General features: G+C 63.8%; 54 protein-coding genes (2 of these 54 running past the window's edge). 26 read left to right on the forward strand and 28 right to left on the reverse strand.

Annotation, left to right across the window (positions count from 1 at the left end):
• On the forward strand, positions 1-240 hold the 3' portion of the coding sequence (locus tag QM996_RS20745) for a quinone oxidoreductase family protein (protein WP_334197948.1). Its footprint begins 750 nt before the window's first position; 240 of the gene's 990 nt are visible here — the last part of the coding sequence; the start codon falls outside the window, past its left edge; its stop codon occupies positions 238-240.
• 9 nt (positions 241-249) lie between these two features.
• Here the strand turns inward: QM996_RS20745 and QM996_RS20750 are convergent, their stop codons facing one another.
• From QM996_RS20750 to QM996_RS20790, 9 genes are all read right to left on the reverse strand, one after another.
• Complete coding sequence (locus tag QM996_RS20750; protein WP_334197949.1) at positions 250-1,317, reverse strand: ABC transporter ATP-binding protein; 1,068 nt, start codon at positions 1,315-1,317, stop codon at positions 250-252.
• An 18-nt stretch (positions 1,318-1,335) separates the two neighbouring features.
• Positions 1,336-2,157, reverse strand: coding sequence for a carbohydrate ABC transporter permease (locus QM996_RS20755; RefSeq protein ID WP_334197950.1), 822 nt, complete (start codon positions 2,155-2,157; stop codon positions 1,336-1,338).
• The gene (locus QM996_RS20760; RefSeq protein WP_334197951.1) at positions 2,154-3,041 is read right to left on the reverse strand and encodes a carbohydrate ABC transporter permease; all 888 of its coding nucleotides are present in this window, start codon (positions 3,039-3,041) and stop codon (positions 2,154-2,156) included. Before QM996_RS20760 ends, QM996_RS20755 begins: the two co-directional genes overlap by 4 nt.
• Positions 3,042-3,194: 153 nt before the next feature.
• On the reverse strand, positions 3,195-4,529 hold the full coding sequence (locus tag QM996_RS20765; RefSeq protein ID WP_500270464.1) for an extracellular solute-binding protein: 1,335 nt from the start codon (positions 4,527-4,529) through the stop codon (positions 3,195-3,197).
• On the reverse strand, positions 4,526-5,395 hold the full coding sequence (locus QM996_RS20770; RefSeq protein WP_334197952.1) for an ROK family protein: 870 nt from the start codon (positions 5,393-5,395) through the stop codon (positions 4,526-4,528). Before QM996_RS20770 ends, QM996_RS20765 begins: the two co-directional genes overlap by 4 nt.
• A 2-nt stretch (positions 5,396-5,397) precedes the next feature.
• Entirely contained in the window at positions 5,398-6,084 is a 687-nt protein-coding gene (locus tag QM996_RS20775) for an N-acetylmannosamine-6-phosphate 2-epimerase (protein ID WP_334197953.1), read from the reverse strand.
• Between the two features lie 69 nt (positions 6,085-6,153).
• The gene (locus tag QM996_RS20780; RefSeq protein WP_334197954.1) at positions 6,154-6,900 is read right to left on the reverse strand and encodes a GntR family transcriptional regulator; all 747 of its coding nucleotides are present in this window, start codon (positions 6,898-6,900) and stop codon (positions 6,154-6,156) included.
• 174 nt (positions 6,901-7,074) lie between these two features.
• Positions 7,075-7,770, reverse strand: coding sequence for a helix-turn-helix domain-containing protein (locus tag QM996_RS20785; RefSeq protein WP_334197955.1), 696 nt, complete (start codon positions 7,768-7,770; stop codon positions 7,075-7,077).
• Positions 7,771-8,000: 230 nt separating this feature from the next.
• Positions 8,001-8,864 carry a DMT family transporter gene (locus QM996_RS20790; protein ID WP_334197956.1) on the reverse strand — a complete coding sequence of 288 codons (864 nt, stop codon included), beginning with the start codon at positions 8,862-8,864 and terminating at the stop codon, positions 8,001-8,003.
• A gap of 80 nt (positions 8,865-8,944) precedes the next feature.
• Here QM996_RS20790 and QM996_RS20795 point away from each other — a divergent pair, with 80 nt between their 5' ends.
• Positions 8,945-10,387 carry an aminotransferase-like domain-containing protein gene (locus QM996_RS20795; RefSeq protein WP_500270465.1) on the forward strand — a complete coding sequence of 481 codons (1,443 nt, stop codon included), beginning with the start codon at positions 8,945-8,947 and terminating at the stop codon, positions 10,385-10,387.
• A gap of 32 nt (positions 10,388-10,419) precedes the next feature.
• Here the strand turns inward: QM996_RS20795 and QM996_RS20800 are convergent, their stop codons facing one another.
• Positions 10,420-10,698, reverse strand: coding sequence for a hypothetical protein (locus QM996_RS20800; RefSeq protein ID WP_334197958.1), 279 nt, complete (start codon positions 10,696-10,698; stop codon positions 10,420-10,422).
• Positions 10,699-10,723: 25 nt separating this feature from the next.
• Between QM996_RS20800 and QM996_RS20805 the strand changes: the two genes are divergently transcribed.
• The gene (locus QM996_RS20805) at positions 10,724-11,764 is read left to right on the forward strand and encodes a glutamine synthetase beta-grasp domain-containing protein (protein WP_334197959.1); all 1,041 of its coding nucleotides are present in this window, start codon (positions 10,724-10,726) and stop codon (positions 11,762-11,764) included.
• Between the two features lie 641 nt (positions 11,765-12,405).
• On the opposite strand, the gene QM996_RS20810 is transcribed toward QM996_RS20805, so the two are convergent.
• Together QM996_RS20810 and QM996_RS20815 are read right to left on the reverse strand one after the other, a co-directional pair.
• On the reverse strand, positions 12,406-12,774 hold the full coding sequence (locus QM996_RS20810; RefSeq protein WP_334197960.1) for a YbaN family protein: 369 nt from the start codon (positions 12,772-12,774) through the stop codon (positions 12,406-12,408).
• Positions 12,775-12,793: 19 nt separating this feature from the next.
• Positions 12,794-13,483, reverse strand: coding sequence for a DUF2161 domain-containing phosphodiesterase (locus QM996_RS20815; protein WP_334197961.1), 690 nt, complete (start codon positions 13,481-13,483; stop codon positions 12,794-12,796).
• Between the two features lie 265 nt (positions 13,484-13,748).
• Between QM996_RS20815 and QM996_RS20820 the strand changes: the two genes are divergently transcribed.
• Positions 13,749-15,101, forward strand: a complete 1,353-nt coding sequence (locus tag QM996_RS20820) for an NfeD family protein (protein ID WP_334197962.1) — start codon at positions 13,749-13,751, stop codon at positions 15,099-15,101.
• 51 nt (positions 15,102-15,152) lie between these two features.
• Positions 15,153-15,932: a slipin family protein gene (locus QM996_RS20825; protein ID WP_173518810.1), complete on the forward strand. Its 780-nt coding sequence runs from the start codon at positions 15,153-15,155 to the stop codon at positions 15,930-15,932.
• Between the two features lie 14 nt (positions 15,933-15,946).
• On the opposite strand, the gene QM996_RS20830 is transcribed toward QM996_RS20825, so the two are convergent.
• The 5 genes from QM996_RS20830 to QM996_RS20850 form a co-directional block, all read right to left on the reverse strand.
• Positions 15,947-16,759, reverse strand: a complete 813-nt coding sequence (locus QM996_RS20830; RefSeq protein WP_334197963.1) for an inositol monophosphatase family protein — start codon at positions 16,757-16,759, stop codon at positions 15,947-15,949.
• A gap of 32 nt (positions 16,760-16,791) precedes the next feature.
• Positions 16,792-17,853, reverse strand: a complete 1,062-nt coding sequence (locus tag QM996_RS20835) for an ABC transporter ATP-binding protein (RefSeq protein WP_334198740.1) — start codon at positions 17,851-17,853, stop codon at positions 16,792-16,794.
• An 8-nt stretch (positions 17,854-17,861) separates the two neighbouring features.
• Positions 17,862-20,099 (reverse strand): ABC transporter permease, encoded by a 2,238-nt coding sequence (locus QM996_RS20840; protein WP_334197964.1) that lies wholly within the window; start codon positions 20,097-20,099, stop codon positions 17,862-17,864.
• Positions 20,100-20,222: 123 nt separating this feature from the next.
• Positions 20,223-21,248, reverse strand: a complete 1,026-nt coding sequence (locus QM996_RS20845; protein WP_334197965.1) for an ABC transporter substrate-binding protein — start codon at positions 21,246-21,248, stop codon at positions 20,223-20,225.
• A gap of 123 nt (positions 21,249-21,371) precedes the next feature.
• Complete coding sequence (locus QM996_RS20850; RefSeq protein ID WP_334197966.1) at positions 21,372-22,394, reverse strand: ABC transporter substrate-binding protein; 1,023 nt, start codon at positions 22,392-22,394, stop codon at positions 21,372-21,374.
• 218 nt (positions 22,395-22,612) lie between these two features.
• Between QM996_RS20850 and QM996_RS20855 the strand changes: the two genes are divergently transcribed.
• On the forward strand, positions 22,613-23,353 hold the full coding sequence (locus QM996_RS20855) for a response regulator (protein ID WP_334197967.1): 741 nt from the start codon (positions 22,613-22,615) through the stop codon (positions 23,351-23,353).
• On the forward strand, positions 23,350-25,443 hold the full coding sequence (locus tag QM996_RS20860; RefSeq protein WP_334197968.1) for a two-component system sensor histidine kinase NtrB: 2,094 nt from the start codon (positions 23,350-23,352) through the stop codon (positions 25,441-25,443). Before QM996_RS20855 ends, QM996_RS20860 begins: the two co-directional genes overlap by 4 nt.
• A gap of 15 nt (positions 25,444-25,458) precedes the next feature.
• Here QM996_RS20860 and QM996_RS20865 read toward each other — a convergent pair whose 3' ends face one another.
• The gene (locus QM996_RS20865) at positions 25,459-26,160 is read right to left on the reverse strand and encodes a phosphatase PAP2 family protein (protein WP_334197969.1); all 702 of its coding nucleotides are present in this window, start codon (positions 26,158-26,160) and stop codon (positions 25,459-25,461) included.
• A gap of 411 nt (positions 26,161-26,571) precedes the next feature.
• Here QM996_RS20865 and QM996_RS20870 point away from each other — a divergent pair, with 411 nt between their 5' ends.
• The 3 genes from QM996_RS20870 (at position 26,572) to QM996_RS20880 (ending at position 29,622) form a co-directional block, all read left to right on the forward strand.
• Complete coding sequence (locus tag QM996_RS20870; RefSeq protein ID WP_173518803.1) at positions 26,572-27,267, forward strand: response regulator; 696 nt, start codon at positions 26,572-26,574, stop codon at positions 27,265-27,267.
• Positions 27,264-28,436 (forward strand): ATP-binding protein, encoded by a 1,173-nt coding sequence (locus tag QM996_RS20875; RefSeq protein ID WP_334197970.1) that lies wholly within the window; start codon positions 27,264-27,266, stop codon positions 28,434-28,436. Before QM996_RS20870 ends, QM996_RS20875 begins: the two co-directional genes overlap by 4 nt.
• 187 nt (positions 28,437-28,623) lie before the next feature.
• Positions 28,624-29,622 (forward strand): DUF535 family protein, encoded by a 999-nt coding sequence (locus tag QM996_RS20880; protein ID WP_334197971.1) that lies wholly within the window; start codon positions 28,624-28,626, stop codon positions 29,620-29,622.
• A 37-nt stretch (positions 29,623-29,659) separates the two neighbouring features.
• Here QM996_RS20880 and QM996_RS20885 read toward each other — a convergent pair whose 3' ends face one another.
• From QM996_RS20885 to QM996_RS20895, 3 genes are all read right to left on the reverse strand, one after another.
• Positions 29,660-30,283, reverse strand: coding sequence for a LysE family translocator (locus tag QM996_RS20885; protein ID WP_334197972.1), 624 nt, complete (start codon positions 30,281-30,283; stop codon positions 29,660-29,662).
• 94 nt (positions 30,284-30,377) lie between these two features.
• Positions 30,378-30,830, reverse strand: coding sequence for an Lrp/AsnC family transcriptional regulator (locus QM996_RS20890; RefSeq protein ID WP_334197973.1), 453 nt, complete (start codon positions 30,828-30,830; stop codon positions 30,378-30,380).
• Positions 30,831-30,917: 87 nt separating this feature from the next.
• Positions 30,918-31,976: a LacI family DNA-binding transcriptional regulator gene (locus tag QM996_RS20895; protein ID WP_334197974.1), complete on the reverse strand. Its 1,059-nt coding sequence runs from the start codon at positions 31,974-31,976 to the stop codon at positions 30,918-30,920.
• Between the two features lie 246 nt (positions 31,977-32,222).
• Between QM996_RS20895 and QM996_RS20900 the strand changes: the two genes are divergently transcribed.
• The 16 genes from QM996_RS20900 (at position 32,223) to QM996_RS20975 (ending at position 48,903) form a co-directional block, all read left to right on the forward strand.
• Positions 32,223-33,215, forward strand: a complete 993-nt coding sequence (locus QM996_RS20900) for an autoinducer 2 ABC transporter substrate-binding protein (RefSeq protein WP_334197975.1) — start codon at positions 32,223-32,225, stop codon at positions 33,213-33,215.
• 148 nt (positions 33,216-33,363) lie between these two features.
• Complete coding sequence (locus QM996_RS20905; protein WP_334197976.1) at positions 33,364-34,878, forward strand: sugar ABC transporter ATP-binding protein; 1,515 nt, start codon at positions 33,364-33,366, stop codon at positions 34,876-34,878.
• Positions 34,871-35,872, forward strand: a complete 1,002-nt coding sequence (locus tag QM996_RS20910; RefSeq protein ID WP_334197977.1) for an ABC transporter permease — start codon at positions 34,871-34,873, stop codon at positions 35,870-35,872. Before QM996_RS20905 ends, QM996_RS20910 begins: the two co-directional genes overlap by 8 nt.
• Positions 35,869-36,867, forward strand: coding sequence for an ABC transporter permease (locus QM996_RS20915; RefSeq protein ID WP_334197978.1), 999 nt, complete (start codon positions 35,869-35,871; stop codon positions 36,865-36,867). Before QM996_RS20910 ends, QM996_RS20915 begins: the two co-directional genes overlap by 4 nt.
• A gap of 2 nt (positions 36,868-36,869) precedes the next feature.
• Positions 36,870-37,718, forward strand: coding sequence for a sugar phosphate isomerase/epimerase family protein (locus QM996_RS20920; protein ID WP_334197979.1), 849 nt, complete (start codon positions 36,870-36,872; stop codon positions 37,716-37,718).
• A gap of 130 nt (positions 37,719-37,848) precedes the next feature.
• A complete protein-coding gene (locus QM996_RS20925) occupies positions 37,849-39,318 on the forward strand; it encodes an FGGY family carbohydrate kinase (protein ID WP_334197980.1) in 1,470 nt (489 codons plus the stop codon).
• Positions 39,315-40,010 (forward strand): class II aldolase/adducin family protein, encoded by a 696-nt coding sequence (locus tag QM996_RS20930; RefSeq protein ID WP_334197981.1) that lies wholly within the window; start codon positions 39,315-39,317, stop codon positions 40,008-40,010. The genes QM996_RS20925 and QM996_RS20930 overlap by 4 nt, the downstream gene beginning before the upstream one ends.
• Before the next feature lie 103 nt (positions 40,011-40,113).
• Positions 40,114-40,686 (forward strand): gluconokinase, encoded by a 573-nt coding sequence (locus tag QM996_RS20935; RefSeq protein WP_334197982.1) that lies wholly within the window; start codon positions 40,114-40,116, stop codon positions 40,684-40,686.
• Positions 40,687-41,096: 410 nt separating this feature from the next.
• Positions 41,097-42,260, forward strand: a complete 1,164-nt coding sequence (locus tag QM996_RS20940) for an isovaleryl-CoA dehydrogenase (RefSeq protein WP_334197983.1) — start codon at positions 41,097-41,099, stop codon at positions 42,258-42,260.
• A gap of 45 nt (positions 42,261-42,305) precedes the next feature.
• On the forward strand, positions 42,306-43,913 hold the full coding sequence (locus QM996_RS20945) for a carboxyl transferase domain-containing protein (protein ID WP_334197984.1): 1,608 nt from the start codon (positions 42,306-42,308) through the stop codon (positions 43,911-43,913).
• Positions 43,914-43,923: 10 nt separating this feature from the next.
• On the forward strand, positions 43,924-44,307 hold the full coding sequence (locus QM996_RS20950) for a RidA family protein (protein WP_334197985.1): 384 nt from the start codon (positions 43,924-43,926) through the stop codon (positions 44,305-44,307).
• 15 nt (positions 44,308-44,322) lie between these two features.
• The gene (locus QM996_RS20955) at positions 44,323-46,311 is read left to right on the forward strand and encodes an acetyl/propionyl/methylcrotonyl-CoA carboxylase subunit alpha (RefSeq protein WP_334197986.1); all 1,989 of its coding nucleotides are present in this window, start codon (positions 44,323-44,325) and stop codon (positions 46,309-46,311) included.
• The gene (locus tag QM996_RS20960; RefSeq protein WP_334197987.1) at positions 46,308-47,168 is read left to right on the forward strand and encodes a hydroxymethylglutaryl-CoA lyase; all 861 of its coding nucleotides are present in this window, start codon (positions 46,308-46,310) and stop codon (positions 47,166-47,168) included. The genes QM996_RS20955 and QM996_RS20960 overlap by 4 nt, the downstream gene beginning before the upstream one ends.
• Complete coding sequence (locus QM996_RS20965; protein WP_334197988.1) at positions 47,165-47,950, forward strand: crotonase/enoyl-CoA hydratase family protein; 786 nt, start codon at positions 47,165-47,167, stop codon at positions 47,948-47,950. The genes QM996_RS20960 and QM996_RS20965 overlap by 4 nt, the downstream gene beginning before the upstream one ends.
• A 72-nt stretch (positions 47,951-48,022) precedes the next feature.
• Positions 48,023-48,394 (forward strand): antitoxin Xre/MbcA/ParS toxin-binding domain-containing protein, encoded by a 372-nt coding sequence (locus QM996_RS20970; RefSeq protein ID WP_334197989.1) that lies wholly within the window; start codon positions 48,023-48,025, stop codon positions 48,392-48,394.
• Entirely contained in the window at positions 48,394-48,903 is a 510-nt protein-coding gene (locus QM996_RS20975; protein ID WP_334197990.1) for an RES family NAD+ phosphorylase, read from the forward strand. The genes QM996_RS20970 and QM996_RS20975 overlap by 1 nt, the downstream gene beginning before the upstream one ends.
• Before the next feature lie 46 nt (positions 48,904-48,949).
• Here the strand turns inward: QM996_RS20975 and QM996_RS20980 are convergent, their stop codons facing one another.
• From QM996_RS20980 to QM996_RS21010, 7 genes are all read right to left on the reverse strand, one after another.
• Positions 48,950-50,314: an FAD-binding oxidoreductase gene (locus tag QM996_RS20980; protein ID WP_334197991.1), complete on the reverse strand. Its 1,365-nt coding sequence runs from the start codon at positions 50,312-50,314 to the stop codon at positions 48,950-48,952.
• Positions 50,315-50,439: 125 nt separating this feature from the next.
• Positions 50,440-51,573: a sulfate/molybdate ABC transporter ATP-binding protein gene (locus QM996_RS20985; protein ID WP_334197992.1), complete on the reverse strand. Its 1,134-nt coding sequence runs from the start codon at positions 51,571-51,573 to the stop codon at positions 50,440-50,442.
• A 31-nt stretch (positions 51,574-51,604) separates the two neighbouring features.
• Positions 51,605-52,507 (reverse strand): sulfate ABC transporter permease subunit CysW, encoded by a 903-nt coding sequence (gene cysW / locus QM996_RS20990; protein WP_334197993.1) that lies wholly within the window; start codon positions 52,505-52,507, stop codon positions 51,605-51,607.
• On the reverse strand, positions 52,497-53,357 hold the full coding sequence (gene cysT, locus QM996_RS20995) for a sulfate ABC transporter permease subunit CysT (RefSeq protein ID WP_500270466.1): 861 nt from the start codon (positions 53,355-53,357) through the stop codon (positions 52,497-52,499). The genes cysW and cysT overlap by 11 nt, the downstream gene beginning before the upstream one ends.
• Before the next feature lie 118 nt (positions 53,358-53,475).
• Positions 53,476-54,513 carry a sulfate ABC transporter substrate-binding protein gene (locus QM996_RS21000; protein ID WP_500270467.1) on the reverse strand — a complete coding sequence of 346 codons (1,038 nt, stop codon included), beginning with the start codon at positions 54,511-54,513 and terminating at the stop codon, positions 53,476-53,478.
• Between the two features lie 319 nt (positions 54,514-54,832).
• The gene (locus QM996_RS21005; RefSeq protein ID WP_334197996.1) at positions 54,833-55,891 is read right to left on the reverse strand and encodes a D-TA family PLP-dependent enzyme; all 1,059 of its coding nucleotides are present in this window, start codon (positions 55,889-55,891) and stop codon (positions 54,833-54,835) included.
• Positions 55,892-55,995: 104 nt separating this feature from the next.
• A protein-coding gene (locus tag QM996_RS21010) for an ABC transporter ATP-binding protein (protein ID WP_334197997.1) crosses the window boundary here: on the reverse strand, positions 55,996-56,288 show its final stretch. 793 nt of this gene lie beyond the right edge of the window; only the last 293 of its 1,086 coding nucleotides appear in the window; the start codon falls outside the window, past its right edge; its stop codon occupies positions 55,996-55,998.

Below are 56,288 nucleotides of genomic sequence, written 5' to 3' on the forward strand. Positions count from 1 at the left end.
CTGGCAATGAAGGGCTCGCTCTACGCCACCTGGCCGCTGTTGCCCGCGCATCTGGCGCAGCGCGCGGACGTGATCGCGATGGGTAAGGATCTCTTCGACGTCGTCGCGAGCGGCGCGGTCAAGATCCCCGTCCACGCACGCCTGCCCTTGGCGGAGGCGGCCGAGGCTCACCGCCGGCTCGAAGGACGCCAGACGACGGGTGCGACGGTGCTGCTGCCGGAGCGTGTCAGGCAAGGCTGAGAGCTTGTGTCAGTGACGGGCGCCGATGGCTGCGCCCGCGCCGTCGAACAGGGAGGACCGGGCCTCGTCGATCCTGATACCAACGGCTTCCCCGACCTGGAAAGGCGTGTCGGCCGGCGCGCTGACATTGATCAGGCCCAGCCTGCCGGCACGCACGAAGACGCTCATATTGCCGCCGAGATACTCACTCGCCTCGACGACACCGCGGCAATGACCGCTGTCGGGCGCGACCAGCGAGAGGTGTTCGGGGCGAGCTCCCAGTTGCTCGGGCGCGGCCATTCCCGGCATTGCGAGCGCCAGGTGTCCTTCGCCACTCAGGTCGATCCGATTGCTGCCGTCGCGTCGGCAGGGCAGGAGGTTCATTTTCGGGCTGCCGATGAACTGCGCAACGAAAAGGTTAGCCGGTTTCTCGTAGAGCGCCCGCGGGCTGCCCTGCTGCATGATCTGCCCATCCTTCATGACGACGATCCGATCGGCCAGCGTCATCGCTTCCACCTGGTCATGGGTCACGTAGATCATGGTGGCGCCGAGCGTGCGATGCAGCTTGGCGATTTCGAGCCGCATATCGACGCGCAACGCCGCGTCGAGGTTCGACAGCGGTTCGTCGAAGAGAAAGCCGACCGGCTCTCGCACGATCGCCCGCCCAATGGCAACGCGCTGGCGCTGGCCGCCGGAAAGTTCCTTCGGGTAACGGTCGAGCAGCGACGTGAGCTTCAGCGTTTCGGCTGCAGCCTCGATCTTGGCCTTCGCGGCTGCAGCCGGCACCTTGGCGAGCTTCAGGCCGAAGCCCATGTTCTGGCGCACGGTCATATGCGGATAGAGCGCATAGGATTGGAAGACCATGGCGAGCTGGCGATCGACCGGCGAGGCGGCGGTCATGTCCCTGCCGTCGATCAGGATCTTGCCGGCCGTGGTTTCTTCGAGGCCGGCAATCATTCGCAACAGCGTCGACTTTCCACATCCGGAAGGCCCGACGATGACGACGAATTCGCCATCGGCAATCTCCAGGTCGAGCTCCCTGATGATCTCCACAGCGCCATAGCGCTTGCCGGCTTTACTGAGCGAAATCGTACCCATGCGTCTCTCCTGGAACTATCAACCCTTGACCGCGCCGGCGGTCATCGAACCGCTGATCTGGCGATACATGACGAGGCCGAGCAGCATCGGCGGCAGGGCGCCGACGATCATCACCGCCGAGGCCACGCCCCATTGCACGCCGCCGCCGCTGGCAGCAAAGAAGAAGGAGGCGCCGACCGTAACCGGCACAGCCTTCGACGTCGTCAGCATCAGGCCGAACAGGAATTCGTTCCAGGCGGTGATGAAGCCGAAGATCAGGCTGGTGACGATTGCCGGACGGCAAAGCGGCGTCACGACGCGCAAGAGAATCTGCGTGCGGCTTGCACCGTCCATCAGCGCGGCCTCGTCGAGTTCGGCAGGCAGGTCGCGAATGGCATTGACGAGAATGACCAGCGCGAGTGGCAGGTTGACGATCGTGAGGATCAGTCCCAATCCGAGGCGGGTGTCGAGCAGCGCCAGCCACTGGAACATCATGTAGAGCGGGATCGCGAAGATGATCAGCGGCACGGCGCGCAGATTGACGATGAACGGCAGCAGCGTGCGCTCGCCGAACTTGCCGCGGGCGATCGCATAGGCCGCCGGCAACGCCAGCATAACGGCCAGAACGGTTCCCATCAGTGCCACGGCAAGGCTGTTGAAGAGATAGAGGAAGATGTTCAGCCGGTCCGAGACGTGGAAGACGGTCAGGTAGTTTTCAAGCGTTGGCGCCTGAACCCAGAGGCCGGGATTGCCGGAGAGTTCGCGTGCACTCTTGAACGAGGTCGAAAGCGTTACCAGGACCGGGAAATTCAGGGCGATGGCGGCGATGGCGAAGACAATCCAGCGCAGTGTGGCGATCATCGCCTGGCTCCTTTCCGCCGGCTCGCAAGGGCGTTGAGGCCATAGAGCGCCGCAAAGGAGGCGGCGAACAGGATGACCGAGGCGGCGACGGCCTTGCCGATCGCACCCTGCTTGAAGAAGGCCTCGTAGATGTAGATCGACAGCGACGCCGTCGATCCGCCCGGGCCACTGCCCGTCAGCACGTAGACATTGTCGAAGACCCGGAAGCCGTCGATGAAGCGGATGAGCAGGGCTGCTGCGATCGTCGGGCCCATCATCGGCAGCTCGATGTACCACAGGCGCTGCAGGCTCTTGGCCCCGTCCATGGCGGACGCTTCAGCAATTTCCGATGGGATTGCCTGGTAGGCCATGTAGAAGAGCAGCAGCGTGAACGGCGTCCATTGCAGCGTCTCGACGGCGACCAGCGTCCAGAAGGCGGAGCCGGGACCGAGAAACGAGACACTGGCACCAAAATAGGTCCAGAGATAATAGGGCACGGGTCCGACAAATTCGTGCAGGACGAGACGATACATCAGCCCGACCAGCGCCGGCGCGACCATCAGCGGCAGCATCAGGATCGCCATCAGCCAACTCCGCCGCTCGATGAGGGGCGACAGGAATATCGCCAGAAACAGGCCGAGCAGACATTCGAGGGCGGCGGTCAGCAGTCCGAATCGGAGCGAGAACCAGCTCGCCTGCCAGAAGGCGCCATCGCCCCAGACCGCCATGAAGTTCTTGAGCCCGGTGAACGCCGGCTGGCGAAGGGTCTCGAAGGAAACTTCGGAGACCGAATAGATCAGGTTGACGACCGCCGGGAACCCCAGGAAGACGAGCAGGAAGAGGATCAGCGGCGTGGCGAGCAGCCGGAACTCTGGAGCGTAGGATTGTGGTCTGGCTGTCGTCATCACGCTGATCTGTGTCTCTTGTCCGGGCGTGGATGAGGGTGGACGGGGCGCGCCCTCATCGGTGGCAACCATGCGATATGGCCCGAACCGGACCATCGCGATGTCGCCGGTTTCCGGCTGTGGCACCCGAAAGAATGCCACAGCCGGCCTGGCTCACTTCAGCAGTTCCGCCATGCCCTTTTCGGCATTGGTGAGCGCATCGTCGAGCGATTGCTGGCCGGACCAGTAACCGGTGAACTCCTTGGCCTGCAGTTCGTAGACTGACAATGCCTTGGCCGAGGTGCCACCGTTCATGACGTAGCCGTACTTGCCCGCGAATTCGCCGAGCTTGACCAGATCCGGCCTGGTGTCCGCGACCTCGGCCACCACTTGCGGAGTGAGAGCCGGTGCGCCGTTGTTCTTGGCGTAGATCAGCGCGGCTTCCTTCGAGGACAGCCACTTCAGGAACTTCGCCGCGCCCTCCTTGTTTTCGGCATTCTTGTTGAGACCGAAGCCGAGGCCGTGGATGTGGGTGAAACGCCCTTCGGGACCGGCAGGCGGCGCCACCGTATCGGTGACGTCGGCAACAGCAGGAGATTTCTCCTTGCTCGTCAGGTCGCCGGCCGCCGCGTTCCATTGCAACATGGCCGCCACTTGGCCCGATGCGAAGGCGGCGTTGGCTTCGGCAAACTCGTAGGACAGCGAGTCCTTCGGCGTTGCGCCATTGTCATAGAGGAGCTTGTAGATTTCGAGGCCCTTGCGGTAGGCGTCGGAATTGACGGTCACCTTGCCGCTGTCGTCCATCCAGTTCGCGCCATAGGCACGCGGTACCGACTGCCAGACCATGATGTTGAACAGCAGGTTCTTGAGCTGCAGCACCGTGCCGTAGCGCGTCGGGCTGTCCGGGTTCACGGCCTGCGAGAAATAGAGCGCGGTGGCGGCGTAGTCATCCCATGTCCATTCATCGGGCGTCTTCGGCTCGAGCTTCTTGCCGAGATACTTCTCCGAGATCTCGGCATATTTCGCCTTGCCGGCGTCATCTTTCAACAGGGCATCGATCAGATCCTTGCGGAAATACATGAAGTGCAGCGAGAGATCGGTCGGCACGCCATATTGCTTGCCCTGATATTGCATGGTTGACAGCACGGAGTCGCCATAGACCGCCTTGGCTTCGCCCGAGAGTTCCACCGGCTCCATGAACGGCGCGTAGCGGCCGATCGAATAGGTGGCGAGCAGGTTGAGATCGAAGGCCTTCGAGCCAGCCGCGAGATCGGCCTGCAGCTTGTCCCAGAAACCGTCGCGGTTGAAGAACAGAAGTTCGACCTTGTCGCCCTCGGCAACGTCGGATTTGGCATTATAGGCGTCGGCGGCGGCGCGTAGCGCCACTTCCTCCGGGCCGCCTGGCCAGCCAAGGACCGTCACTTCCGCAAGGGCTGGGTTGGTCGCCAGCAGCCCCGCAATACACGCTGCCGTCAACAGCGCCTTTTTCCTCATCGTCGCAAATGTCATCTTTGGTTCTCCCTCAAGTTTTGTTGACGCTCTGCAAGATCAGCAATGCCGATCACCCCTGCATTCTCCCCAAGGGCGGCGGCATGTAGCGATGGTCGAAGTCGGGGCGGCACTGGTTCCAGCGCGCGCTCTACCGCGGCGAGATAGCCCTCGGCCAAGCCAATGCTGCCACCGATGACGATGCGCTTCGGGTCCAGTGCGAGCTGAATGTTGCGGCAAAGCAGAGCTGTGCGCTCTGCCGATGTCTCGATGATGCGCCGTGCCCAGGCGTGTTGATCGTGGGCGGCAAAGACATCCCGCGCCGTGGCACCAGATTGGTGGGGGGCTGCCTCCTTGGCGATCCAGTGGCCGGACACGCGATCTTCGAGGGTCTCGTCAGGCCATTCGGCGCTGCGCGATTGTCCGAAATGCCCGGCAAGCCCCTTGAGCAGGCGGCCGTTCAGCACGATGCCACCACCGATGCCGGTGGAGATCGTCAGGAACACCATGTTTTCCTGGCTTCCCGCGCCAAAGGCGTATTCACCCCAGGCCGCCGCCTGGGCGTCGTTTGCGGCGAGCACGGGCACGCCTGCGAGTTGCTCGATCGTTCTCGTCAGTGGAAAGCGATCGGGTATGTCGAGCGTCTTAGGATTGAGCGCCGACCAGTGGCCGTCGTCGACAATGCCTGAGACCGCGGCACCGACATGGCCGTAGGCACCGCGCCAGCCGGTGATTGCACCAAAAAGTGCGGTGAGCCATTGCGCCGGATCGCCTTCGCGTGGGGTCGGCATCCGTCGTGTATCGACGATCTCTGTTCCCCGAACGAGGGCTGCCAGCATCTTCGTGCCGCCAAGGTCGATTGCGAGGACGGTTTGGGCGCGTGCCATTTTCAGGCCTCGCTTCCGGCAAGCGTTTGATCGAGCGCCTGTCTGAACCATGACGTCACATGTTCGGGCCGCGTGATGGCGGAGCCGACGACGACGGTGAAGGCGCCGGCTTGAAGCGCCTGGGCAGCCTGCTCGGGCGTGCGCACGCATCCTTCGGCGACCACGTGCGGGGTCAACTTGCGCATGGCGGCGATGAGCGGGAAGTCCGGTTCGGTCGGCTCTACCGGTCCTGTATAACCGGCAAGGGTCGAGCCGACGATCTCGGCGCCTTCGGCCAAGGCGCGCTCGGCGTCGGCAATGACAGAGCAATCGGCCATGGCGATCTTGCCGGCGGCGTGGATGCGCTCGACCAGTGCCTTGGACGCAACCGGTCGCTCACGCGCGGTGGCGTCATAGGCGATGATATCGGCGCCAGCGGTGGCCAGAGCATCCACGTCCTCGTAGAGCGGTGTGATGCGTACGGGTGAGCTTTCCAGGTCGCGCTTGACGAGACCGATGATCGGGCGATCGGTTGCCTGGCGCACGGCGCGGACATAGTCGGCGGATTCGATGCGGAGACCGAGCGCGCCGCCGTCGAGCGCCGCCAGGGCGAAGCCGACGACCATGGCTGCATTGTCCATGACGCCGCCCTTCACCGGTTGGCAGGAAACGATCAAGCCGTGCTTGAGGCTATGAATGTCGAAGGTCACGCAGGCTCTCCCAATGGAGGCCTCACGGTAGCAGTGTAAGACCAGATTGCAACAGGAATTATACTGGTATTATCGCATCAGCTCGATGACGAAGTCGTAGACGTCACCCCGATACTTGGTCTGAGTGAATTCAACGATCTGGCCGTCGGCCAGGAAGCAGCGTCGCTCCATGACGAGCAGGCTCGTGCCCTCGGGCGTTGCGAGCAGCCGCCGTTCCTCCTCGCTTGCGGGTTTCGCCTGCATGCGTTGAAGCGCCCGGACGGGCAGGGCGCCATGGGCGGCGAGATATTCGTAGAGGGAGGCGCCGATCGCGTCGGCGTCCGGCACGAAACGGGCCGGAAGCGACGCCGTCTCGATCGCGATCGGGGTGTCGTTGGCGGTTCTGAGACGCCGGAGCCGAACGATCTTCTCTCCGGCTGGAATGCCGAGCGCCATCATTTCGGCGGGCGATGGCCGGCTGATTTCGCGCGAAATCCAGATGCAGCCGGGTTCCAAACCGCGGGAGCGCATGTCTTCGGAGAAACTCGTCATTGTCGCGAGCGACTTCTCGACACGTGAGGAAACCACCGTTTTGGCTCCCTGCCGACGGTCGAGCAGGCCATCGGCGACGAGGCCCTCGATCGCCTTGCGCACCGTCACGCGCGAGATCGACAACCCCTCGCTCAAGTCCCGTTCGCTGGGGATGACCGCGCCGCGCCGGAGCGTGGAGGCATTGATCGCCTGCTTGATCGCCTCTTCCAAGCGACGGTAGAGAGGCTCGCCGCTGTCGCCGGACATCGCGCGCGCAAGAAAGTCCAGGGTTGCCTGATCGCTCATGAGGATCACCTTTTCGAGATGAGTCCTTATGCAAAATTTTTCTTCGGTTTTAAACTGGTATTATTGCCGGGCGTCATCCGGGCGCCCCAATCCGTTGTCTGTGCGCCGGATTGAACGGCGAGCACTGCGGCGTAAGTGGCGCCTCGTTCGGCGGAGAGCTGCCTTCGATCTCACTCAGTTTTCTTGGCTGCCCTCGGTCTTCCCGGCGGCATTCCACCGATTTTCTGCGCGGGTCACCGCAAGGCTGTCGGCCGGGTTGCCTGACGGATCGCCGTCGCCGAACACATCCATGGTGCAGGTGTGCAGGATTGTGGTCGGCTCGCCGGTGTGGTTCCACATCGTGTGGGTGCGGACCGAGGGGAAATGGGCGGAATCGCCCGCCTCCAACACCATGCACTCGCCGTCTACCTCCAGCGTCAAGGCGCCCTGGAGTATGAAGAAGATCTCTTCGCCCTCGTGCGACATAGGTTCGCTGCGGTGTCCCGGTGGCTCGTGAATGATGGTGCTTTTGAGGACATTGCCGGGGAAGGATGCGGAGAGCCGCTCATAGGAGACGGCCTTGCCGCTTTCTCCGCCGAGGCCGTAGACCGGTCGGTGTTCGCGACGGGTGAAGGGCGTCGCGACCTTCGGCGGGTTGAGGAAGCTGCCGGCCTCGACCTTCAGCGTCCGGCACACGGCGATCAGCGAAGTTAGGGAGGGGACAGTGATGCCGCGCTCGATCTGCGAGATGAAGCCGACAGAGAAGCCCGCCTCGTCGGCGACCTCCTGAAGCGTCATTTTCAGCGCCTTGCGCCGTTGGCGCAGGCGATCGCCGAGCGACGGCGCCTCTGCCCCGCCGGTAGGTGCGCCGCTGGCATGGTCCGTCGTCACTGTCTGTCCCCTTCTCGTCTCTCCCCAAGCTAGGGTGCAGCCCGAATTCCTGTCAATCGATTTTAGATATCCTAAAAATCTTCGACGGCGGCAGGGGGCCAGAAACGGCAAAGGGGCAGGCTCCTGGCGGGTGGTTGCCGAGAGTGCTCGGCGAACAACTGAAGCTCGATCAGCTTTGAAGTGGCGGGGGCGTGTTTCACCCGCCGCCTAACCTTGATCTCTGAAGGCGCCTATTTCGCGAACTTCTTGGCGCCGGCGACGCAAAACACGATCGCGCCCGTGGTCGCGAGCATGCTCCAGCTTACGGCTTCACCCAGGAGCGTCGCCGCAAGCGCCAGGCCGAAGAACGGCTGCAGCAATTGCAACTGGCCGACGCCGGCGACGCCGCCAAGCGCGAGGCCGCGATACCAGAAGACGAAGCCGACGAGCATGCTGAAGACCGATACATAGGCAAGCCCCGTCCAGGCGGCGTGATTGATGGTCGAGAAGGAGGCCGGCATGGTGAATAGCGTGAGCGCGAGCATGATGGGCAGCGACAGTACCAGTGCCCAGCAGATCACCTGCCAGCCGCCGAGCTTGCGCGAAAGACTGGCACCTTCGGCATAGCCGAGGCCGCAGACGATGATGGCGCCGAGCATCAGGAGGTCGCCGACGGGAGATGCGGCGAAGCCCTGCATCAGCGCAAAACCGACGACTGCCGCACTTCCGAGGGAGGAAAACAGCCAGAAGGCCGGGCGCGGCCGCTCGCCGGCACGCAGCACACCGAAGATGGCGGTTGCCAGCGGCAGCAGTCCGACGAAGACGATCAGGTGCGCCGAGGTGACATGCTGCAGCGCCAGGGCGGTCAACAGCGGGAAGCCGAGAACGACGCCGAAGGCGACGATTGCGAGCGAAACGAGATCGGCCCGCGCCGGGCGCGACTGGCGGAATACGACAAGCAGCGCGAGTCCGAGCAGGCCGGCGATCGCCGCGCGCGCCACTGTCAGAAACACCGGATCGAAATCCATCACCGCGACGCGTGTCGCCGGAAGGGATCCGCTGAAGATCAATACTCCGAGAAAACCGCTCACCCAACCGTCTGCCGTCTTGTCCATAATAGGCTCCTTTTTCGCCTGTATCGGGCGGACGGGCTGGTCTCGCCAGAGACAATACGGTACAGTTTTTCCAAACTGTAATGGAAGCTCGGGCAGTACGGATGACGATGCAAGAACTCGGTCTCGGCAGCGAGACATTGCTCGAAGGCGTAATGGCGACGATCCGGCAGCGAATTTCGGCCCGCGTTCTGACGCCGGGAGCGAAGCTGCCGTCGATCCGCGCATTCGCCAAGACCATGCGCGTTTCCAAGTCCACCGTCGTCGAAGCCTATGAGCGGCTTGTGGCCGAAGGGGTCATTCGCTCGAAGCCCGGCGCCGGTTTCTTTGTCTCGGCGCCCCTGGCGCCGCTGTCTTTGGCCGAGATCGGCCCGCGGCTCGACCGCGCCGTCGATCCGCTCTGGGTCTCGCGCCAAGCGCTGGAAACCGGCGACAACGTGCTGAAGCCGGGCTGCGGCTGGTTGCCGCCGAGCTGGCTGCCGGAGGCGGCCCTGCGCCGCGCGCTCAAGTCCGCGGCCCGGCTGGAGGCGAGTGGTCTGACCGACTATGGAACGCCGCTTGGCCATCGGCCGCTGCGCCAGCTTCTGGCGCGGCGTCTCGGCGAGCATGGCGTCGAAGCGTCACCCGATCAGATCATCCTGACGGAATCGGGGACGCAGGCGATCGATCTTCTCTGCCGCTTCCTGCTGGAACCCGGCGATACGGTCGTGGTCGACGACCCCTGCTATTTCAATTTCCACGCCTTGCTGCGCGCTCATCGGGCTGAGGTGGTCAGTGTTCCCTATACGCCCACGGGCCCCGACCTCGAACGATTTGCCGAAGAGCTGGCGGCGCATCGGCCGCGGCTCTACATCACCAATTCTGCACTTCATAACCCAACCAGCGCAACGCTCTCGCCCGTTGTCGCGCATCGCCTGCTCAAGCTTGCCGAGCAGGCGGGGCTCACGATCGTCGAGGATGATATCTTTGCCGATTTCGAACATGTGCCGGCCCCGCGGCTCGCCGCCTTCGACGGGCTTGATCGCGTGGTGCAGATCGGCAGCTTTTCCAAGACCCTCTCTGCCTCGATGCGCTGCGGCTTCATCGCCGCGCCGCGCGACTGGATCGAAGGGCTCACCGACTTGAAGATCGCCACGACCTTTGGCGGGCCGAGCCTTGCGGCGGAACTCGTTTTTACGATGCTCAAGGACGGCAGCTATCGCAAGCATATGGAGGCGCTGCGCCAGCGCCTAGCGCGGGCGATGGCCGACACGGCAGCACGGCTCGGCGATATCGACATCACGCCATGGATCGAGCCGCAGGCCGGCATGTTCCTCTGGTGCCGCTTGCCCGAGGGGATCGATGCGGCCGAGGTGGCGCAGAAGGCGCTGCAACAGGAGATCGTTCTGGCGCCCGGCAATGTCTTCAGCCATGCCGGCACGGCCAACGGCTTCCTGCGCTTCAATGTTTCCCAGTGCGAAGACGAGCGGCTTTTCAATGTGCTGCCTTCGATCATGCGCCAATGCAGAGGTGCGCGAGTGAGCTGATCGGACGGAAGTGCGTCTGGCCGATGCACTTTTTAGAGGCAACCGCCGACGATTTCCGGGGAACGATGGCTGATCTCAGCCTTGCCGATTTGCTTTGCTGCGGAGTCGAGCAGCTTTCGCCTATTTTTTGTGCATCTCGCTTCTTCCTTGCGCTGCTGCATCGGCTCGCCGGTGTTCACGAGTGCTGGCAAAGACCAATTCTCTTGGATTTTCGGCGTTGAATCCGAGTTGGCACGATTAATGCTTCTTAACAGGCATCGGTCGTCGGGCAAGCCGATCTGGATTGCCCAGCCGCTTCGGAACCCAGCCATTCCTGGCGTCAAGTGAGAGAACGAAATGACAAAGTTTAAGCTCGAATACATCTGGCTCGACGGTTACAAGCCCACCCCGAACCTGCGCGGCAAGACCCTTATCAAGGAATTCGACGCTTTCCCGACGCTTGAGCAGCTTCCCTTCTGGGGCTTCGACGGCTCGTCCACGATGCAGGCCGAAGGCAGCAGCTCTGACTGCGTGCTGAAGCCGGTTGCCGTCTATCCGGATCCGGAGCGCAAGAACGGCGCGCTCGTTCTGTGCGAAGTCATGATGCCCGATGCCAAGACGCCGCATCCGTCGAACACTCGCGCTTCGATCCTCGATGACGAAGGCGCCTGGTTCGGCTTCGAGCAGGAGTATTTCTTCTATCAGAACGGCCGCCCGCTCGGTTTCCCGGAAGCCGGCTTCCCTGCGCCTCAGGGCCCCTACTACTGCGGCGTCGGCTACAGCAACGTCGGCGATATTGCCCGCAAGATCGTCGAAGAGCACCTCGACATCTGCCTGGCTGCCGGTATCAACCATGAAGGCATCAATGCGGAAGTCGCCAAGGGCCAGTGGGAATTCCAGGTGTTCGGCAAGGGCTCGCGCAAGGCCGCCGACGAAATCTGGCTCGCCCGCTACCTGCTGCAGCGCCTGACCGAGAAGTACGGCATCGACGTCGAATACCACTGCAAGCCGCTCGGCGACACCGACTGGAACGGCTCGGGCATGCACGCCAACTTCTCGACCGCCTACATGCGCGAAGTCGGCGGCAAGGATTACTTCGAAAACCTGATGGCTGCCTTCGCCGAAGCCCGCGCCGACCATATCGCGGTTTACGGCCCGGACAACCATATGCGCCTCACCGGCAAGCACGAAACCGCCTCGATCCACCAGTTCAGCTATGGCGTGGCTGACCGCGGCGCTTCGATCCGCGTTCCGCACAGCTTCGTCAACAACGACTACAAGGGTTACCTGGAAGACCGCCGCCCGAACTCCAAGGGCGACCCCTACCAGATCGCTTCGCAGATCCTGAAGACGATCGCAACCGTTCCGACCGACGTCGAAAATCGCGAAGCCGCCTGATTTTCGGGCCCGGCGCACACGAGGGCGCCGGGCCAAAATCAACGGGGGTGCGCTTTTCGCGACCAACAAAAAACGCTCCGCAGTTCAAGTTGCGGGGCGTTTTTTGTTGGTCCGATTGGCTATTGGCTCAGGCGGCGCGCACGAAATGATCGGGCCCAACCTCGCGGATCGTCTGCTGGGTCGCGGCCGAGCGGCGGCGCGTTTCATCCGTTTGCGCCGAGTTCACCTGGGAGTTCGGGACGTCGACGCGGATAGCCGGATCCGGTACGGCCGAGAGCAACAGCTTGGTGTACGGGTGCGCCGGCGGCCGGCCGACGCGCGTGCTCGGGTCCACAGGAGGTCAGCAAAGGGTGCGAATCGCGAGCCCCGTCTCGGATGCGTGGCTGCGGTGACGATTGGAGAAAAAGGGCAGGCGGGACGTGCGACTTAAGTGCGCCGCTCGACAAATTGCACGTTTGTACAACTTTGTTCTTGAGTTGTTCGAAATATATCTTGATTTACAAAAACACTAAGTATCGATATTCGCGCGCCCATAAAGTGCAATCTTAAGAATAATGCGACCTTTTCGAGTGCGCCCAAGTATTTCTTGAGAGGAAAAGTATCGTTTTCCTGCAAGGTGGTGCAGATGCGTGTCCGGATGGCTATTCCGCGGGACGCGTTAGGATGAACAGCGCCGGAAGCGCCATGGACGCTGCGACGATCGCCGTCAGCGCCAGGCTCGGATGCGCGAAGAAAAGGAAGAGCCCGAAGCTTGCGGCCATCAGGCTCACCGCGCCGGTTTTGGCACGATTGGAGATCGCCCCCTTTTCACGCCATAGCCGCAGCGATGTGCCGAAGATGCGATGATGTAGCAGCCATTGCTCCAATTGCGGGGACGCGCGCGCGAAGAGCCCCGCAGCCAGAAGCAGGAATGGGGTCGTTGGCAGCACGGGGAGGAAGGCGCCGATGACGCCCAGCCCGACCATCAGCCATGCCAGGCAGAGACAGAGGATGCGAAGGGCGGGATTCACGTGATCGCTCCAGACGGCGTCATGCTTCGGATGCCTCGGCGATTGGCGTCGTGGCCGTCTCGCTCGGTGGCCAGCGGCGAAGCGCCTCGACCCCCAGTTCCGTCAGGGCATAGATGCCGCGGTCGATCCGCTCGAACCAGCCATAGACGTTGCTAAGCAAGATCTTGGCCGCATCCGGTGCGACTGCGCGAAGGTCGCGCGGGCGCAACTGACCGTTCTGCAGGGCGGCGGCACAGGCAAGCGCCTGCTGCCGATAGGCGGTCATGATCGGCGAGCGTGTGGCGCCACCGGCGGTCGGATCGCCCTTGCGGCGGCGATGCTCGCTGATCAGTCGCGACCGCTTCCTGTTGTTCTTGCGGGGCATCACCGCGGAGGCTGCGAGAATGACGTCGACCATGCCGTTGTCGGCGACCGCCAGCATGCCGAAACCGAGCCTGCGGCAGAGATCGCGGAACCGGCGATCGCTCTCCCGTCCCTTACCCTTCGCCGAGACGCGCGCGGCGATCCACACCTCGTCGCCGGCGGTGGCGCGGTCGACGGCCTGCAGGATCAATTCGAGATTGAAGCTCAGCTTGAGTTCGCAGATGACGACCAGCGGCGGCTCGTCATCGCTGAGCGCTACGATATCGCAGCCGCCGATCTCGCCCTTGACGCTGTAGCCACGGGCCTCGAGAAAGGTCTTGATCGGCTGATAGAGGGTCGTCTCCAATCCCGGGAATCCTGTTCTGGTCGATATCGGAGAGGCGCCGTGGCAATTGCCTCGAACCGGCCGCGGCGCATCTTCGCGGAAGGAGACTAGCAGATAACCTCGATCGCCGGACTTGTCATCACGCCGCAGCAGGAAGGCTGACCACGTTGCTCGGAGCAGCCGGTCGATCAGTAGCAAGCTTGCTTCGCCCTAACCTTGTGTTGTGCTATCATCCCCGAATGGACGCCTCTTCGGGGGCGCCGCGCATGCGAGGTTTTGACGACGGATGTTGCGAATCCTCACGCTGTTGCTCGTTTTGGTCTCATCATTCGCGTTTCCAGCTTGGTTGCGAGCCGAAAACGATTGGGTCGCCTTGGTGTTGCATGTCAACGGCGCCATTGGCCCGGCCACGTCCGAGTATGTCAGGCGCGGCCTGACAAAGGCGCAGGAGCGTAGCCTTCCGCTGGTCGTCCTGCAGATGGATACGCCCGGTGGTCTCGACACGTCGATGCGCGAGATCATCCGTGCGATCCTCGCTTCTCCGGTGCCCGTTGCGAGTTACGTCGCGCCGAGCGGTGCGCGCGCGGCGAGCGCCGGCACCTACATCCTCTACGCCAGCCACATTGCTGCGATGGCGCCGGGAACGAATCTCGGCGCGGCGACCCCGATTGCGATCGGCGGCGACATGTTCGGCCAGGGCAAGGATGCCGATACCGGCAAGGACGACGGCAAGCGGCCGGCGGCACAAAACGCCGCCGAGGCGAAGCTCGTCAATGATGCGGTGGCCTATATCCGCGGACTGGCCGAGCTGCGCGGGCGCAATGTCGACTGGGCCGAAAAGGCGGTGCGCGAGGCCGCAAGCCTTTCGGCCGAGGCGGCCGTCAGGGAGAGGGTCGTTGATTTCACCGCCACAACCATCGCTGATGTGTTGAAGCAGGCAGGCGGGCGGACCGTGCGCGCCGGGCAGCAGGAGATCCTCCTCGATACGGCAGGGCTCGCCGCCGAGGACTTCGTGCCCGACTGGCGCACCCGGCTGCTTTCGGTCGTCACCGATCCCAATATCGCGGTCATCCTGATGATGATCGGCATTTACGGTTTGATCTTCGAGTTCCTCTCGCCGGGATCGGTCGCGCCGGGCACCATCGGCGGCATCAGCCTGCTGCTTGGGCTCTACGCGCTTTCCGTGCTGCCGGTCAGCTATGCCGGCATCGGACTGATCCTGCTCGGGATCGGCCTGATGGTTGCCGAGGCTCATTCGCCATCCTTCGGCGTGCTCGGCGCCGGTGGCAGCGTTTCACTGGTCCTGGGCGCGGCAATCCTCTTCGACACGGATACGCCGGGGCTGCAGGTCTCCTGGTCCGTGCTGGCGGCGCTTGCGGTCGCAAGCTTCGGCTTCAGCCTGCTGGTCGCCCGGCTGGCCTTCAGCTCACGCCGTCATGCGGTGGTGACCGGCGGCGAACAGATGATCGGCATTGTCGGTAAGGTCGATAGTTGGACAGGCGCTGCCGGCTACGTCATTGCCCATGGTGAACGCTGGCAGGCGGTAAGCACGCAAACGCTGTCGAGAGGTGAAGTTGTGAAGGTTGTCGGGCGGGACGGACTGACGCTCGAAGTGGTGCGCGACGGTCAAAAGGCATAGCGCGCCGCAGGTCCGGTGGGCGCAAGCGAAAGCCGGAATGGAGGAATGGTCATGGACATGTTCGGGAGCCTTGCTCCTTTTGCCGCGTTGCTGGTGCTCATCATTCTCGTCATCGCCTATGCGATCCGGATCCTGCGCGAATACGAGCGCGGGGTGGTCTTCACGCTCGGGCGGTTCACCGGCGTCAAGGGGCCGGGTTTGATCCTGCTGGTGCCCTATGTGCAGCAGATGGTGCGGGTCGACCTTCGAACCCGGGTGCTGGACGTGCCGAGCCAGGACGTCATCTCCCATGACAATGTCTCGGTCCGTGTCAGCGCCGTCATCTACTTCCGCGTCATCGATGCGGAGAAATCGACGATCCAGGTCGAGGATTTCATGATGGCGACCAGCCAGCTTGCGCAAACGACCCTGCGTTCGGTGCTCGGCAAACACGACCTCGACGAGATGTTGGCCGAGCGCGACCGGCTGAACGAGGACATCCAGAAGATCCTCGACAGCCAGACGGATGCCTGGGGCATCAAAGTGGCGACCGTCGAAATCAAACATGTCGACATCAACGAGAGCATGATCCGCGCGATCGCCCGCCAGGCCGAAGCCGAACGCGAGCGGCGCGCCAAGGTGATCAATGCCGAGGGCGAGCAGCAGGCGGCGGCCAAGCTGCTCGAGGCTGCCGAGATCCTGTCCCAGCAGCCCCAGGCGATGCAATTGCGCTATCTGAGCACGCTCAACGTGATTGCGGGCGAGAAGAACTCGACGATCGTCTTTCCCTTCCCGATGGAGATCGGCGGCCTGTTTGGGCTAAAGGCCGACAAGCCGACCGGTCAATCGTGAGTGCCGCCAAGGGCTCAGGCCGCCGTCCTTTCAAGATTGGCGACTTTCAGCAGATCGTCGACTGCGCCGGGCGCAGCCGCCAGGACCGGCGCCCAATGGGTCAAAGCCTCGCCGCGCGTCGGAAAGGGTAATGTCCAGCCACCGGCTTCGTTCACCAGGCAGTAGCCTCCGAGGCAATCCCAGGCATGCATATAGGGTTCGTAGTAACCGACCAGCCTGCCAGCGGCGACATAGGCGATCATCAGCGCGCCGGAGCCGTTGCGCATGAAGTTGCCGCCGTTTGCGAGCAGGCGCTCGACGATGGCGCCCATCTCGGCGGGTTTCACCTGGTCGTTGGCGCCAAGCCCGGTGACGGCGTTGCGGATCGTGCGTGTGCCGTCGAGACGAAGCGGCTTGCCGTTCAGCGTCGCGCCGCGGCCCGTTGCCGCGGCATAGATTTCCTGATGGCAGGGCGTGTGGATGACGCCGATGACCGGCTTTTCCGCATGGACAACGGCAATCGACACGCACCAGTTCGGCATGCCGTTGACGAAGGGGGTGGTGCCGTCGATCGGGTCGAGCACCCAGGTGAAGCCGGACGCGCCGTGGAGAAGCCCGTGTTCCTCGCCGAGCACGCCATCGTCCGGAAATGCCGCGGCGATCTTGTCGCGGATCAAGGTCTCGACGTTGCGGTCGGCGATCGAGACAACGTCGTGCGCGTCGCGCTTCGTTTCGATGACAAGTGTTTCCCGCTTGAGGAAATAATCGTAGGCGAGCCGACCGGCCTCCTCGGCCATGGATCTGGCAAGCGCGAAGCGGGCGTCGAGGCCGGCAATTTCAGAAGTCATGCAAGTGTCCTTCTCGTATCCAGTTTGAAAATTCAGGCGTTAATCAAAGCAAGGCCGCGGTTGCGGAAACCGATGGCGACCTCCGTGGCCGGAGATAGCATGTCCTCGACCGACTGATCGACAACGAACAAGAGGCCCGCCGGCGTTTCGACCTCGTATTCGACGTGACCACCGAGATAGGCGGCGCTGCTGATCGTGCCGGCAAGGGCCGCACCCTTGGCCGGCGTCAGCGTCACCGCATTCGGTCGGACGGCGAGTTTCGACGGGCCGGGTCGAGCACTTGTCGACAACAGGCGATGCTCGAGGCCGCCGACACGGATCGTCGCCTGGCCGGCGTCAGTCGCGGTGACCTCGCAGGGCAACACATTGGCCTCGCCCATGAAGTCGGCGATGAAGGTGGAGGCGGGCGCCTCGTAGAGATCGCGCGGCGCGCCCTCTTGGGCGATGGCGCCATCCTTCATGACGATGATGCGGTCGGAAACGGCGAGCGCCTCGTCCTGGTCGTGGGTGACGTAGACGGCGGTGAAGCCGAGCCGCTGCTGCAATTCGCGGATCTCGGTGCGCACCTTGCGGCGCAGGCGCGCGTCAAGGTTGGAAAGCGGCTCATCGAGGAGGAGCACCTGCGGCTCGAGCACGAGGGCGCGGGCAACGGCCACGCGCTGCTGCTGTCCGCCGGAAAGCTCGGCCGGAAGCCTTTGTCCGAGTCCGCCAAGGCCGACGAGCTGCAGGCCTTCCTCCGCACGCTCGCGCGCCTCCTTCTTCTTGATGCCGGAGGATTCCAGCCCATAGGCGACATTGTCGAGCGCCGACATGTGCGGGAAGAGCGCATAGGACTGGAAGACCATCGAGACATCGCGCTCGTTGGCTGGCAGCATCGTCACGTCCTTGCCGCCGATCAGGATCTTGCCGGCGGAGGGATGTTCGAGCCCGGCAAGCATGCGCAGCGTCGTCGTCTTGCCGCAGCCGGAGGGCCCGAGCAGGGTTACGAGCGTACCGGGTTCGATGGTGAGCGAAAGGTCGTGGATGGCAGTGAAGGCGCCGAACTGCTTGCGCACGTTCTGAAAGACGACCGAGCCGGTGCGCGGGGTGCTCATCTGAGTACTCATGCGGTTTTCTCCTGGGAGAGGGTGGTGGCGGACGAACGGGCCGGGGCGGTGCCGAAGACGCGGTTCTCGCGCCTCAGCTTGCGTTCGCCGACGAGGAGTTGCAGGCCGATGATGACGGTGATCATCACCAGGATGAGGGCGGAGGAATAGGCAATCGCAACACCGAACTCGCCGTTTTCGACGAGGCCGACGATATAGGCAGTCGCCATGTTGTATTCGGCGCTGACGAGGAAGACGACGGCGCTGATCGAGGTGATTGCCCGGACGAAAGAGTAGACGAGGGCGGCGACGATGGCGGGTCGGAGCAGCGGCAGGATGATCTTGCGCAGTGTCCGGAAGCTCGTTGCCCGAAGCGTCAGCGACGCCTCGTCGAGGCTCTTGTCGAGCTGGCTCATGGCCGCAATCCCGCCGCGCACGCCGACCGGCATGTTGCGGAAGACGAAGCAGGCGATGAGGATCAACGCCGTGCCGGTCATTTCGAGCGGCGGCAGGTTGAAGGCGATGATGTAGCTGATGCCGATGACGGTGCCGGGAATGGCGAAGCTCAGCATCAGCGCAAACTCGAAGACGTCGCGGCCGGCAAAGCGCTGGCGCACGATGAGATAGGCCGTCAGCAGCCCGACGAGTGCTGTCAGGGGGGCGGCGATCAGCGAGATCTCCATGGTCGTCCAGAAGGAACTCCAGGCAACCCCGGTCCAGGCGATCGCACCGTCCACGACGGAGATCGAGAAGGCCTTGGCGTAGTGGTCGAGGGTCAGCGAATTGTCGAGACCCCAGGTCTTCACGAAGCCGCCGAAGAGGATCATGCCGTAGACGACCACGGTAAAGATCATCCAGGGGATGACGATGGCGTGGACGCCGATCGACAGCGAGCGCGGCAACGCGCTGTGGGCGCCGGAGTCGCCTTTGCCGGTGACGGTCGAATAGTTCTTGCCGGCGAGCCAGTAGCGCTGCGCCAAAAAGGCCGAGAGCGTGAAGCAGAGCAGGATGATCGCGAGAACCGCGGCACGGGAGGGATCGTTCTGCGCGCCGACGACGGCAAAGAAGATCTCGGTCGAGAGTACGCCGTGGCTACCGCCGAGCACCAGCGGATTGCCGAAATCGGCCATGCTTTCGATGAAGCCGATGAGGAAGGCGTTGGCCAGACCCGGCTTCATCAGCGGCAGCGAGACGTTCCAGAAGGTACGCCAGCGATCGGCGCGCAGCGTCTGCGATGCCTCCTCCATCGACGGGCTGACGCCTTCGACGACGCCGATCAGCACGAGGAAGGAGATCGGCGTGAAGGAGAGAACCTGGGCGATCCAGATTCCGGTGAGGCCGTAGAGCCAGCGGCCGGGTTCGACGCCGAAGGCATCCGAGAGGAATTCGGTGACGACGCCGGCGCGCCCGAAGAGAAGCGTCAGCGCCAGGCCAATGACGAAGGGCGGGGTGATGATCGGCAGCACCGTCAAAAGCCGCATGCCTTTCTTGAAGGGAAAGCGTGTGCGGGTGGCGACCAGCGCGAAGGCGAGGCCGAGCAGTGTCGAACCGGACGCCGTCATCAGCGCCAGCCACAGGGTTCGCCAGGCGACGCCACAGCGGCCTTCGCCGACGACGCAGCTCAAGCTCCAGATCGAGGCATCCTGGATGTTGCGGATGAAACCGTCCGGCTTGAACGAGCCGTCGAAATCCTGGACGGAAGCCGCGAACATGCTGCCGACCGGATAGAAGACGAAGACGACGACCAGAGAAACGAGCAGCGAGATCGCCGCGACGATGAAGGCATCGCCCTTGAGCACGCCACGCTCAGCAAGCCCGAAGGCGAATATCAGAATGAAGGCAAGTGCCAGGAATACGGCGCCGGCGCCCATCGATGGCTGCCCGTCCGAAAGCGGTCCGAACAGAGCCTCGCTGACTGTCCAGGTCCAGCCGGCGAAGCCGATCGCAAGCCCCTGAAGGGCGAGATAGAGGACGCCCATTGCGCCGGCGATAGCAAGTAGAAGCCCGCGGCGTGCGGGATCGCTGACAAAGCGCGCCGCCGCACAGATGCCGAGCAGCAGCAGCGCCACGACCAGCCACGACCGGCCATGCGCAAAGATCTGCATCAGGCCAGGCGCAACGGCCGGATCCCCGGGGAAATCGGCGAGCCAGCCGAGCCCGAAGAAGCCACCTTCGATGCGATACCAAGGGACAGCCAAGAATGCGGCCAGTCCGAGCCCGAGCGTGAGGTCGAGCCTGCGGTTGCGATGTTCCATGACGGTCCTCGCGTGAATTGAGATGAGAATGATGAGACATCGCGTCGCCACGGAGGCGACGGGCGAGCGTTGGGCCGCTGGGCGGCGCGGCCGGATCGATCACCCGGCCGGCCCTTCCTGCGATCAGTTGGCGGTGGCGCCGATCTCGCGATCCCAGCGCTCGAGTAGCGCCTTGCGCTTCTCGGCGTCGCCGAAGGTGGCGAAGTCGTAGTCGATCAGCTTGATGTCCTCGAACTTCGGTGCCTCCTTCGGCACTTCGGCCGACTTGTTGGACGGCAACTGGAACGACTTGGCGTCCTTCATGCGCGACTGGACCTCGGGCTTCAGCGCCCAGTCGTACCAGGCCTTGGCATTGTCCAGGTTCTTGGCGCCGCGGATGATCGACATCGAACCGATCTCGTAGCCTGTGCCTTCGCAGGGCGCGATCGCCTTGATCGGGAAGCCTTCGGCGGTCTGGGCCACCGCGTCGTGCATGAAGACGATGCCGAGGCCGGCTTCGCCACGCGCGGCCGCCTTCACCGGCGCCGAGCCCGACTTGGTGTACTGCGCGATGTTGCCGTTGAGCTTCTTCAGATAGTCGAAGGCCTGGTCTTCGCCCATGATCTGCACCAGCGAGGCAAGCGCCGTGTAGGCGGTGCCGGACGAGTTCGGGTTGGCCATCTGGATCTCGCCCTTCAGCGAGGCGTCGAGCAGGTCGGCCCAGCACTTCGGCTCCTTCAGGCCCTTCTTCGAGAAGATCTCGGTGTTGTAGCCCCAGCCGAGCGCACCGGCATAGACGCCGACCGTGCGGTAACCGGAGCCTTCAGCCTGCTTCTTTGCCCAATCCTGAAGCTGATCCAGCATCGGTGATTTGTATTCGAGCGTCAGGCCGTCGGAAGCTGCCTGCAGATGCGGGTCGCCGGTACCGGCCCACCAGATATCGGTCTTCGGATTGCGCGCCTCGGCGCGGATCTTGGCATAGGTCTCACCGGAGGACAGGCGAACCATGTTGACCTTGATTCCGGTTTCTTTCTGGAAATCGCCGGTCATTTGCTCGCAGATCACCACGTCCGCCGAGCAGATGAGGTTGAGGCTGCCGGCAGCCTGGGCCGGCAGCGCCGTGAGTGCCGTTCCGGCGAAGAGCATGAGGGAAAGGGACATCGTTTTCATTGGGGCATCCTCCTGTTGCCTGTTTGAAACTTGGCGCGAACACGGGGCGCAGGGCGGCCATCGGCCTGCCCGGCGGGCAACACGTTCACGATTTCGGGTTGTGCGAGTTGGCTAAGAGGCCGGTCAGTTCGTCGCGGCGATCTCCGCGTCGAACCTTTCGAGCAAGCGACTTCGTTCTTCCGGCGAACCGAAGGTCGCGAAGTCGTAGTCCACCATTTTGATCATCGAGATATCGGGCGCGGCGAGCGGCAGGTTCGAGCGCGCATTGGACGGCACCTGGTTCTGCCCGGAGGCCGCCCCGGTGCCTTGGCCCTCCGGGCTCAGCGCGAAGTCGACGAAGGTCTTCGCCGCCTCCAGATGACGGGCACCCTTGACGATGCTGACCGCACCGATCTCGTAACCGGTCCCCTCGCAGGGCGCGACGATGACGAGGGGCGAGCCTGCCTGCTTCTGGGTGACGGCGTCATGCATGAAGGAAATGCCGATCAGCGTTTCTCCGCGTGCGGCCGCTTTCACCGGGGCGGAGCCGGCCGTCGTGTACTGGTCGATGTTGCGGTTGAGCGCCGACAGGAAGCGAAAGGCTTCATCTTCGCCGAAAAGCTGGACCAGTGTCGCAAGCGTGGTGAAAGCGGTGCCGGAGGAATTCGGGTTGCCACTGCGGATGCGACCGCGATAGGCGCTGTCTGCGAGGTCCTTCCAGCAGGTCGGTGCAGGCAGCTTCAGCGCACGCAGAAGATCGGCATTGTAGGCAAAGCCGAGGGCCCCGGCGTAGATGCCGGCCGATCGGCCGCCGGAGATGGCGAAGAAATTCTGCGCCCAGGGCAGCATGTCGCGTTCATGCGCCGGCTTATACGGTTCGAGCAGGTTTTCGGACCCGGCTTGCAGATGGGTGTCGCCCGTGCCGCCCCACCAGACATCGACGGTCGGGGCGTCTTTCTCGACACGGAGCTGGTTGAGGATGTCGCCGGTGCTCATGCGCGTCATCGAGATCTCGAGGCCGGATTTCGCCTCGAACGCCGTCTTCATCGTGGCACACCACGCTTCGTCAACACCACACAGCACGGTGAGCGCCGGCGCCGTCATGCCTGTTGTGGCGGCGCATAGCCATAACGCCACGCCCGCGCCGATAGCGGTGATGCCTCTCACGATGTCCTCCCATTTGGAACGCTGCCGTCCCAATCTCCGCAATCAGGATGTCGATATTCCTCTCCTGCCGCAACCCGCAGAATGGTTACCGTTCTTACAGCCTCGGGCGCTCTCAGCCGTTTCAAAGTTACAAAGATTACAAATATGACAAATCAGATAATGCGAGCTGCTTTGAACATTGAGACGGCCCCGCCTATGATGGGTGCGGGAGGACGTGCATGCTGAATGAGAGGATACGGATTCTGATCGTCGAAGACGATCCGGATATGGCGGAGCTTATTTCCGATCTGGTGGAAGCGGAGGGCTGGCAACCGCTTACCGCGCCGTCTGCGGAGGCGGCGGCCAATGTGCTGGCGCGCGAGGTGGTGAATCTCGTGCTTGTCGACCATAATTTGCCGGGCACTTCGGGCCGCACTTTCGCACAGAGGCTGCGGGCGCGCACCAATATCGGCATCGTCATGGTGACTGCGGCCGGCAGCGCTGCCGACCGGGTGCTGGGCCTGGAGACGGCGGCGGACGACTACGTCGTCAAGCCGTTCGAGCCGATCGAGCTTACGGCGCGCATCAAGGCCGTCCTGCGCCGCACCCATCCTTCGCTCAAGCCGGAGCGGGAAAGCGAGCGCGAGCCCGAGCCTGCATCGATGAAGCTCGGCGACTGGTCGATCGACCTCAGAAGCCGCCGGGCGATTTGCCTGACGGATCCCTCCAGATCGCTGACCAGCGCCGAGTTCGCCCTTCTGGAAATCCTCGCAGAAACGCCGAACACGCCGGTTGGCCGCGCGCAGATTCTCGACCGTCTCGGCGCCGAAAGCGATCGCTACATCGACCGCAACGTCGATGTGCTCGTGCTCAGGCTCCGCCGCAAGATCGAGCGCAATCCGGATCTGCCGCGCCACATCAAGACGAGACGTGGCAAAGGCTACGTGCTCGATACCGGCGACGGCGAGCCGAAGTCGTGATCGTTCGCCCCTTTCTTTCGTCGATCGCCTTCCGGCTGCCCTTCGCGATCGTCTTCATCTGCGTCCTTGTCTTCGGCCTTGCGACAGTTGCGGTCTTCGGCCTGCAGAGGGCACGCGACGAGATGGCGGCCTACGGGCTGCAGGCCTTCTCTAGCCTTGCAAGGGCTTCCCTGGTTTCCCGCCAGGTTTCCGATCTCGTATCGAGCGCACCGTTCCTGATGAACGCGACCTCTCCCTATCGCGTGTCGAGCGAAAGTCGGTCGGTCGTGACGCAGGTCGACGCGCTGCTGCGCGCCATGGTGCCGCACGATGGCGATGCGGCCGCCAAGGGCTTTGCCAGTGCTCATATCGTCGAACTCCTGGAGACCATCCGCACGCAGACGATGACGCTTGCTGGCGACGCCGAATCGGCCCAGCAGCACAAGGCGGAAGCGGCGGCCGCGCTTGGCGAGATCGCGATCGGCAGCGGCATGGCCGACGCCGACTTCCGCCGCCGCCTCAATGGGATCGTACAATCGGCATCGAACTCGGACAGCCTGTTCCAGCTCGGTGAATTGCGCCGCCGCTACATTGCCGAAACGGTGCCGCGTCTCGAGCAGGCGGCGCCGGATATCCGGGTTTCCGCCACCGAACTCGCGCCTTACGAACGGGTTTTCGAAGCGCAGACGCAATATCTGCTAGAGATGTTCGCCATTCGCGCGGCCGTGGCGCGCTTGCACACCGTGTCGCGCGACCTCTCGCATGCAACGGAAACGCAGAGCGAGGCCGTCGCCCGCGGCCTCAACGACGATCTCGTTTCGACCTCCGATGCTCTGAGCCGCCTGCTTGTCATCGTCGCCGTCGCCGCGCTCCTCGTGCTCGTCATGGCCGTCTTCTCCATCCGCTCCGTCATGCGCGTGTCGCGGGGGATTGTGTCGCTGTCCAACGGTATGAACGCGCTTGCGGAGGGGCGCCGCGACGTCGACGCACCGACCTACAAGGGGACGGAAACGGAGCTCGTCCGGCTGTTGGAGGCGTTCAGCGCATTTCGAGAAAGCGTCGAGCGCGTCTCGCGGCTCCGACGGACGGCCGAGGCCGCCGCGCGCACCATCCGTTCGACCTTTCGCAACATGAACGAAGGCATCGCGCTCTTCGATCCCAGCGGCAAGCCGATCACGATGAACCGCCGCGTCATGGAACTCGTCGGGTGGCCGGGTTCGGCAAGGAAGCTGCCGCTACGCAGTTTCGTGAGCCCGATGCCCGAGATCGATCCGGCTCTGCTGCCCGCCGATCGCGACGCGGGCACGCTCGGCGACCGACTTGTCCTGCGGCATCGCTCAAACGCCGGCCGTGTGACGGAGGTCTCGCTGTCGCGGCAGCCGGATCGCGGCATCGTGCTGTTGGCCCGTGACGTGACCGACATGGATCGGCAGGAGGCCGAAGCGGCAAAGGCCCAGCGCCTGGATGGCATCATGCGCATGACGCATCAGGTGAGCCACGAGGTCGGCAACATGATCGGCATCATCACCGGCAGCCTGGGCCTTCTGGAGCGGGAGACCGGCTTCAACGAACGGCAGAAGCGTCACATCGCCCGCATCCGCAAGGCGGCCGATCGCGGCCGTTCGCTTGCCTCGAGCATGTTGTCCGTCGGCAGCCAGCACCCGATCCAGCCCGGCGCGCTGGAGATCGGCGCGGTGCTGCGCGGCATGGCCGACGTGCTGGAAATCGCCGTCGGGGAAAAATGCCGTCTTGCCTTCGAGATCGCCGACGGCCTGCCCAATGTGCAGCTCGATGCCGCTCTCTTCGAGCAGGCGATCCTCAATCTCTGCCTCAATGCCGCCGCCGCGATGCCTCAGGGCGGGACGATCCTGATCCGGGCCGCCCGGGTGGAGGGCGACGTCGTCGTCTCCGTCACAGACGAGGGGATCGGCATGTCGCCGGAAGCCGCGGATAAGGCATTCGAGCCGTATTTTACCACCCGCGACGAGGAGGGCGGCGCCGGCCTCGGCCTCGCCGTCGTCTACGGCTTCGTCCGGCAAAGCGGGGGCGATGCCCGCATCCTCTCTCAGCCGGGAAGGGGAACGACCGTCGAGCTGGTCTTTCCGAGTTGAACCGTCGGTGGTGGTCTACGGATTTCGCCGCCGCCCGAGCCGTTGAACGGCGGCATCGATGCGTTCGCCGTTGTCGCGAAAGGCCGACCAGAGCCAGGTCATCAGCCACAGCATCAGAAGCCAGGCGAGCACGACGTCAGAGAGGAAGTGTGCGCCAAACACGATCCGGTTGAACGAAAAGGTGAGGATCGGCGGAATGAGCGCGACGATCGCCATGCGTTGCCACCGAACGGGCAGAAGCAGCGCCAATGCAACGAGAGCAATCGCCGTTGCGGCTTCGCCGGACGCGAAGGAGCAACTGCGCGAACAGGCGCTGGAGACCTGCCAGGCGGGTGTGAACGGCAGGCTGCCGCCGAAATCCGTGATGTCGTAGGGGCGGGCGCGACCGATCATCCGCTTCAGCGCCTGGATAAGCAGCCCGGGGCCAACGGCGTAAAAGGTGAGAAAGAACAATGCCTTGTGCGGGCGCAACAGCCGTGGGTGCGGCTTGATCGTCTGCATGATCAACAGCGCCAGGACGGACGGCAGAATGAAGACCGGCAGGACGCGATTGAAGTCGCGAAGTGTCCTGAGCGCGGGCTCCCGCGAAAGCGGAAAGTCACCTGCCGCCGATGCGGCCCAGCGCGAAACGACGAGATCGATGCCGGGAAAGGCCATGAACACGAAAGCCGCGCAGATGGTCAGCGCGCCGGTAACGGCGATCGGTTGATCTTCCATGCGGGCGCGGGCTTGCCCGGCCCATAGACGCGGACTGGCGCGCAACCATCGGATGCCGTCGGAAGATGTTGCCGTGGATGAGAAGAGGCTGGACATGCCGGTCGCTCGCAGATTGTCGGTGTGTGCGGGCCGGACATTTGCTTCGCTCTGTCAAGGCTAGGTGGAGGATCAAGGTGTGCTTAACGCGTAGAGCAGCGCGATCGTTGGCTACACCTTTTGGTTGGTTCTGGGCGGCGCCATCTATCAATTTCGCTGACGCCTCGGTGCCGATTGTCAAGAAACGGCGGAGATTTGTCCGGGGCTCTATCCGGAAAGCCAACGACGGGGCGGTCGTGCTGCCCCGACGAATTGCAAGTCGATTCCATTCGTCCCATAAGCTGCTGATCGCAACATCGGGCCAGGAGTTGGTTTATGGTCGACAAGGGTCTCATCCTTTTGGCGGAGGACGAGCCGGAGATCGCGCAGATACTTGACGCCTATCTGGTGCGCGATGGCTTCAGGACGGTGCGGGCCGCCGATGGCGAAACGGCGCTGACGCATCATGCGGTTTTGTCGCCCGATTTGGTTCTGCTCGACGTCCGCATGCCGAAGCTTGATGGCTTTGAAGTCCTTGCTCGTCTGCGACGCGAGGGCAACACGCCCGTCATCATGGTTACGGCTCTGGCCGAGGATCTCGACCGGTTGACCGGTCTGAGGCTCGGGGCCGACGATTACGTGGTCAAGCCGTTCAATCCGCAGGAGGTGGTGGCACGCGTCAACGCGGTGCTGCGGCGCACGCGAAACGGCGCGGGTGCGACGGTGCTTCGCTTCGAGAATGTGGAAGTCGATCTCGATGCCCACGTCGCCTTCGTCGAGAAGAGCGGCCGCCGTCACTCGGTGCCGCTGACGCTCAGCGAATTCCGCATCCTCGCCCACATGATCCGCCGCCCGACCCATGCCTTTGACCGCGCCGATATCCTCGATGCCTGCCTGCCGGACAGCGATGCGCTGGCCCGCACGGTCGATACCCACATCGCCAATCTCAGGCGCAAGCTGGACGATCTCGGCGCCTGTGGTTTCTTCAGTGCCGTGCGCGGCGTCGGCTATCGTTTCGTGGAGCCGAGATGAAGATCAGCCTCTCGCGCCTGCCGCTCGGCATTCTCACGGCCCTCGTGACGATCGTTCTGCTGATCATCAGTGTGTTCATCATCTATGCCGGCGTCGACTACATGGAGCCGCGGCTGGAAGCGAAGATGCTTGAGCGGATGCCGCCGGAGGCAGCCCAGGCCTATACCGATTTCAATTCCGGCAAGCTGCCGAGCCAGGAATCGCTGCAGAAACTGCTTTCGACCATGCCGGAACTCGAGGACTGGGCGAACTGGGAGGTGGACAAGATCATCCTCGGCTTCGGGGCCGCCGCCGTAACCTTTTGCGGTCTCGTCGGCTACTGGCTGGCGCGAAAAATCAGCAGGCCGCTCGAGGTGCTCGCCCAGGCAACGCAGAACCTCAGGGCGGGTGATTTCGCCGTGCGCGTCGGATCGATCCGCAAGGGTGCCAAGGAGGTGGCAACGCTCGTGAAGACCTTCGACGAACTGGCGGCCGAGCTCGAAAACATGGAGAACCGGCTGCGTTTCAACACGATGGCGGTGGCCCACGAGTTGCGCACGCCGCTGACGATCCTTCAAGGCAACCTCCAGGGCATGGCCGATGGCGTGTTTCCTCTCGAACAGGAGAGGGTCCAGCAACTGTTGCTCCAGGTGGAGGGGCTTTCCGCCCTGGTCGAGGACTTGCGGACGCTCTCGCTCGCCGCCGGACAGAAACTGGTGACACAGTGGCAACCGGTCGATCTCGCAGCCGAGGCAACCCAGGTTCTCGGCGCGTCCTGCACCTTGCTTGGCGCGGCCGGCATGTCGGTCGAGACGGCGCTGGAACCCGTGCGGGTCTCCGGAGATTCGCAGCGCCTGCGCCAGGCGCTTTTGGCGTTGATCGAGAACGCCACGCGTTATGCAGCCAGTGGCGGGGTACTACGGTGTGAAACGGGCCGACGCGGGACTGACGAGGCCTTCATCCGGTTGCTGGATCGCGGCCCGGGACTGCCGGACGACGTCTCGACCCATTCGATCGATCTTTTCTGGCGCGGCGATGCCTCACGGTCGCGGGCAACGGGAGGCACCGGCCTCGGTCTGTCCGTCGTGCAGGCGATCGCCAAGGCGCATGGTGGGCGGCTGGAATTCGCGTCCCGCACCGGCGGCGGCGCCGTGATCACGATCGTCCTGTCCCGCGCCAACCCGGCCTAAGTCCCGGCGACGGCAGTGCCGCTTTTCTGACGCCGAGCGCTGAGGGGCCGGCTCCTCAGGGCCTCTGGCTTGGCAGGGGTCCCGCGCTCATTTGTCGACCGCTTCTCCGCAATTCCTTGACAGTCCGAGGGCAAACCCAGGCTGGCCGAATAACCCGGCAGCAGCGTTTGCTCTCAAGGATTGCACCATGTCCCTGGAAATCAGGCAGGAATACAGCGCGGATCTGCGGTTGCCCGCTCAAGACACCACGACGCATGGCGGCGCGCCGTTATCGTCTTCAGGACGCTCGGTCCCCGCGCCGAATGTCAAGGTGCGGTCGCGAGCCGAGACGTCGATCCTGGGCCATGTCCTGAAGCTCGGCCTCAGGGTCAGCCTGAAACGCGCCGTCGTCTTTTCGATGCGGTTTGTGCGCCATCCCTTCCTCACCGCGCGCTGGATCGCCTTTCTCGGCGAGTTCGGCGAACGCTATCGTCTGGGGCTGCCGCACGACGATCTCGTGCGCAAATCGATCCCGACATTCTTCCTGCACGGTGCGTCGTCATCTGGACGGCTCGACTTGCTGCTCAATCATTTCGACGTCGCGAGCGAGGTCCTGTCACGCCGCTCGCTGATGGCGCTCTGGCGGGGAGGCGCTCTGGAGATGGGAACGGTCTCCGGTCGCGCTGAGAACTATCGTATTCAGCTACAATTGGCCGACCATTGCGGTGCCCGTCACGAGGGTGCCTTCGCAATCAGGCTTCGCCGACAGAGTGACGAATACTCGCTGTGTACGGTCGGCTTCGTCTTCGTACGCTTTGGCGACGACACCTACAGCCTTGCGATCGGCGGCATGCAGGGGCCGAAGGGCGAAGATGCGAAACGGGCGTTGATCACGGCAACGCGTGATCTTGGTGGTTTGCGTCCCAAAGATGCGGCGCTGCTCGTCCTCCAGGGGCTGGTGGCGGAAGGCCATGCGGCCTGCATCCATGCGGTTTCGAACGAAAGACACGTGATCAATCGCCGTCGCCTCAAGCGGCGGAAGATGATGATGGCGGATCTCGACGCCTATTGGTGTGATCGCGGCGGGGCACCGGATGAGCCCTTCGGTTTCCGTCTTCCCGTTGTGGACGCCAAGGCTGCTCCCGAGGGCAACCGGCGCGAGCAGAGCAAGCGGGCGTTTCGCGACATCGGCGCCTGGTTCTACTGAACCGGGCGCATCGGCCCGCTTCCTCCCCTCTGCTTTTCTAAAACAGTCCCTTGGCGACAGCCGCGATGGCGACGATGCCGAAGGCGATCAGGACGAGGCCCGAGAGGCGCGATACCCAGATGACGAAGCTGTCGGGCAGCCGTGTCCGGGCGATCGCCACACCGCCGCTCAGGAAAAACCACCAGCCGAGCGAGCCGAGGAAGACGCCTACGACGACGATCGCCGCGTTGAGCGCATCGCCCGCTTCGGCGAGGCCGAGGCCGGCGAAGATCGCAGCAAAGGAGAGGATGGTCGCCGGGCTGGTCATCGTCAGGAGAAACGTTGAAGCCGTCGTGCGGATGAGATCGTGTCCGCCGACATCGGCTGCGGCTGTCACCGGTTTCGGCCGCAACCCGCTCCAGCCGAGCCAGATCATGAACAGCCCGCCGGCCAGGCCAAGCGGCATGGCCACGATCGAGAGAACGGCTGCGAAAGCGGCAAAACCGAGCGCCGCAAGGGCTGCGTAGGTGGCATCGGCAGCGGCCGTTCCCAGTCCACCGGCGACGCCGGCCCAGAAGCCACGTTCCAGCGTGCGGTTGATGCAGAGCGCCCCCATCGGGCCGAGCGGGGCTGCGATCGCGAGACCGAGCAAGAGGCTTTTTCCAAACAACAACGTAGACATGGCGTAGGTCTCCGGCCGCGGCATGGCTCGACACCCCCGATGGATGACCATGCGCAGCATTCAAAAAATGTCGCAGCAGTCTTTGCGCGTCCGGTCAGGCGCGCGGTGCGGTCGTCGTCAGGCTTTCCCGGACGGTCGACAGCGCGATCACCGTTTCGCTTCGCGCCAGGAACCGTCGTTGCTTCAATTCGGCAAGGAACGGTTCAAGGTCGCCAAGTGATGGCATCCGGACCTTCACGCAATAGGACCATGCGCCGGTGACGTGGTGGCACTCGGCCACGGCCGGATGGTCGGCCATGAAGCTACGGAACGCCGCCTCATCTGCATCCGGCGCCAGGCCGACCCAGACGAAGGCAAGGACGTCGAGGCCAAGCGCGCGGTGATCGACCTCAAGCGTAAAGTTTCGGATCACGCCAGTGGCGACGAGCCGGCGGATGCGTTCGTTGACGGCGGAGGGGGAAAGCTCCACCGCGGCGCCGATGTCAGTCAGCGACCGCCTCGCGTCTTCAGCGAGAATTTCGATGATTTTTCTGTCAACCGTATCCATGGCCAATGAATACGCGGAAATTTACGAATTGTACAGAATATTTTTTTGTAGAGATGGGTCAGACCAAGGAAACGTTGGTCGGGTGGCTTACTCGATGTCCTTTAAGGCGTCGAGCGGGCCGGTCAGTGCCGTTCGTGGCTGCACCAGCTCGGGCTGGATGAGGTGGATGCGCGGCTGGGGGCGGGCCTCCTCGATGACGTCGAAGGCCTTGGTGATCATGCCCTCGACATCCTGCCGGATCATGATGACCGGAAAGGGCAGGAAGGATGCGAAGGGATCGTAGTCGTAGCAGCCGACGACGAGATCGGCGAAGTTCTCGTGCGGGTGTCCGGCCATGAAGCGCAACAGGCCCTCGAAGTTGATCGATGAGTTGACGAAGAGGCCGCGCGGCAGCTTGCCGTGCTTCTCGTAGAAAGCCTCGAAGGCCAACCTCGCATTGTTCGGCGCATAGCCGGTCGGCTGGATGCACTCGTCCGGATCGGCGCCGAGAAGTTCGCTTTTGACGGCGCGGAATCCGCGGATACGTTCGCGGCTGGCATGGTCGTTGCGTCCGCCGAAGAGGTACAGTTCATGCGGTTCCAGGGGGCCCGTTGCCTGGAAGTGGCGGATGATCGCCTCCGTCAGCATCCGCCCGCCTTCGTAGTTGTCGCTGATGACCGAGGGCACCTTGGTGCCGGGCAGGTCGATGTTGATGTGCTTGAGACCAGCCGCCTCGCAAACCTCATGCACGCCGTCGGGATCGGTGGCGCCGCAGATGAAAAGCTCGTCGATCGAATAGGAGATCAGCGTCTCCGCGGTCTTGCGCTCCTCTTTCGGATCGCGGCTGGCGCTGACGACGATCGGGCATTGTCCCTTGCTTCGCACATGCGCCTCGAAAGTCTGCGCCATCGACGAGAAATAGCGGTTGTCATGGATCGGCAGCAGCAGGCCGATCAGGCCGGAGCGCGAACTGCGCAAGCCGCGCGCCTGGCGGTTGGCCGTATACTGGTGCGTTTCAGCGAGGCTCCGGATGAATTCGGCCGTGCTTTCCTTGATCCGGCGTTTCTGCCAGGTCCCGTTCAAGACAGCACTTACGGTTGAGGGCGAGCTGCCTGACAACACCGACAGGTCGTAGATCGTCGCTTTCTTCTTGCTGCTGTTGGCCATCGCTTTCTCCCCTGATCGTTTTAGTGCCGATTTCCCCTTGACGAAAGATTAAGTCTGCACAATAGTTCTTGCACCATCGATTGTGCAAACAAGAAATATCGATTGTGCAATTTTGGTGGTGCCGTCTGAGGAGGCGGTGATCCGGGAGGCGAGGGCGCACTTCGCCAGTGGTGATTTGAAACTGGAGGCCGGCGCTTGGATAGCGACCGGGCGCGTTCCCTCTTCGGGAACGAGTGGAGGAGAGATATGATCAGGAAAATTCTCGTCGCCGCCCTGGCGACATCGCTGGCGCTTGCCAGCTCTGCAGCCGTCTTTGCTCAGGATGCCGGCAAGGTCGGCGTCGTCGTCAAGATCGGCGGTATTCCGTGGTTCAACGCGATGGAAGCCGGCATCAAGGAGCGCGGGCAGAAGCTCGGCGTCGACGCCTTCATGGTCGGTCCGACCAGCGCCGACCCGGCACTCCAGGTGCGCGCCATCGAAGATCTCATCGCCCAAGGGGTCAAGGTCATTGGCGTGGTCCCGAACGACGCCAAGGTGCTCGAGCCGGTTCTGACCAAGGCCAAGGAAAAAGGCATCATCGTCATCACCCATGAATCGCCGAGCCAGAAGGGCGCCGACTGGGATTTCGAACTCGCGTCGTCGACCGGTTTCGGTGAGGCGCATGGCAAGCTGCTCGCCGAGAAGATGGGCGGCAAGGGCGAATATGCCGTCTTCGTCGGCTCGCTGACCGTACCGCTGCACAATGCCTGGGCCGATGCAGCGATCGCCTATATCAAGAAGAACTACCCGGAAATGACACTGGTCGGCGATCGCTATGGCGTCGCTGAAGACGTCGACAAGAGCCGGTCGACCGCACTCGACCTGATCTCCGCCCATCCGAACCTGAAGGGTTTCCTCGCCTTTGGCAGCCAGGGCCCGATCGGTGCCGGCCGCGCCGTCGAAGAACGCCGCAAGGTCGGCCAGATCTTCGTGCTTGGTCCCTTTTCCCCCGGTCAGGGCCAGAAGCTGGTGAAATCCGACGCGATATCCGGTGGCTTCATGTGGAATCCGAAACAGGCTGGCGAAGTCTTCGTCACCCTTGCCGACAAGCTGATGAAGGGCGAGGAGGTCAAGGACGGCGACGAGATCGAAGGTCTCGGCAAGGTCAAGCCCGACTTCGAGAACCGCAACATCATCGTCGACCAGCTCGTGCCGATCAACAAGGACACGGTCGCCGATCTCGCGGCCATGGGCCTCTGACAGACCTCAAGGGTTCTCCCGGCTGCTGGGCCGGCTCCGGCCGGCCTGGCAAGTCCCCCGAACGGTACTGGAGCGGGATGAGGAAAGCTGTTTTCGGCTTTCCGCCCGCATCCCGCTCTAATTTAACGTGATTTACGGGCACAGACACATGCACCAGCTTGCGACCGCGGGAGGAGGCGAGAAGCCGCTTCTGGCCCTGCGCGACATCAACATGACCTTCGGCGGCGTCCGAGCGCTCAAGAACGTAAGCTTTGACGTCCGCCCGGGGGAGGTCCATTGCCTTGCCGGTGAGAATGGCTGCGGCAAGAGTACGCTGATCAAGATCATCACAGGCGTCTATCGTCCAGCCGACGGCGCGTCGATCGAATATGACGGCGAGAGCTATTCCCACATGTCTCCGGTGACCGCGCAGGATCGCGGCATCCAGGTGATCTGGCAGGACCTGGCGCTTTTCCCCGAGATGAGCGTCGCCGAGAACATCGCCTTCCAGACCGTGCTCGGCCGCTGGCCGAAGCTCGTCGACTACAGCCGCATGCGCCAGATCGCCAAGGATGCGCTCGCCCGCCTCGGCGTGACGCTCGACGTCGACCTGCCGCTGAAGGAATATGCAATTGCCCAGCGCCAGATCGTCGCGATCGCCCGGGCTTTGGTCGGCGAAGCGAAGCTCGTCTTCATGGACGAGCCGACCGCATCGCTGACCCAATCGGAAACCAATCACCTGCTCGATATCGTTCGCAGCCTTTCCGCCTCCGGTGTCGCCGTCGTTTTCGTCAGCCATCGGCTTGCCGAGGTGCTGGAGATTTCGAGCCGCATCACGGTGTTGCGCGATGGCGCGCTGGTGGGTGTCTACCCCGCGGCCGGCATGACGCAATCGCGCATTACCGAACTGATGACCGGCAAGACCTTCGATCAACAGGTGCGCGCGAAGTCGCGTGACGGGCAGCCGGTCGTACTTGATGTGAAGGGACTGTCGCGCCCTGGGCAGTTTGAAGATGTTTCCTTGACGGTGCGCCGTGGCGAAACGCTCGGGATCACCGGCCTGCTTGGCGCAGGGCGTACGGAACTGGCGCTGACACTCTTCGGTATGCTGAAGCCCGCATCCGGTACGATCTCGCTGGAGGGCAAACCTGTCCATTTCTCCTCCAATCGCGATGCGATCAGGGGCGGCGTCGCCTACCTCTCCGAGGATCGGCTTTCGCTCGGCCTCATCCAGCCCCAATCGATCGCCGACAATCTCGTCATCAGCTCACTCGACAAGGTCCTCTCCGGCGGTCTGCTCTCGGAAGAGCGCAAGCGCAGCCTTGTCGCTCGTTGGATCGGCGATCTCGGCGTCAAGATCGGCCTGCAGCAGGATGCGATTTCGACGCTTTCGGGGGGCAACCAGCAGCGTGTGGCGATTGCCAAGTGGCTGGCGACCGATCCGAAGCTTCTCATTCTGGACGCTCCGACCGTCGGGGTCGATGTTGGCGCGCGTGCCGGCATCTTCGACATCGTCGCGCGGCTCGCCGAAAGCGGGCTGGCGATCATCCTGATTTCCGACGAGGTGCCGGAAGTCTATTTCAATGCCGATCGCGTGCTGCACATGGCGCAGGGCCGCATTGTCGGCAGCTATGATCCGCGCACGTCCTCGCTCGCCGATATCGAAGGAGCTGTCTATGCGTAGCTTCGTGCGTACCCACGCGACGGAAGTGTCGCTGCTCGCCGTCATCGTCGCGATCAGTGCAGTGCTGTCGGTCTCGACCGCCAACTTCTTCTCGCTCGGCAATGCCTTCGACCTGCTCAATGTCAGTTCGGTCAACATCATCTTCGCCGTCGGCCTGCTGGTGGTTTTGATTGCCGGCGGCATCGACATTTCCTTCGCGGTCGCTGCGTCGGTCGTCCAATACGGCACGGCGATCGCACTCGGCTGGATCGGTGGCGGAGGCTGGGTCTCGGGCCTGCTGATCGCCGGTTCGCTCGGCATCCTGCTCGGTGCGATCAACGCCTTCCTGATCCACCGTTTCCGCGTCATATCGATCGTCGCGACGATCTCGACCTTCAATATCTATTTCGGCCTCTTGATGTTCTTTACCAAGGGCGTCTCGATCTACGACCTGCCGGACTGGCTGACGGACCGCGTCATCCTGTTCGAACACGAGATGGCCGACGGAACCTGGATCGAGATCACGCTGCCGGTTTTGGTGATGGTGCTCTGTGTCATCGCCACCTGGGTGCTTATCACCCGCACGACCACCGGTCGCCAGCTCTATGCTTTCGGCGACAATCCGGAAGGCGCCCGCCGCTTCGGCATCAACATCGGCGCCATGCAGTTCATCGCCTTCGGTTGGCTCGGACTGATGGCGGGGATCGGCGGGCTCATCCAGGCGCATTATGCGCAGGAAGTGGTGCCGAACGCGCTCTATGGCCGCGAGCTCGACGTGCTGGCTGCGGTCGTCCTCGGCGGCGCGCGGCTTGGCGGCGGCAAGGGCTCGGTGCTCGGCTGCGTGCTCGGCGTGCTCCTGATCTCGATCACCCAGAATGGCCTCAACCTGATGGGTGTGTCGCCCTTCGCCTTCAAGATGATCATCGGCGCCATCATCCTCGTGGCGATCACGCTCTCCAATACCCGCATCGAAAGGCTCTTGCCCTTCGTCAGCCAGAAAGGGGCCGGACGATGAACGCGATTGTCGAACGCGTGAAGACCTTGCTCGGGCCAGAAATGGCCGGACCGGGCCTGGCCTTCCTCGCCGTGGTGCTGGTCTTCGGCATCGCCTCGCCGCAATTCCTGAGTGCCGCCACCTTCGGCTCGGTCGCCTTCCAGCTTCCGGAACTCGGCCTCCTGACGCTGGCGATGCTTTTGCCGATCCTGACCGGTGGTCTCAACCTCGCGATCACCTTTACCGCCAACATCGCCGGGCTGACGCTCGCCTGGGTGCTACAGGCAGATGGCGGCGTCGATGCCGGTCCTGCCGCATTCATGCTCGGCTCGGTTCTGGCGATCCTCGTCGGTGCAGCAAGCGGCGTGATCATGGGACTGGTGATCGCCTTTACCCGCGCCCATCCGATCCTTGTCTCGCTGTCGATGATGATCTTCCTGCGCGGCCTCGGCGAGTTTCTGACCCGCGGCGGCGATGTCTCAGGCTTCCCGGCCTTCATCGGCCCGCTTGGCCACGGATCGCTCCTTGGGGTGCCGGTTCCGCTCGTCGTCTTCGTCGTCTGTGTGCTGGCCTGGCACGTGCTGCTCACCCGCACCAAGCTCGGCTTCAACACCTACATGATCGGCTCCAACCTCGAGGCGACGCGCTATTCAGGCATCAACACGCGCAAGGCGATCGTGTTCGTCTATGCGCTTTCGGGCGTCATGTGCGCGATCGCCGGCATCATCATGCTGGCGCGCTTCAACTCCGTTCGCATCGGGCACGGCGAAAGCTACCTATTGATCACGGTGCTCGCCTGCTTCCTCGGCGGCGTCAATCCGTTCGGTGGTTTCGGCCGGGTCATTCCCGTCTTCGTCGCGCTGGGGGTGCTGCAGCTTCTCTCCTCCGGTCTCAACCTCGTGGGCGCCAACCAGCATCTGGCAACGGCCGTCTGGGGGCTGCTGCTTGCCGGCGTCATGGTGCTGCGCTTCGTCGCGACCAAGTTCAAGATTTCATTTGTCAGAAAGGAAACGTGACCATGCAGGGTTTTGGCGTCCATACGAGCATGTGGACCATGAACTGGGATCGTCCCGGCGCTGAGCGCGCGGTCGCCGCGGCGGTGAAGTACGGGGTGGATTTCATCGAGATCCCGATGCTCAACCCGCCGGCGGTCGACACTGCCCATACCAAGACGCTGCTCGAGAAGCACAAGCTGCGTGCCGTCTGTTCGCTTGGCCTGCCCGAGCACGCCTGGGCATCTGTCCGCCCCGATGCCGCGATCGAGCACCTGAAGGTGGCGATCGACAAGACGGCCGATCTCGGCGGCGAGGCGCTCTCCGGCGTCATCTACGGCGGCATCGGCGAACGCACCGGCGTGCCGCCGACCGAGGCCGAATACGACAACATCGCGCGCGTGCTGCAGGCGGCGGCCAAGCACGCCAAGACGCGCGGCATCGAGCTCGGCGTCGAGGCGGTCAACCGCTACGAGAACCACCTGATCAACACTGGTTGGCAGGCGGTCGACATGATCAAGCGCGTCGGTGCCGACAATGTCTTCGTCCACCTCGACACCTACCATATGAACATCGAGGAGAAGGGCATCGGCACCGGCATTCTCGATGCGCGCGATTTCATCAAATACATCCACCTGTCCGAGAGCGACCGCGGCACGCCCGGCTACGGCAATTGCGCCTGGGACGAGATCTTCGCGACGCTGGCGGCGATCGGCTTCAAGGGCGGCCTTGCGATGGAGAGCTTCATCAACATGCCGCCGGAAGTCGCCTATGGCCTCGCCGTCTGGCGACCCGTTGCCAAGGACGAGGAGGAGGTCATGGGTAACGGCCTGCCGTTCCTGCGCAACAAGGCGAGGCAATACGGGTTGATCTAGAGCATTTCCAGCAAAGCGCGCAGCGGCTTACGTCCGGAATTGCGTAAAAACAAACAGATAGAGCGGCTTTCTCTGGAGCCGCTCTAGAACGCTCCTGCGCGCGTTGGATCAGGACGGGAGGTTGCGAGAGATGTCAGTCGCAGCGGACGACGAGGCCGGTACGGTGGCCGTGCTAGATGTCGGCAAGACCAATGTGAAGCTGAATGCGGTCTCGGCAAACGGTGTCGTTCTGGAAACGCTGAGCGTCGCCAATTCGGTGCTGCCGGGGCCGCCCTGGCGACATCACGACCTGGCAAGTCTCGGCGAGTGGATTCTCTCCAACCTCGCGGCGCTCGGCAATCATCATCCGCTACAAACCTTCGTCGCCGCCGGTCACGGATCCGGCGGCGTCCTCGTCGGCGACGATCCAGACGCGGCGGCCGGCGTCGCCCTGCCGATGATCGACTACGAGCAGTCTTTGCCGGAGGAGATCCGGCAAGGCTACGCGCCGCTCGCCGGTTCCTTCTTCGATCGCGGCAGCGCGATGATGCACAGCGCCACCCATCAGGCCCGCCAGCTCTATTGGATGCAGGAGCACGCACCGGATGCGGTCGCCGGTGCGTGCTGGTATCTCGGCCTGCCACAATACTGGGCGTGGCGGCTGTCGGGCGTTGCGGCATCGGAAGCGAGCTTCCTCGGCGCACAATCGCACCTCTGGAATGTCGCCGAACGCCGGTTCGCGCCCATTGTCGCTGCGCGCGGCTGGCAACGGCTGATGCCGGATTTCGCCGATGCCTGGCAGGTCCTCGGCCCGGTACGTCCGGAGCTTGCCAACCGTTATGGCCTGCCGAAGGGGCTGCGCGTGCTGACCGGTGGCCACGACAGCAGCCTCAACCACTATCGTTACCATGCCGCCGGCCTCGGCGATTTCATCGTCGTCTCCACGGGAACCTGGATCGTCGGCTTTTCCGGCCGCACGCCGCTCGGCCGGCTCGACGAGCATCGCGGCATGACGCTGAACAGCGACGTCTTCGGCAACCCGCTCGGTGGTGTGCTCACCATGGGCGGGCGCGAGTTTTCGCATGTGGCGGGCATCGCACCGCCGGCAGCCCAGGTCCCGGACGATGTCGTGCTGGGCCTGATCGCCAAACGCACCATGGCGCTGCCCTCCTTCGGCGACGACGATGGCCTCTTTCCGGGAAGCGCCGGACGCGGTCGCATCAGCGGGCCGCCACCGGAGACCCCGATCGAGCGCAAGGCGCTGGCTCTCATCTACTGTGCCCTGCTGACGGCGGAATGCATCGAGGCGCTCGGGCCGGGGCCGCTGGTCGTGCTCGACGGAAACTTTCTGCGCGATCCGCTCTATGCCCGCTTCGTCGCGGCGCTCATACCGAACCGGCGGGTCCGTTTCAATCTGGATGCCTACGGCGTGGCCTCCGGTGCTGCGCTGCTTGCAAGTCAGGGCCAACGCCAAGGTCCCGCGCCGCTGTCGCTCGCCGATCCGGGCGACGTTTCGCATCTTTCACCTGCGGTCGCCGTCTATGCGTCGCAATGGCGCGCCCGAGCGCGCGCCGGGCACAACAATGGTTTCAGTCGCGACTTCGAAAGGACATATCGATGACCAAGACCGACATACTCTCGGTCCGCCGCGAGATGGTGGACATCTGCCGCAGGATGAACTCGAGCGGCATCAACCAGGGCACCGCCGGCAATCTTTCGGTGCGCACCGAAGACGGCTTTCTGATCACGCCGTCGTCGCTGCCCTATGAGACGATGCAGCCCGAAGATCTGGTCGAGATGGATTTCGACGGCACCTATGTTGGTCTTCGTCCGTCGTCCGAATGGCGCTTCCACCGCGATATCCTGAGGGAGCGCACCGACATCAACGTCGTGCTGCATTGCCATTCCGTCTATGCGACGACGCTTGCCTGCCACCACAAGACCATTCCGAGCTTCCACTACATGACCGGCATTGCCGGCGGCACGACGATCCGTTGCGCCGAATATGCGACCTTCGGCACCCAGGCACTCTCGGACAATGCGCTGGTGGCGCTCAAGGACCGGACGGCGTGCCTGCTCGGCCAGCACGGCCAGATCTCGCTCGGCAAGACGCTCGAGTCCGCGCTTTGGCTGGCGATCGAGATCGAAACCCTGTCGCGCATGTATGTCCAGGCGCTGACGCTCGGCGAACCGCCGGTGCTTCCCGACGATGAGATGGAGCGAGTCATCGCCCAGATGCGTCGCATGAGCTACGGCCAGGCGCCGGATGGCGAGGGCGTCAACGACGTCGCCCGTCCCCGCGCTGCGATTTAGAGGGGCGTCGGGCACGCAAGTGCTCCCCACGGCCTTGTTCGTCTGTTGTCGCAAAGGTATCAGGAAGCATCAGTGCGGCAGATGCAAGGAGCAAGGCGCGGCCATGTCGAACGATCACGCGTCCGAGGTTGGTGTTCACCTGACATTTCCCGGCTCCATCGTGGTGATGGGCGTGTCGGGTACCGGCAAGACCTCGGTCGGCGAGGCCATCGCCACCGCCTGTGGCTACCGCTTCGTCGAGGGTGATGCACTTCACCCTGAGGAGAACATCCGCAAGATGTCGGCGGGCATCCCGCTCACCGATGCGGACCGCTGGCCGTGGCTGAAGGAGATCGGCCGACAGCTCGCATCGGGTGATGCTCCGCTCGTCGTCTCCTGTTCGGCGCTGAAGCGCAGCTATCGCGATCTGCTGCGTGAGAGTGCCGGCAAGCCTATTGCCTTTGTCTATCTCCACGGCGATCGCGACGTTCTTACCGGGCGAATGCAGCGCCGGACGGGGCATTTCATGCCTGCCTCGTTACTCGACACGCAGCTCGCGACGCTGGAAGACCCTGACGGCGAGCCGTTGACCATCACCGTGGACATCTCTCCGCCGCCGCAAGCCGTGATCCACGAGGTGCTCGCGCAGCTTGTGGGGCTGGGTGTTGCCGCCGGCCGCCACTGCATGTCTCCTTAAATCGACCTCGATTTAAGGACGAAGACATGCAGCAACTCAAAGTGCTACAGCGACCTTTGCGCGTCTGATAAGACGCGCGGTGCTGTAGATCTCAAAGGAACCCGCCCGGTTTTCCGAAAACGATCGGCTTGGCGCGGCGGTGACGCCACAAGCTGCAGGCTTCTCGCGTCGTTGCCCCCTCCAGCGACCGCTTCACGCACAGGATGCAATCATCGGGTGCCTTCGCATTTTCATATCGTGCTTGGCTTCGCCGCTCTTTGGAAGGAAATTAGCGGAACGCGGTGCTATCGTCCGGCCATGTCGCGGCGTTGATATCATTGCTTTCGCCGCGATCCGCGTAGAGGATGGAGCGTTATCGTCCGGCCGCCGTGGGAGGAGACCGCGCGGCTCGGCACGGTGGGAGGATAGACATGTTTGAGGGCGGATTGAGCTTCGCGCTTGGCGAGGACATCGACGCATTGCGCGAGAGCGTGCGGCGCTTCGCGACGGACCGGATCGCGCCATTGGCCGACGAGACCGATCGCAGCAATGCATTTCCAATGCAGCTCTGGCGCGAGATGGGCGAACTCGGCCTGCTCGGTATCACCGCTGGCGAGGAATACGGCGGTGCCGGCATGGGCTATCTCGCCCATTGTGTGGCGATGGAGGAAATCAGCCGCGCATCGGCCTCGATCGGCCTCAGCTACGGCGCCCACTCCAATCTCTGCGTCAATCAGATCAATCGCAACGGCAATGACGACCAGAAGGCGCGCTATCTGCCGAAGCTGATTTCTGGCGAGCATGTCGGGGCATTGGCGATGTCGGAGCCCGGCGCCGGATCGGACGTCGTCTCGATGACGCTGAAGGCCGACAAGCGTGGTGAGCGCTATGTGCTCAACGGCAACAAGATGTGGATTACCAACGGTCCGGACGCCGACGTGCTCGTCGTCTACGCGAAGACCGATCCGACAGCCGGCCCACGCGGTATCAGCGCTTTCCTCGTCGAGAAGGGCTATGCCGGATTTTCGACCGGCCAGAAGCTCGACAAACTCGGCATGCGCGGCTCCAACACCTGCGAACTGATCTTTAAGGACTGCGAAGTGCCGGCGGAAAACGTGCTCGGCACCGTCGGCGGCGGCGTCCGCGTGCTGATGTCCGGGCTCGATTACGAGCGCGTGGTACTTTCGGCAGGGCCCCTCGGCATCATGGCCGCTTGCCTTGATGTCGTCGTCCCCTATCTGCATGAGCGCAAGCAGTTCGGTCAGCCGATCGGCGAATTCCAGCTGATGCAGGGCAAGCTCGCGGACATGTATGTGACGGCGAATGCGGCGCGCGCCTATGTCTATGCGGTGGCGGCGGCCTGCGATCGCGGCGAGACGACGCGCAAGGATGCGGCCGGCTGCATTCTTTATGCGGCTGAAAAGGCGACGGCGCTTGCGCTCGAGGCGATCCAGGCGCTCGGCGGCAACGGCTATACCAACGACTACCCGGCGGGTCGTCTGCTGCGCGACGCCAAGCTCTACGAGATCGGTGCCGGCACCAGCGAAATCCGCCGCATGCTGATCGGCCGGGAGCTGTTCACCGAGACGAGCTAGGCAGGGTGAGACGAAAGCGGCCGAACTCGATCCAATGAGGACCTCATGACCGTTCTGAAATCTCACATCTCGCCGTCCTCCGAAACGTTCAGGGCCAACCAATTAGCCATGGCTGAGGCGATCGCGACGGTCGAAGAGGCCGTGAAGCTCGCTGCCGCTGGCGGGGGCGATGCCGCGCGCGAGCGCCATGTCAGCCGCGGCAAGCTTCTGCCGCGCGACCGGGTGGCCCACCTCATCGATCCGGCAACACCTTTCCTCGAGGTCGGCATGACGGCGGCGCATGGCATGTACAATGGTGATGCGCCAGCGGCCGGACTGATAACGGGCATCGGCCGGGTGTCGGGCCGCGAATGCATGATCGTTTGCAACGATCCGACGGTCAAAGGCGGCACCTACTATCCGCTGACGGTAAAGAAGCACCTCAGGGCGCAGGAGATCGCCGCCGAAAACCATCTGCCTTGCATCTATCTCGTCGATTCCGGCGGGGCCAACCTGCCGAACCAGGACGAGGTATTCCCGGATAGGGATCACTTCGGCCGGATCTTCTACAATCAGGCCAACATGTCGGCTGCCGGCATTCCGCAGATCGCCGTGGTGATGGGATCGTGCACCGCCGGCGGCGCCTATGTTCCGGCGATGTCCGACGAGACGATCATCGTCGAGGGCCAGGGCACGATCTTTCTCGCCGGCCCGCCGCTTGTCAGGGCGGCGACCGGCGAGGTCGTCTCGGCGGAGGATCTCGGCGGCGCCGACGTGCATACGCGCCTTTCCGGCGTGGCAGATCATCTCGCACGCGACGACGCCCACGCGCTGGCGTTGGCGCGCCGGGCCGTCGCGGCGCTCAACCGCTACAAGCCACTGTCGGTCGAATTCGCGACACCCGAGCCGCCGCTCTACGATCCGCAGGAGATCGCGGGCATCGTGCCTTCCGATCTGCGCACGCCCTACGACATCCGCGAGGTCATCGCCCGTGTGGTCGACGGCTCCCGTTTCGACGAGTTCAAGGCGCGCTACGGCACCACGCTCGTCTGCGGCTTCGCCCATGTGCATGGCATCCCGGTCGGCATCATCGCCAACAACGGCGTGCTATTCTCGGAATCGGCGCTGAAGGGGGCGCATTTCGTCGAACTCTGCGCCCAGCGCAAGATCCCGCTCGTGTTCCTGCAGAACATTACCGGCTTCATGGTTGGGCGAAAATACGAAACCGAAGGCATCGCCAAGCATGGCGCCAAGCTGGTGACGGCGGTGGCGACCGCGCGCGTGCCGAAAGTGACCATGCTCGTCGGCGGCTCCTTCGGCGCGGGCAATTACGGCATGTGCGGCCGCGCCTTCTCGCCACGCTTCCTGTGGACCTGGCCGAACAGCCGCATCTCGGTGATGGGCGGCGAGCAGGCGGCCGGTGTGTTGACGACCGTGCGCAGCGAAGCGCTGAAACGGGCCGGCACGCCCTGGAGCGAAGAGGAGGAAGCGCGCTTCCGCCAGCCGATCCTCGATCTCTTCGAGCGCCAGAGCCATCCGCTCTATGCCTCGGCAAGACTTTGGGACGACGGTATCGTCGATCCGCGCAAGACGCGCGATGTGCTCGGCCTGTCGCTTTCGGCAGCGCTCAACGCACCGATCGAAGACACGCGCTTCGGCCTCTTCAGGATGTAGGGAGACCGCGATGAAACGCGAGAACATCAATGCCAAGAACGCGCCGCAACCGCGCGGAGGCTATTCGCAGGCTGTTCGCCTCGAGGATTTCCAGCGCCTGCTGTTCGTCAGCGGCCAGGTGCCCTTGAACTCCGACGACGTGCTGCCGGATGGTTTCGAGGCGCAGGCACGCCAGGTCTGGCTCAATATCGACGCGCAGTTGAAGGCGGCGGCTATGAGCAAGACGGATATCGTCAAGGTGACGACCTATCTCGCCGACCGCCACCACACTCTGGAGAACCGCGAGATCCGCAACGAATATCTCGGCGCGCTCGCCCCGGCGATGACGGTGGTGATCGCCGGGATCTTCGATTCCGGCTGGCTGCTCGAAGTCGACGTGATCGCGGCGCGATAGGGGCTGGGGATGCCGATGTTTTCCAAACTCCTGATTGCCAATCGCGGCGAGATTGCCTGCCGGGTGATGCGCACCGCCAAGCGTCTCGGTATTCGCACGGTCGCCGTCTATTCCGATGCCGATGTCGGAGCGCTGCACGTGGCGCTTGCCGACGAAGCGATCCGCATCGGTCCGCCGCCAGCACTCGAAAGCTATCTTTCGACCGAGCGCATCATCGCCGCCGCACGCGCTGTCGGTGCGGATGCAATCCACCCAGGTTACGGTTTTCTCTCGGAGAATGCCGATTTCGCCGATGCCGTCGAGGCGGCGGGTATCGCGTTCGTCGGCCCGTCGGCGCGCGCGATCCGCGCCATGGGTCTGAAGGATGCGGCCAAGGCGCTGATGGAGCAGTCCGGCGTGCCGGTCGTCCCCGGTTACCACGGCGAGCGGCAGGATGCCGACTTCCTCGCGGAGGAAGCGGCGAATGTCGGCTATCCGGTGCTGATCAAGGCCCGTGCCGGCGGCGGTGGCAAAGGCATGCGGCGCGTCGACAGTGCCGCTGAGTTTTCGGCCGCACTCGAGGCGGCGCGGCGCGAGGCGGAAGCCGCCTTCGGCGATGGTTCGGTGCTGATCGAAAGATACCTGACGAAGCCCCGGCATATCGAGGTTCAGGTCTTCGGCGATCGGCACGGCAATATTCTGCATCTCTTCGAGCGCGACTGCTCGCTGCAGCGCCGCCACCAGAAGGTGATCGAGGAAGCGCCGGCCCCCGGCATGACCGCGGAAGTGCGGCGCGCTATGGGCGATGCCGCAGTTCGGGCAGCCCAGGCCATCGGCTATGTCGGTGCGGGCACCGTCGAATTCATCGCCGACGTGACGGATGGGCTGTGGCCGGATCAGTTTTACTTCATGGAAATGAACACCCGGCTGCAGGTCGAGCATCCGGTGACCGAAGCGATTACCGGCATCGATCTCGTCGAGTGGCAATTGCGCGCCGCAGCCGGCGAAGCGCTGCCGAAACGGCAAAGTGAGATTGGCATCGACGGTTGGGCGTTCGAAGCCCGCATCTACGCGGAAGACCCATCCCGCGGGTTCCTGCCGGCGACCGGGCGGCTGACGACGCTGAGCTTTCCCGAGGATGGAGTGCGTGTCGATGCCGGTGTTCGCCAAGGTGACAGGATCACGCCGTTCTACGACCCGTTGATCGCGAAACTGATCGTCCATGGTCCGAACCGCTCGGCCGCTCTCGCAAAGCTTGAATACGCACTGAGGGCTTGCCGCATCGGCGGCACGGTTACCAATCTCGATTTTCTGGCGCGTCTTGCTGCGGAACCGGATTTTCGCTCCGGGCATCCCGATACCGGCCTGATCGACCGTTCGATCGGACAACTTACTTCAACGACGGCGCCGAGCGATGCGGCGCTGGCGCTGGCGGCCATCATCTCGACCGGGGCCCTGCTGCCGGATGATTCTGCCGATCTGTGGTCTTCGCTCGGCCATTGGCAGATCTGGGGTGACGCCAGCAGGAACGTCACAATCGAGCACAGCAGCGGACGGGCGATTGTGACGCTCGCCGCGCGCGGCCGCGACCAGTTTGCGGTCCACACCGGAACAGCGGCTCTGCCCGTGGTGATCCTCGACCGCTTCACGGATGGTGCCCGCGCCGAAATCTCCGGTGCGCAGCATGAGTTCCGCTTCCTGCGCGAAGGCGAGCAGATCACTCTGTTCCTGAACGGTGAAACCTACGTGCTGCGCCTGCCCGATGCCCTCGGTGCCGGTCATTCCAGCGAGGTGGCCGATGACGAGGTCTCGGCGCCGATGCCCGGCATCGTCAAGCTCATCCGGGTCCGTCCGGGTGATTCGGTCGAAAAGGGACAGGCGCTCGCCGTCATGGAGGCAATGAAGATGGAACTCACGCTGTCCGCCTCGCGCGCCGGCGTGGTCGAGAGTGTTCTCGTTGGCGAAGGCGAGCAGGTGAGCGCCGGCGCCGTGTTGGTCATGCTCCAACAGGAGAACGCGGCATGAGTGGATCGCACGTGACGATCGTCGAGATGGCGCCGCGTGACGGGCTGCAGAATGAAGGCCGACTCGTCGATACGGCTGACAAAATTCGCCTTGTCGATATGCTGTCTGACTGCGGCTATGAGCGGATCGAGGTGACGAGCTTCGTCAGTCCGAAATGGGTGCCGCAGATGGCGGACGCCGCCGAGGTCATGGGCGGCATAAGCCGGCGATCCGGTACGCGCTACGCCGTGCTGACGCCCAACATGCGTGGGCTCGAAGCGGCACTCGAGGCCGGCGCCGACGAGGTGGCGATTTTCGCCTCCGCATCCGAAACCTTCTCGCAGAAGAACATCAATTGCTCGATCGCCGAAAGCATCGAGCGGTTTCGCCCGATTGCCGACGCCTGCCGTGAGCGCGGACTCCTGCTGCGCGGCTATGTCAGTTGCGTCGTCGAATGCCCCTATGAGGGCGCGATTGCACCGACCAATGGTGCGTACGTCGCCGATCTGCTCGATGATCTCGGCTGCTACGAGATCAGTCTTGGCGACACGATCGGCCGCGGCACACCGGAGGCGGTGGACGCGATGCTGGCTAAAGTGCTGGAGCGCATTCCGTCCGAGAGGCTTGCCGGGCATTTCCATGATACGTCCGGCCGCGCACTGGATAATATCGCCGTGGCGCTCGACCGCGGCCTGCGGGTTTTCGATGCCTCGGCCGGCGGTCTCGGTGGATGTCCCTATGCGCCGGGAGCGGCCGGCAATGTCGACACGCTCGCCGTCAACGCCTTCGTCACCGGCAAGGGATTTTCGACCGGTCTCGATGCGGCGAAGCTTGAACTGGCGGCCGCCTTCGCGCGGACCCTGAGGACAAGATCATGACCTTCGAAACGATCCGGATCGCGACCGACACGCGCGGCGTCGCGCGGCTGACGCTGGCGCAACCGCAAAAGCACAACGCGCTATCGGCGAGGATGATCGGCGAACTGACCGATGCCGCCCACGCGCTTTCGGACGACCGCTCTGTTCGGGTCGTCATACTGGAAGCGGAAGGCCGCAGCTTCTGCGCCGGCGGCGATCTCGGCTGGATGCGCGAGCAGTTCGATGCGGATCGGGCGACCCGCATCACGGAGGCGACGCGGCTTGCGATGATGTTCAAGGCGCTGAATGAGATCGCCAAGCCGGTGATCGGTCGCCTGCACGGTAACGCCTTCGGCGGCGGTGTCGGCCTCATGAGCATCTGCGATGCCGCCGTTGCCGCGGCCGACGCCAAATTTGGTTTGACCGAGACGCGCCTTGGCCTGATCCCCGCCACCATCAGCCCCTATGTCGTCGCCCGGATCGGTGAGGGCAAGGCGCGACCGCTGTTCATGTCCGCCCGCCTGTTCGGTGCGCAGGAGGCGCGCGCCTTGGGACTGGCTACGGCCGTTGCCGCGGCCGACGCACTGGACGCGGCGGTCGAAGCGGAGATCGGGCCCTATCTGGTAACGGCCCCTGAAGCCACCGGTCGGGCCAAGCGGCTGGCGCGTTCGCTCGGTTCCCCGATCACCGAGCAAACCATTGCCGCGACGATCGAGCAGCTCGCCGATTGCTGGGAGTCCGACGAGGCTCGCGAAGGTGTCGGCGCCTTTTTTGACAAGCGTGAGCCCTCCTGGCGGCAATAGGCCTTCCTTGAATCGGGCGTTTTTTGAGCTTATTTTGATTGCATGGTGATCAAAACAAGCGCGGATCGTGCCATGGCTGCTATTGGTTTCAATGTCTCCGCCGCCCATTACGGCGAGAGCCACTCGTCCTTCCTCTCCGCCCGGTTGGTCGCTGATCGCCTTGGCGTGACGCTTGCCGAGCTCGCGAAGCTGATCGGCGTCGCGCGCAACACGCTGACGGCGAAATCCAGCGCCCGCAAGGTTGATGCGGCATTGAGCAACGTCGTGCGCATCCTCGCCATGGCCGGCGAGATGGCGGGTGACGACAGTCGCGCCGTGATCTGGTTCAAGCACCAGCCGATCCCCGGCTGGGCCGGCAAGACTGCCTATGACCTCGTCGGCGAGGGCAAGGCCGACAAGGTGCTCGCCTATCTCGAAGCCGTACGTTCCGGTCTCTACGCCTGATGGCGGAAAGTGAGCCGGTGCGCCTGTGGCGCGCCTATGTGCCGCGCTGGGCGCATGCGCCGCTCTCCGGCGAAGGCGCGGCACGCTTCGGCGGACGCTGGAACCCGATTGGAATGCAGACGATCTATGCCGCGCGCGAACTCTCGACCGCCTGGGCCGAGTATAATCAGGGTTTCGTCCAGCACCCGGCGCTGATCGCCCAGCTTGAATTGCGCGACGCGAGGCTCGCCGATCTGACGACGGCGGATGGGCTGGCCATGGTCGGTCTCACCGACGACATCCACCGCTGCGAATGGCGCGATGCGCTCGATCGCGGTCTCGTGCCGGAGACACATCGCTTGCAGGCGGACCTCAGCGCTCGAGGCTTCGATGGTCTGATCTATCCGTCCTTCATGTCGCCTGGCGGCACCTGCGTCGCACTCTGGCGCTGGAACAAAGGGGAGGGGGCTGAGTTGCAGGTCATCGATCCCGAGGGGCGCCTGCCGCAAACGCCGGCGTCCTGGATCTGAAGCCCATGCTCCGAAGCGCAGCTCCGGACGGAAAACCGGGGCCGCGTTAGAGCACCTTGCCCGGATTGAGGATTCCCTTCGGATCGAGCGCCTGCTTGATCCGCCGCATCAGCTCGAGTTCGGCGGGGCTGCGCGAATGGTCGAGGAAATCCCGCTTCAGCGTACCGATACCGTGTTCAGCCGAGATCGAGCCGCGATAGCGCCGCACGATCTCGTAGACGATGCCGTCGACGACATGCGGCGTCTCGGCGTCGCTGTCCGGTTCCGAGAAGGCGATGTGCAGGTTGCTGTCGGCCACGTGGCCGAAGAAGGAGACGTGGGCGGCGGGGAAACGCGCAGACAAGGCCTGACCGCATTCCTCGGCGAAGCGACCGATATCGCCGATCGGCAGGCTGACGTCGAGATTGATCAGCGCGGGCAACAACTGGTCCATCGCGTGGCCCTCACGAATGCTCCAGAAGGAGCGGTTCTCCTTCTCCGACTGGGCAATCAGCGCATCGCTGATGATGCCGGCTACGAGCATCTCGCCGAGAAAGGCCTCGAATATATCGCGCTCGCTGTCGTCACCAAGCAGATCCTGCTCGACGATGACGGCGAAGGGCGGAATTTCCGGGAACAGCTTTTGCTTTTCGGCTTCGGCATTGAAGCGGAAGTAGCTCTGCCACATGGCCTCAAAGGCCGAGAGCCCGGGCAGACGGCGCTGGCAGCGCGCAAGGAAGGCAACGACCGCGTCGTAGCTGTCGAGGGCACAAAGCGCCGTCAGTCGGCCGGCCGGCAGTGGCCGCAGCCGGAGAACGGCGCGGGTGATGACGCCGAGCGTTCCCTCGGAGCCGATGAAATACTGACGCAGGTCGTAGCCGGTGTTGTTCTTGATCATCTTGTTGAGCGACGAGACGATCGTGCCGTCGGCGAGCACGACCTCGAGGCCGAGCACGTTGTCGCGCGTCACGCCGTAGCGAAGCACCCGGATGCCGCCTGCATTGGTGGCAAGGTTGCCGCCGATCTGGCAGGAGCCGCGCGCACCCAGATCGATCGGCAGCAGGAGGCCTGCGTCTTCGGCAGCGCGCTGGGCAACCTCGAGCGGCGTGCCGGCCAGCACCGTCATGGTCCCTGCCTCAGGATCGATTTCCTCGATGCCGGTAAAACGTTCGAGCGAAATCACCACGGCATTACTGCCGGCATTCGCCCCACCGGCAAGTCCGGTAAGGCCGCCTTGAACAACGACCGTCTGGCCGCGCGCGTTGCAGAGACGGAGGGCTTCGGCGATTTCCTCGCTGCGCGTTGGCCTGATAACGGCCTTCGGCAGTTCGCGGCCGGTCAGGCTGGCGTCACTGCGATGGCGTTCGCCGATCTCGGTTCCCGTCAGGACGATGTCGCCGAGGGCTTGTTTCAGGGCGTCGACGATCGTCATGCGCTTCTCCCGTTTCCGCGGCCATTGTCGGCAGCGGGCGTCCCTGCTTAGCGCATATCGAAGCAAACCGAAATCGGCCGGCGAAGCTCAAACGTTCTTCGCCAGCCTGTGAAGGGGCGATGAATTCAGGTGCCCGTGCGGGCGAGCTCGAAGCCTTCCGTCTCGCCGTCTTCCTCGTTTTCCCGCTGTTCCGCCGTTGCCTCTTCCGTCTCTTGCCTGCCGTCCCTGAAGAGTTTCCACTTTGTCGGACGGAAGGCGACGCGGCTGTGGTCGCCGGCGGCGGCGCGTTCGGGGGAGAGTTCGATCTCGACATGCGGGTGATTGCGGCCGAGCTCGAGTTCGAGATGGCGGGTGCCGGCGACGCGGCGGCTGGCGGTGACGAGGCCGGCAAGACAGCCGCCGCAGCCGTCGATCAGCTCGATGTCGTGCGGGCGGAAATGCAGGTTGGCCGGGCCGTCCGGCTCGGCCGGGGCGCGCAAGCCGATCGGCCGGTCCTCGAACCAGATCTCGCCGTTCGATAGCGTCACCGCGAGGCAGTTCGACTGGCCGATGAAGCCATAGACGAAGGGCGAGACCGGATGGTCGTAGATCTCGTCCGGGGTGCCGACCTGCTCGATCGCCCCCTTGCGCATCACCACCACCCGGTCGGCCAGTTCCAGCGCCTCCTCCTGGTCGTGGGTGACGAAGATCGTCGTGTGGCCGGTGCGGTCATGGATCTCCCTCAGCCACTTGCGCAGTTCCTTGCGGACCTGGGCGTCGAGCGCGCCGAACGGCTCGTCGAGCAACAGCACGTTCGGTTCGACCGCCATGGCGCGGGCGAGCGCGACGCGCTGGCGCTGGCCGCCGGAGAGCTGCGCCGGATAGCGCTTGTCGAGGCCGGAGAGCTGCACCAGGTCAAGGAGGTCGAGCGCCCGCTGGCGGATCTCGGCCGCCGGCGGCCTCCGGTTGGCGGGCCGCACCTTGAGGCCGAAGGCGACGTTGTCGAGCACCGTCATGTGGCGGAACAGGGCATAGTGCTGGAAGACGAAGCCGATGTTGCGCTGCTGCACCGTCTTTTGCGAGGCATCCTCGTCGCCGAAGAAGATCGTGCCGCCGGTCGGGCTTTCGAGCCCGGCGACGAGGCGCAACAGCGTCGTCTTGCCGGAGCCGGAGGGGCCTAAGAGCGCGATCAGCTCCCCGGAGCGGATGTCGAGCGAGACGTCGTCGAGCGCCGGGAAGCGGCCGAATTCCTTGCGGATGTTGTGAACGCGCACGTCCATGGCGATACCTTTCGAATGCGGGCTTTCCCGGTCAGTGCCTGCGGCTGGCGGCGATCTCGGCGCTGTAGCGGATCTCCAGCGCCGTCTTCAAAATCAGGGTGATCAGCGCCAGCAGCGCCAGCAACGCCGCCACCGCGAAGGCGGCGACGAAGTTGTATTCATTATAGAGGATTTCCACCTGCAACGGCATGGTGTTGGTCTCGCCGCGGATGTGGCCGGAGACGACCGAGACGGCGCCGAACTCGCCCATGGCGCGGGCGTTGCAGAGCAGCACGCCGTAGAGCAGCCCCCATTTGATGTTCGGCAGCGTCACGTGCCAGAAGGTCTGCCAGCCCGACGCGCCCAGGGACAGGGCCGCCTCCTCGTCGCTACTGCCCTGTTCCTGCATCAGCGGGATCAGTTCGCGGGCGACGAAGGGGAAGGTGACGAAGACGGTGGCGAGCACCAGGCCGGGCACGGCAAACAGGATCTGGATGCCGTGGCTCTGCAGCCACGGGCCGATCAGGCTGTGCGAGCCGAACAACAGCACGAAGACGAGGCCGGAGATCACCGGCGAGACCGAAAACGGCAGGTCGATCAGCGTCGTCAGGAAGGCCTTGCCCTTGAACTCGAACTTGGCGATCGCCCAGGCGGCGGCGACGCCGAAGACGAGGTTGAGCGGCACGGCGATGGCGGCGACGGTCAGCGTCAGGCGGATCGCCGCGAAGGTCTCGGCGTCGCCGAGCGCCATGACGAACTCGGCCGGTCCCTTGCGCAGCGCCTCGGTGAAGACGGCGGCGAGCGGCAACAGCAAAAACAGCGCGACGAAGGCAAGGGCGGTGATCGTCAGCGTCAGCCGGGCAAAGCGGCTTTCCGAGGTGGCGGCGGCAAGCGCCGGCAGCGCCGGCTGCGGGCCGGGGCTTGCCACAGCGCTGGCGGTCAGGTCATGCGACATAGACATATCTCCGCCGGCTCCAGGCCTGGATCGAGTTGATGAACAGCAGCATCGCAAACGAGATCGCCAGCATCACCGCGGCAATCGCCGTGGCGGCGGCGTAGTTGAACTCCTCGAGCCGGATGACGATCAACAGCGGCGCGATCTCGGAGACATAGGGCAGGTTGCCGGCGATGAAGATCACCGAGCCGTATTCGCCGACGCCGCGGGCAAAGGCCAGCGCAAAGCCGGTGAGGCCGGCCGGCATCAGCCCCGGTAAAAGCACCCGGCTGATCGTCTGGAAGCGGCTGGCGCCAAGCGTGGCGGCGGCCTCCTCGACCTCCTTGTCGATCTCCTCCATGATCGGCTGCACGGTGCGCACGACAAAGGGCAGGCCGACGAAGATCAGCGCGACGACGATGCCGGCGGGGGTGAAGGCGACCTTGAGGCCGAGCGGCTCGATGACCTGGCCGATCCAGCCATTGGGCGCATAGAGCGTCGTCAGGGCAATGCCGGCGACCGCGGTCGGCAGTGCGAACGGCAGGTCGACCATGGCGTCGATCACCCGCTTGCCGGGGAACCGATAGCGCACCAGCACCCAGGCGAGGATGACGCCGAAGATCAGGTTGATCACCGCGGCGAGGAATGCCGTGCCGAAGGAGATCTTCAGCGCATTGAGGGTGCGCGGATCGAGCGTCAGCGCCACGAACTCCGACCAGCCGAGCCCGCTGGCGCGAAACACCAGGCCCGACAGCGGGATCAACACGATCAGCACCAGCCAGCTCAGCGTGATCCCGAGCGACAGCCCAAACCCAGGCAAGACACTCGGCTGGCGAAACCGCCAGGGCGCAGTCTTCGTCGTATCCGTCAATGGCACTACCTTTGCAAAGCTCACGAGACGTAATGAACCGCATTTCCTGCCAATGGCCCGGCGCGGCGCGAAGCAAGACGCGCAGCCAGTTTGACCGGCTGCGCGTCTAAGGTCGTTCTTATTGGCCCGGCTTGTAGAGCTGGTCGAAGACACCGCCGTCGCCGAAGAACTTCGGCTGGGCTTCCTTCCAGCCGCCGAAATCTTCGATGGTAACGAGCTTCAATTCGCCGAAGCGGGCGATATCAGCCGGGTCGGCAGCCGCCGGCTTGAACGGCCGGTAGTAGTGCTTGGCGACGATCTTCTGGCCGGCATCGCTGTAGAGGTAGCCGAGATAGGCTTCCGCCACCTTGCGCGTACCCTTGGCGTCGACATTGCCGTCGACGAGCGCCACCGGCGGCTCGGCCTTGATCGAGATCGACGGCGTGACGATCTCGAACTTGTCGGGCCCGAGTTCTTCGAGCGACAGATAGGCTTCATTTTCCCAGGCGAGCAGGACGTCGCCGAGGCCGCGCTGCACGAAGGTCGTCGTCGCGCCGCGCGCACCGGTGTCGAGCACCGGAACGTGCTTGAAGAGGTTGGTCACGTATTCCTGCGCCTTGGCGTCGTCACCGCCATTGGCGGCCCGGCCATAGGCCCAGGCGGCCAGAAAGTTCCAGCGCGCGCCGCCCGAAGTCTTCGGGTTCGGCGTGATCACCTGGATGTCCGGCTTCACCAGATCACCCCAGTCCTTGATGCCCTTGGGGTTGCCCTTGCGCACCAGGAAGACGATTGTCGAGGTGTAGGGTGCGCTGTTGTTTTCGAACTTCGTCTTCCAGTCCGCCGGGATCTTGCCGCTTTCCTTGGCGATCGCGTCGATATCGGCCTCAAGCGCCAGTGTGACGACATCGGCCTGCAGACCGTCGATGACCGAACGCGCCTGCTTGCCCGAGCCGCCATGCGACGTCTGGATCGTCACGGTCTCGCCGGTGTCTGCCTTCCACTTCTCCGCAAAGGCAGCGTTGAAGTCCTTATAGAGTTCACGTGTCGGATCATACGACACGTTCAGGATCGTCGTGTCGGCAAACGCAACACTCGCAGCCCCAAGCTGCAGGCCTCCGAGCACAATTGCCAGTCCCACTATTCCGGTAATTCGTCCAAAGACCATCTCGACCTCCATTGGTTACCAGATAAAACTATCAATTTAATCGACTGCTACAACGCAAACCGATGATGCTGGAGGCGGCTATCGGGAAATGTCCTATCGTTCTCGCGGCTTTTTCAGGAACGGTTTGCCTGCAACCGTCACATCTGGCCGCACCGGTCCGCCGAGACCATTAAATGGAGGGAGCGACGCCTATGTCCAGTGGACGCGCGTCGATTCTCCCTGCTGCTGTTTGGCCGAAAGGTCCCTCAAGGATCCGTCAGCTCTGCATTTCAGGGCGAATGCGGGTACTTCTGGAGAGCACAGCTTCTGCAGAAGGCAGGTCGCTACGTCTCTACAGCACACGGCCGCGGGCGACGATTGGCCAGGTGTCTTTCAGCGTGCCGCCCTCGATGATATGGACGGCGTCGACCATGTTGGTCACGACGCAGGCGTGGTTGGGCACGATGCGGAGCTGGTCGCCGACCTTAAGGTTGATCGGTCCATCGGTGACGAGGCGGCCATGTTCTTCCGAGAGCTGGTCGATGCGGATGTCATCACGGCCGAGCACGTGACCGTAGCCGGTCAACCCCAGCAGGTCAGAGGTCAGCACCTTGCTGCCGGCGTCGATGATCGCCCGGCTTTCGGAAGGCACCGAGACGACGGTCGCAAGCACCGTCAGGGCGCAATCGTCCCAACCGGCAACGCCACGCGAAACCAGCGAGCGATCGTTGTAGATGTAGGTGCCCGGTCGATATTCACTGGCGACAGGGGCGCCGGCGGCGTGCATCATGCTCGGGGTGCCGCCCGAGGTGATGGCGGGCACGGCGATGCCGTCGGCTTCGATCAGTCGCTTCGCTTCACTCATGAAGGCCTGGACCTTCGCCTCGCCGTCGACCGGCGGATAGGTCATCAGGCCGCCGAAGACCAGCCCCGGCGCATCCTCGATCCGGCGAGCCAGCCTCGCGGCTTCTGCCGGCGTGCCAACGCCACAGCGATCGGCGCCGGTGTTGCATTCGACGAGCACGCGAAGCGGTCTGTCCTTGCCCGCGAAATAGGTGGCAAGCCCGTCGATGACGGTCTCGTTGTCGGCGACGACGGCAAGCGCGACGCGGCCATTGAGCCGTTCCAGCCGTGTCATCTTGGCCTCGCCGAGAATGTTGTAGGTGATCAGCACGTCCTTGATCCGGTCGCTGCCCTCGACCATCGCTTCCGCCTCGGTGACCTTCTGGCAGGTGATGCCGACTGCGCCGGCCTCGAGCTGCAGCTCGGCCATCTGCGGCAGCTTGTGCGTCTTGATATGCGGACGCACGCGAATGCCATGCTCGTCGGCATAGGCCTGGAAGCGCTCGACGTTGCGCTTGGCAACCTCGAGATCGACGAGAACGGCCGGCGTTTCGATCGGCAAGGGCATCGCGGTCACTTCCTCTTCTCGCGCGGGACAACCTGTGATGAACGATTCTCACAAGAAGGAAAAGGCGTTGCCAAAGCAATCCCGGTCGTCGCCCGCAGGCAACCTCAGCCCTTCGCCAGCGACCGGCCGCTGTCGGGATCGAAGAGATGAAGGGCATCCGCCTCGACGATGAAGACGCGCTCTTCGCCCGAAAGAACCGAACTGCGCGGCGGCAGGCAGGCGGTAATGCGCTGCTCGCCGATCCGCGCCGTCGTCACGAGCTCGGGGCCAGTGAGTTCGACCACCTCGACGCGGGCCTTAAACTGCGGGGCGGGGTCGTCACCGGCGGCAAGTCGCAGCGCTTCCGGCCGAATGCCAGCCTTGACGCGCTGGCCATCCGAGACAACGCCCCGGAAGC

This window comes from Sinorhizobium chiapasense (genome assembly GCF_045277575.1).
GTDB classification, from domain to species: Bacteria; Pseudomonadota; Alphaproteobacteria; order Rhizobiales; family Rhizobiaceae; genus Ensifer; species Ensifer chiapasense_A.

Excerpts from the sequence above, each read along its gene's own strand:
- QM996_RS20960 (WP_334197987.1), top strand. The coding sequence starts at position 46,308 with ATGAGTGGATCGCACGTGACGATCGTCGAGATGGCGCCGCGTGACGGG.
- QM996_RS20945 (WP_334197984.1), top strand. The coding sequence starts at position 42,306 with ATGACCGTTCTGAAATCTCACATCTCGCCGTCCTCCGAAACGTTCAGG.
- QM996_RS20870 (WP_173518803.1), top strand. The coding sequence starts at position 26,572 with ATGGTCGACAAGGGTCTCATCCTTTTGGCGGAGGACGAGCCGGAGATC.
- QM996_RS20925 (WP_334197980.1), top strand. The coding sequence starts at position 37,849 with ATGTCAGTCGCAGCGGACGACGAGGCCGGTACGGTGGCCGTGCTAGAT.
- QM996_RS20845 (WP_334197965.1), bottom strand. The coding sequence starts at position 21,248 with ATGAAAACGATGTCCCTTTCCCTCATGCTCTTCGCCGGAACGGCACTC.
- QM996_RS20985 (WP_334197992.1), bottom strand. The coding sequence starts at position 51,573 with ATGGACGTGCGCGTTCACAACATCCGCAAGGAATTCGGCCGCTTCCCG.
- QM996_RS20835 (WP_334198740.1), bottom strand. The coding sequence starts at position 17,853 with ATGAGCACCCCGCGCACCGGCTCGGTCGTCTTTCAGAACGTGCGCAAG.
- QM996_RS20890 (WP_334197973.1), bottom strand. The coding sequence starts at position 30,830 with ATGGATACGGTTGACAGAAAAATCATCGAAATTCTCGCTGAAGACGCG.
- QM996_RS20930 (WP_334197981.1), top strand. The coding sequence starts at position 39,315 with ATGACCAAGACCGACATACTCTCGGTCCGCCGCGAGATGGTGGACATC.
- QM996_RS20875 (WP_334197970.1), top strand. The coding sequence starts at position 27,264 with ATGAAGATCAGCCTCTCGCGCCTGCCGCTCGGCATTCTCACGGCCCTC.
- QM996_RS20880 (WP_334197971.1), top strand. The coding sequence starts at position 28,624 with ATGTCCCTGGAAATCAGGCAGGAATACAGCGCGGATCTGCGGTTGCCC.
- QM996_RS21000 (WP_500270467.1), bottom strand. The coding sequence starts at position 54,513 with ATGGAGGTCGAGATGGTCTTTGGACGAATTACCGGAATAGTGGGACTG.
- QM996_RS20975 (WP_334197990.1), top strand. The coding sequence starts at position 48,394 with ATGGCGGAAAGTGAGCCGGTGCGCCTGTGGCGCGCCTATGTGCCGCGC.
- QM996_RS20790 (WP_334197956.1), bottom strand. The coding sequence starts at position 8,864 with ATGGACAAGACGGCAGACGGTTGGGTGAGCGGTTTTCTCGGAGTATTG.
- QM996_RS20760 (WP_334197951.1), bottom strand. The coding sequence starts at position 3,041 with ATGACGACAGCCAGACCACAATCCTACGCTCCAGAGTTCCGGCTGCTC.
- QM996_RS20895 (WP_334197974.1), bottom strand. The coding sequence starts at position 31,976 with ATGGCCAACAGCAGCAAGAAGAAAGCGACGATCTACGACCTGTCGGTG.
- QM996_RS20940 (WP_334197983.1), top strand. The coding sequence starts at position 41,097 with ATGTTTGAGGGCGGATTGAGCTTCGCGCTTGGCGAGGACATCGACGCA.
- QM996_RS20970 (WP_334197989.1), top strand. The coding sequence starts at position 48,023 with ATGGCTGCTATTGGTTTCAATGTCTCCGCCGCCCATTACGGCGAGAGC.
- QM996_RS20805 (WP_334197959.1), top strand. The coding sequence starts at position 10,724 with ATGACAAAGTTTAAGCTCGAATACATCTGGCTCGACGGTTACAAGCCC.
- QM996_RS20800 (WP_334197958.1), bottom strand. The coding sequence starts at position 10,698 with ATGGCTGGGTTCCGAAGCGGCTGGGCAATCCAGATCGGCTTGCCCGAC.
- QM996_RS20820 (WP_334197962.1), top strand. The coding sequence starts at position 13,749 with ATGTTGCGAATCCTCACGCTGTTGCTCGTTTTGGTCTCATCATTCGCG.
- QM996_RS20770 (WP_334197952.1), bottom strand. The coding sequence starts at position 5,395 with ATGGCACGCGCCCAAACCGTCCTCGCAATCGACCTTGGCGGCACGAAG.
- QM996_RS20885 (WP_334197972.1), bottom strand. The coding sequence starts at position 30,283 with ATGTCTACGTTGTTGTTTGGAAAAAGCCTCTTGCTCGGTCTCGCGATC.
- QM996_RS20950 (WP_334197985.1), top strand. The coding sequence starts at position 43,924 with ATGAAACGCGAGAACATCAATGCCAAGAACGCGCCGCAACCGCGCGGA.
- QM996_RS20955 (WP_334197986.1), top strand. The coding sequence starts at position 44,323 with ATGTTTTCCAAACTCCTGATTGCCAATCGCGGCGAGATTGCCTGCCGG.
- QM996_RS20840 (WP_334197964.1), bottom strand. The coding sequence starts at position 20,099 with ATGGAACATCGCAACCGCAGGCTCGACCTCACGCTCGGGCTCGGACTG.
- QM996_RS20920 (WP_334197979.1), top strand. The coding sequence starts at position 36,870 with ATGCAGGGTTTTGGCGTCCATACGAGCATGTGGACCATGAACTGGGAT.
- QM996_RS20825 (WP_173518810.1), top strand. The coding sequence starts at position 15,153 with ATGGACATGTTCGGGAGCCTTGCTCCTTTTGCCGCGTTGCTGGTGCTC.
- QM996_RS20915 (WP_334197978.1), top strand. The coding sequence starts at position 35,869 with ATGAACGCGATTGTCGAACGCGTGAAGACCTTGCTCGGGCCAGAAATG.
- QM996_RS20830 (WP_334197963.1), bottom strand. The coding sequence starts at position 16,759 with ATGACTTCTGAAATTGCCGGCCTCGACGCCCGCTTCGCGCTTGCCAGA.
- QM996_RS20910 (WP_334197977.1), top strand. The coding sequence starts at position 34,871 with ATGCGTAGCTTCGTGCGTACCCACGCGACGGAAGTGTCGCTGCTCGCC.
- QM996_RS20755 (WP_334197950.1), bottom strand. The coding sequence starts at position 2,157 with ATGATCGCCACACTGCGCTGGATTGTCTTCGCCATCGCCGCCATCGCC.
- QM996_RS20765 (WP_500270464.1), bottom strand. The coding sequence starts at position 4,529 with ATGACATTTGCGACGATGAGGAAAAAGGCGCTGTTGACGGCAGCGTGT.
- QM996_RS20865 (WP_334197969.1), bottom strand. The coding sequence starts at position 26,160 with ATGGAAGATCAACCGATCGCCGTTACCGGCGCGCTGACCATCTGCGCG.
- QM996_RS21005 (WP_334197996.1), bottom strand. The coding sequence starts at position 55,891 with ATGCCCTTGCCGATCGAAACGCCGGCCGTTCTCGTCGATCTCGAGGTT.
- QM996_RS20965 (WP_334197988.1), top strand. The coding sequence starts at position 47,165 with ATGACCTTCGAAACGATCCGGATCGCGACCGACACGCGCGGCGTCGCG.
- QM996_RS20905 (WP_334197976.1), top strand. The coding sequence starts at position 33,364 with ATGCACCAGCTTGCGACCGCGGGAGGAGGCGAGAAGCCGCTTCTGGCC.
- QM996_RS20795 (WP_500270465.1), top strand. The coding sequence starts at position 8,945 with ATGGAAGCTCGGGCAGTACGGATGACGATGCAAGAACTCGGTCTCGGC.
- QM996_RS20855 (WP_334197967.1), top strand. The coding sequence starts at position 22,613 with ATGCTGAATGAGAGGATACGGATTCTGATCGTCGAAGACGATCCGGAT.
- QM996_RS20900 (WP_334197975.1), top strand. The coding sequence starts at position 32,223 with ATGATCAGGAAAATTCTCGTCGCCGCCCTGGCGACATCGCTGGCGCTT.
- QM996_RS20980 (WP_334197991.1), bottom strand. The coding sequence starts at position 50,314 with ATGACGATCGTCGACGCCCTGAAACAAGCCCTCGGCGACATCGTCCTG.
- QM996_RS20935 (WP_334197982.1), top strand. The coding sequence starts at position 40,114 with ATGTCGAACGATCACGCGTCCGAGGTTGGTGTTCACCTGACATTTCCC.
- QM996_RS20750 (WP_334197949.1), bottom strand. The coding sequence starts at position 1,317 with ATGGGTACGATTTCGCTCAGTAAAGCCGGCAAGCGCTATGGCGCTGTG.
- cysW (WP_334197993.1), bottom strand. The coding sequence starts at position 52,507 with ATGTCGCATGACCTGACCGCCAGCGCTGTGGCAAGCCCCGGCCCGCAG.
- QM996_RS20780 (WP_334197954.1), bottom strand. The coding sequence starts at position 6,900 with ATGAGCGATCAGGCAACCCTGGACTTTCTTGCGCGCGCGATGTCCGGC.